The sequence below is a fragment of the Pseudomonas tremae genome, from assembly GCF_001401155.1.
Classification (GTDB): domain Bacteria; phylum Pseudomonadota; class Gammaproteobacteria; order Pseudomonadales; family Pseudomonadaceae; genus Aquipseudomonas; species Aquipseudomonas tremae.
Map to the genome: position 1 here is coordinate 56,385 of NZ_LJRO01000482.1, position 42,185 is coordinate 98,569.

Below are 42,185 nucleotides of genomic sequence, written 5' to 3' on the forward strand. Positions count from 1 at the left end.
CGTCGAGATCAAGGTCAAGCTGATCATCCTCAAGCTGTTCGAGAAATACGTCCTTTCCAACACTGACCACTTGTACAGCGAAGCTAATCAGCTACTGATTGCCACGGGCGTCCTGCCGGACATGAAGTCATTGCCGGCGCGCCGCGCATCTGACCGTGCAACGCCTGGGCACCGTGCAGCCGAGCTGTCCGATCCGGTATTGAACCAGGCGGCCGACAAGCTCGACAAAGGTGTGCAGGAAGTCTTTTCGGCGTTGCAGGAGTTGCTTCTGCACGTTCGTGGCAATCTTGCTCCGCGCCACGAGCCCAACGCCGAAGTGCGTCCGATCTCCAGCAAGGATTTGCTGCGGCTGCTCTCGCACCTGCAGCAATACGTGCCCTCCCAAGAGGCCGACGACGAGTTCGATCTGCGTAATCAACTGGAGCAACTGCTGACCCGGGTCAACGTCAAGACCGGTAAGTCCCGAGTGGTCGGTGTCGGCGATGAGGACGTGATCAACCTGATCGCCATGCTCTTTGAGTTCATTCTCGACGATCGAAACCTGACTCCGTCCTTGCGCGCCCTGATCGGGCGTCTGCAGATTCCGATGCTCAAGGTGGCGGTGCTCGACAAGAGCTTCTTCAGTCGCGGCAGCCATCCTGCCCGCCGCCTGCTCAATGAAATTGCCACTGCGGCGTTGGGTTGGGGCGGTCGCGACGACTATCAGCGGGACTCGCTTTACCAGCGGGTAGAGCAGATCGTGCAGCGCCTGCTGAATGATTTCGTCGATGACCCGGCTATTTTCTCCGAACTGCTGGCCGACTTCCTGGCCTTCACCAGTGACGAACGCCGTCGCAGCGAACTGCTTGAGCAGCGTACCCGCGACGCCGAGGAAGGCCGCGCACGCGCCGAGCTTGCCCGGCATCAGGTGCAGCACGAGTTGAATGAACGGCTGTTGGGCAAGACGTTGCCTGAAGCCGTCGTGCGCCTGCTGCAGGAGGCCTGGAGCAAGGTGTTGCTGTTGACCTGTCTGAAGCACGGCAATGAGTCTGCCGAGTGGCAAGCCGGGCTGAAGACGATGGATGAGTTGATCTGGAGCGTCGAGCAACATGACGACCCGCAGGCCTTGCAGCAGTTGCTTGAGCTGGTGCCGGGGCTGCTCAAGTCGCTGCGTGACGGATTGACCAGTGCTGCATTCGATCCGTTCGCTACCAGCGAGTTCTTCAGCCAGCTCGAGTCGTTGCACGTTCAGGCTTTTCAGCATTTCTCGCGCTTGCAGGACGGCACAGCTGATTCTGCACAGGGCGACACGCTGGCGTCGGATGCTGACGTCGCTGGCGGGCCATCGATGATGGCCGTTGTTGAAGAAATCGTCCTGATTTCTCCCGAAGAACAGATGCTCAACGAGCCGGTCGTGCAGTTGCCTGACGACGACGCCGGCCTGCAAATGGTCGATAAGCTGCGGGTTGGGGGCTGGGTTGAAATTCAGGAAGACGAAGAACACAAGCTGCGCTGCAAGCTGACCGCCATTGTCGAGCCGAGCGGTCGCTATGTGTTCGTCAATCGCACGGGCATGAAGGTTCTGGAGAAGACGCGTTTGGGCCTTGCCGTTGAGTTTCGCCGCGGTGCCATTCGCATTCTGGACGACGCCTTGCTGTTTGACCGCGCGTTGGAATCAGTGATCAGCAACCTGCGAAAACTCAAGGGCGCGTGATCCCGGCCCCGGTTTACCGGGGGCATGCGAGGCGTGGCGCGCAGTTTCTTGTGCTCCGCGTCGTAACGTCGAGGTGTCAAACAGGCATTTCCTACGTCGCGAGTCCGTGCCTGAACCGCCACATCGGCCCCTGTCACAGGCATAATCAGCGCTACTTACTACCCCTGCTCAAGGAGCGCTCATGCAACTGGACTCCGCAAGCGGTTGGTGTGACGGCGTGCAGCATTGCCCGTCGCCCAACTTTAATGCGCGACCCGAAGGCGACATCTCGTTGCTGGTTATCCATAACATCAGCCTGCCGCCCGCACAGTTCAAGACCGGCAAGGTGCAGGCCTTCTTTCAGAACCAGCTGGATGCCACCGAGCATCCCTACTTTTCGGGGATTGCCGATCTGCGCGTTTCGGCGCATTTTCTGATTGAACGTGATGGCGAGGTCATTCAGTTCGTCTCTTGTCTTGATCGCGCATGGCATGCCGGTGTTTCCTGTTTCGAGGGCCGTGAGGGGTGTAACGACTTCTCCATCGGCATCGAGCTTGAGGGCACTGACGAGCAGCCGTTCACTGATGCGCAATACGAAGCCCTGATAGCCCTGACGCGTCAGCTGCGCCAGGCTTTCGTGGCAATTACGCCCGAGCGTATCTGTGGTCATAGCGACATAGCGCCCGGACGCAAGACAGATCCCGGGCCCTGTTTCGATTGGGGCCGGTTTCAAGCGGCTTTGCTGGATTGAGGTAAGGGAGGAACAATGAGTTTTCTGGTGCTATTGCTGGCAGTTCTTGTCGAAAAGTTTTCCGCCCTGCGCCAGCGTGTGCAGCGCGACGGACCGTGGCTCAGCGAGCTGGCGAAGCTCGAGGCGGGCCAGCGAACAGCGTCCCGTCCCTGGCTGATGCTGGCGTTGCTGGTACTGGTGCCGGTGTTGCTGCTGCATCTTGTTCTGACCATCGTGGGCTCGGTTGCCTATGGCTGGCTGGTGTTACCTATCCATTTGCTGGTGCTGATCTACAGCCTGGGCCGGGTCGATCTGATTGCCGTGCTTGGTCCGTTTCGTGACGCCTGCCGACGTGGCGATGCACAGGCAGCGGTGCATGTGGCCGAGCGCGACATGGGCGTGCAGGCCGACGACAGCGAACAATTGCTGCATGGCGTGCAGGGTTACATGCTCTGGCAGGCGTTTCAGAGCTTCTTCGCAGTAATCTTCTGGTATTTCGTGCTTGGGCCGGTCGCCGCGCTGGCTTACCGTTTGCTGGCGCTTGCAGCCGAAAATGGCCGGACTCCCGAGCTGGTCGAGCGGGCAGGGCAACTGCGCCATGCATTCGAATGGGTGCCGGTCAGGCTGCTGGCTGCCAGCTTTGCGCTGGTGGGCAATTTCGTTGCGGTAAGCCGGGTGATGCTGCACGAGCTGCTCAACTGGAACATCAGCGCTGCCCAGCTCATTACGCGTGTCGGGTGCGCCGCCAGTGAGGTTCCGCCTCCGGTCATCGGGCCTGAAGGCGTTACCAGCCTCGACATGCTCTGGGAGCTGCTGGTTCGCTCGGCAATCGTCTGGTACGCAGGGTTTGCACTGTGGACCTTGCTGCTCTGATTCGGCTCAGTCACCGGCCTGTCGAGGCCAGTCAAAAAGCGCGCAGGCGTTCTCTGTAGTCGCCTCGGCGAGGCGCTGCGGGCTGATGTTCATCAACGCCGCGAGTGCCTGGCAAATGTCGGGCAAGTGTTGCGGGCTGTTGCGCTGGTTGGGATACATGGCGGGCGCCATGTCCGGTGAGTCGGTTTCCAGTACCACGCTGTCCAGCGGCAGGTCGGCGATGACGCGGTGCATACGCAGCGCCTGCGGCCATGTTGCCGCCCCGCCAAGACCCAGCTTAAACCCCAGTTTTATGTATTCACGAGCCTCTTCCCTGCTGCCCGCAAAGGCATGGACGATACCGCCGCGCTTGAGCTTGTAACGTTTCAGGGTGGCGATCACGTCGGCATGGCTGCGGCGCACGTGCAGCAACGCGGGCAAGTTGAAGTCCGATGCCAGCCCGAGCTGTGCTTCGAAAATTGCCTGCTGACGCACTTTGTCCGGGTTTTTGACATAGTAATCCAGCCCGATCTCGCCCACCGCGCACAGCTGCGGATGGCCCTTCAGGCGGGTCAGCCATTCGCCCAGCTCGATCAGGTGTCCGCTGCGGTGCTCATCGATATACACCGGGTGCAGCCCGAAGGCCGCGTACAGCGCCGGACGCGATTCGGTCAATGCCCACAGGCGCTGCCAGTTACGCTGATAGACCCCAAGCACCACCATGCGCTGCACGCCGAGTGAGCTGCAGTGCTCCAGTACCTGATTTCGGTCGTCATCGAAGTCCGAAAAATCCAGGTGGGTATGGGTGTCGATCAGCGTCATGTTCATGGCGCGTGGATACGCTGCTTGAAGGCACGCGCGATCGCATGGACGCCTGGCTGGTAGTCATCCTTCTCGATGGCTGCCAAGGCCAGCTGCAGGGCCTTGTCGGCGATCAGCTGGTGTTGCTGAGCCATCGCATTGACCGGTAGCGGCAGAAAATCGAGCAGTTGCGTGTCACCGAAGGTACCAAGGTGCAATGAAGTCGATTGCAGCGCCTGGCTTTGCAGCACATCGAACACGCCTTGCAGCAATACATAAGAGGTGGTGATCAGCGCATCGGGGAAATGCCCTTGCCGTTGCAGCATTTCGGTCATCAGGCGCTGGCCACACTGGCGGCTGAAGGCCTCTGCATGTTCGATGATCCTGGCGCCGGAAAACCCTTCGAGGGCGTCTTCGAAGCCGGCAGCACGTGCCCGGCTGATACTTAGTTCAGGACGTGCGCTGATCAAGGCAATGTGCTTTGGGTGGGTCTGTAGCAGGCTGCGGGTCAGTTGCAGGCTGGCATCGTGGTCGTCGCTGACTACCGAGCAGAAAAACTCCGGGTTCATTTCCCGGTCGATGGCGATGATAGGCGTGCCCTTGATCTGCAGGGCACGATAGCTTTCGTCGCTGGCGGGCAGGCAACTGGCGACCAGCAGTGCGTCGCAGCGTCGCGCTCTGAATAACTGCAACAGCTGCAGTTCGCTGGCGGGATCATCATCGGAACTGGCTATCAGCAATTGATAGCCCAAGCTGCGTGCGCCTTGCTCGAGCAGCTTGGCAATGCGTGCATAGCTGGGGTTTTCCAGATCCGGCAGGATGAAGCCCAGGGTTTTGCTGTGTCGACTGCGCAGCCCCGCGGCTTGCGGATTAGGCCGGAAATCATGTTGCTCGACGACGGCTTTCACACGCTCGACCGTTGCGGGGCTGATACGTTGTTGTTCGGCTTTGCCATTGATCACGTAACTGGCGGTCGTGACAGAAACACCTGCCAGACGTGCAATATCGCTTAGTTTCACCCCGGAATTCCTTCAGTCAGGCAAGCGGTTCAGAACATTGGAATTATTTTTGCTGTGATACTGATCTTTACACCAGACCGTGGGAAATTCCCAACTGCTTCAAGTATTTTGGGACTTGTCCTACAGGATCGAGCCGGCCGGGCTTCAATGAACCCGCAGAATCGAGTAACGTGCCGGGCAATTATAGATTAAACGATTCAGCATGCCCGTTGTCTGCTGCAATCGAGGTGAAAAGGATGTCCGATAGGATAGTTGATCGGTGTCACTATCATCCCCCTAAGCTGTCGGTCCTATGATCGTCATTAAAACAAGAATCAGGTGGCGCCTTGGCGCTGCACAGGAGTCAAGGCAATGCTCGAACTCACTCTGGAGCAAATATCCATGGCCCAGTCGGCTGTGGATAAAACTGCCGCACTTAAGCTGATTGCCGACCACCTGGTCGCTGATGGCCTGGTCGCCGAGGGCTACCTTACCGGTCTGATGAACCGTGAGCAGCAAGGCTCGACCTTTCTCGGCCAGGGCATCGCCATCCCGCATGGCACTCCCGAAACCCGCGACCTGGTGGCCACCACCGGCGTGCGCCTGATGCAGTTCCCCGAAGGGGTGGATTGGGGCGACGGGCAGATGGTCTATCTGGCAATAGGTATTGCCGCCAAGTCCGACGAGCACTTGCGTTTGCTGCAGTTGCTGACCCGCGCGCTGGGTGAAGAAGACCTGGGCCAGGCACTGCGTGAAGCGCAGACCCCGGAAGACTTGCTCAAGCTGTTGCAGGGCGCGCCTCAGGAACTGGCGCTCGACGCGCAGATGATCAGTCTGGGCGTATCGGCCGACGATTTTGAAGAACTGGTCTGGCGCGGCGCACGGCTGTTGCGCAAGGCCGACTGCGTGAGCAACGGTTTTGCTGCCGTGCTGCAACAGGTCGAGGCGCTGTCGCTGGGTGATGGCCTGTGGTGGTTGCACAGCGAACAGACCGTCAAGCGTCCCGGTCTCGCCTTTGTGACCCCGGACAAGCCTATCCGTTATCTCGGCCAGCCGCTGACCGGTCTGTTCTGTCTTGCCAGCCTCGGCGAGGCACACCAGGCTTTGCTTGAGCGGCTTTGTCTGCTGCTGATCGAAGGTCGTGGCCACGAGCTGGGCCATGCCACCAATAGCCGCGTGGTGCTGGAAGCGCTGGGCGGCGAGTTGCCTGCCGAGTGGCCGACCCGACAGGTTCAACTGGCGAACGCTCACGGCCTGCATGCCCGCCCTGCGAAGATTCTGGCGCAACTGGCCAAGGAGTTCGACGGCGAAATCCGTATGCGCGTGCTGGAAACCGGCGAAGCCGCCGTGTCTGCCAAGAGCCTGAGCAAGCTGCTCAGCCTCGGAGCGCGCCGCGGTCAGACGCTGGAGTTCATTGCCGAGCCAAGTATTGCTGACGATGCCTTACCCGCATTGATTGAGGCGGTGGAGCAGGGGCTTGGCGAAGAAGTCGAGCCTTTGCCTGCCGTTTCCGCACCGCAGGCTGCGCCAGCACCCGCTGCTGCCGCCAAACCCTTGAACGCACCCGCTGCCGGCAGTGTGTTGCAAGCTGTACCGGCATCGCCGGGTATTGCCATTGGCCCGGCGCATGTTCAAGTACTGCAGACGTTCGATTATCCCCCGCAGGGCGAATCGGTTGCTGCCGAACGTGAGCGCCTGCACAAAGCGATTGGCGAAGTTCGCAGCGACATCGAAAACCTGATTCAGCGCAGCAAGTCCAAGGCCATTCGTGAAATCTTCATCACCCACCAGGAGATGCTTGAGGACCCGGAACTGACCAGCGAAGTCGAGCAGCGTCTGAACAACGACGAAAGTGCAGCCGCTGCGTGGGCCACTGTGATCGAAACTGCCGCCGTCCAGCAGGAACAATTGCAGGACGCCCTGCTGGCCGAGCGCGCGGCCGACCTGCGAGACGTAGGCCGGCGCGTGCTGGCGCAGATCTGTGGCGTTGAAACCGTTGCCGCTCCTGACGAACCCTACATTCTGGTGATGGACGAAGTCGGCCCGTCCGACGTTGCCCGTCTGGACCCGGCGCAGGTAGCCGGCATTCTTACCGCTCGCGGCGGTGCCACTGCGCACAGCGCCATTGTCGCGCGTGCGCTTGGTATCCCTGCGCTGGTCGGTGCCGGTGATGAAGTGCTGCTGCTCAAGCCAGGCACTGTGCTGCTACTCGACAGTCAGCGTGGACGCCTGACGGTGGCGCCTGACGAAGCCACCTTGCAGCGCGCCGTTGCGGATCGCGATGCCCGCGAAGTGCGCCTCAAGGCCGCTGCGCAGGCGCGCATGGAGCCCGCAGTGACACGTGATGGCCACGCCGTCGAAGTGTTCGCCAACATTGGCGACAGCACTGGCACGCCAGCCGCAGTAGAGCAGGGCGCCGAAGGTGTCGGCCTGCTGCGTACCGAATTGCTGTTCATGGCCCACTCTCAGGCGCCTGACGAGGCAACCCAAGAAGCCGAATATCGCCGCGTTCTGACCGATCTTGGCGGTCGCCCGCTGGTGGTGCGCACGCTGGACGTCGGCGGTGACAAGCCGTTGCCTTACTGGCCTATCGCCAAGGAAGAGAATCCGTTCCTCGGCGTGCGCGGCATTCGCCTGACTCTGCAACGCCCGGACGTGATGGAAAGCCAGCTGCGCGCGCTGTTGCGTTCGGCAGAAAGCGGCCCTTTGCGCATCATGTTCCCGATGATCGGCACCCTTGAAGAATGGCGTCAGGCGCGGGACATGACCGAGCGACTGCGCAAGGAAATCCCCGTCAGCGACCTGCAACTGGGGATCATGATCGAAGTGCCTTCAGCCGCGCTGATTGCACCGGTCCTGGCCAAGGAAGTGGATTTCTTCAGCATCGGCACCAATGACCTGACGCAATACACGCTGGCGATCGACCGCGGCCACCCGACCCTGTCGGCCCAGGCAGACGGGTTGCACCCTTCGGTGCTGCAACTGATCGACATGACCGTCCGCGCCGCACATGCCAATGGCAAGTGGGTGGGCGTGTGTGGCGAACTGGCTGCCGACCCTGTGGCCGTTCCGGTGCTGGTAGGGCTGGGCGTGGATGAATTAAGTGTGTCGGCGCGCAGCATCGGCGAGGTCAAGGCCTGTGTACGTGAACTGACCCTGAGCACTGCTCGGCAACTGGCGCAAAATGCGCTGACGGCGGGCAGCGCCGCCGAAGTCCGCGCGCTTGTGGAGGCTTTGTAATGGCGAAGATTCTTACCCTGACCATGAACCCGGCGCTGGACCTGACTGTGCAGTTGGGACAACTGGAGCTGGGCCAGGTCAACCGCAGCAACGCAATGCTCACCCACGCAGCGGGCAAGGGACTCAATGTGGCGCAGGTGCTGGCCGACCTTGGCCATGACCTGACCGTTGCGGGTTTTCTGGGCATCGACAATCAGCAGTCGTTCGAAGCGTTGTTCGAGCGCCGCAACTTTGTCGACGAGTTCGTCCGTGTGCCTGGGGAAACCCGCAGCAACATCAAGCTGGCCGAGGGCAGTGGCCGCATCACCGATCTTAATGGCCCGGGTCCGCAGGTCAGCGAAGAGGCGCAGCAGGCTCTGTTTGCGCGAGTCCAGCAGATCGCAGCAGGTTTCGACGTGGTGGTGGTTGCCGGCAGTCTGCCGCGCGGTGTCACGCCGGAGTGGCTGCAGAAGTTGCTGCTGATGCTCAAGGGCCTTGGTCTCAAGGTGGCGCTGGACACCAGCGGGCTGGCCTTGCGAGCCGGCCTGGAGGCAGGCCCCTGGCTGATCAAACCCAATACCGAAGAGCTGGCCGATGCGCTCGACGCGCCGATCATCTCCATCGCCGCTCAGGCCGAGGCTGCTGCGCGTCTGCACGCTCAGGGCATCGAGCATGTGGTGATCTCCCAAGGTTCCGAAGGGGTGCACTGGTTCAGTCCGAACCTGGCACTGCATTCATTGCCGCCCAAGGTCACAGTGGCCAGTACCGTAGGTGCTGGCGACTCGCTGCTGGCGGGCATGGTGCATGGCCTTATCGGCGGCCATGATCCGCAAAAGACGCTGCGCACCGCCACGGCGATTGCCGCGATGGCCGTGACTCAGATCGGTTTCGGCATCACTGATGCCGCACAACTCAAACGGCTTGAAGGCGGCGTCACTGTACGCAGCCTTTCAGAACAATAAGAGAGGATCGTCATGAAGTTAGCCATAGTTACGGCCTGCCCGAACGGCAAGGTCAGCAGCGTACTCAGCGCACGGTTACTCGAAGCGGCGGCATTGCGTCAGGGCTGGGAAACCAGTGTCGAAATCATCGACCCCAACAAGGCAGAGCGTCAGCTTTCCGCACAGGATATCGAAGCCGCCGATCTGGTGCTGGTGGTCAACACCGGGCCGGTAGATTTGAGCCGGTTCGTCGGTAAGCGGCTGTTTCAGGATTCACCGTCTCATGCCTTGCAGGACGTCGATGGCTTTCTGCAGCGTGCCGCGCAGGACGCGCAGGTTCATGTCGCCTCGCAAACTGCAGCCCCCGAAGCCGCAGGCGCCACGGGTGCAAAACCGCGCATTGTCGCGATCACTGCCTGCCCGACCGGCGTTGCGCACACGTTCATGGCCGCCGAGGCCATTCAGCAGGCGGCCAAGCGTCTGGACTACGACCTGCAGGTCGAAACCCAAGGCTCGGTCGGCGCACGCAATCCGCTCAGCCCTCAGGCCATTGCCGACGCTGATGTGGTGCTGCTGGCTGCCGATATCGAGGTCAACACCGACCGCTTTGCAGGCAAAAAAATCTACCGCTGCGGCACTGGCATTGCGCTGAAACAGTCCGACGCGACGCTGAAAAAAGCCTTGGCGGAAGGTCAGGTGGAATCCGCTTCGTCCAATGCCGCCTCGCCTGCCAGGCAAGAGAAGGCGGGCGTCTACAAGCACTTGCTGACCGGTGTGTCGTTCATGTTGCCGATGGTGGTGGCAGGTGGTCTGCTGATCGCCCTGTCGTTCGTCTTCGGCATCAATGCGTTCAAGGAACAGGGCACGCTGGCTGCCGCCTTGATGCAGATCGGCGGGGAAGCGGCGTTCAAACTGATGGTGCCATTGCTGGCCGGTTACATCGCCTATTCGATTGCTGATCGTCCGGGTCTGGCGCCGGGGATGATCGGCGGTTTGCTGGCGAGTACGCTGGGTGCGGGCTTCATCGGCGGTATCATCGCCGGTTTTCTCGCTGGCTACAGTGCTGCCGCGATCAATCGCTATGCACGTCTGCCTGCCAGCGTCGAAGCGCTCAAGCCGATCCTCATCATCCCGTTGCTGTCGAGCCTGTTCACCGGTCTGGTGATGATTTACGTGGTCGGCAAGCCGGTCGCGGGCATGCTCGAGGCGCTGACCCACTTCCTCGACAGCATGGGCACTACCAATGCGATCCTGCTGGGCGTGGTGCTGGGCGCGATGATGTGCGTCGACCTCGGCGGTCCGATCAACAAGGCGTCCTACGCGTTCTCCGTCGGCCTGCTGGCCTCACAGAGCTACGCACCGATGGCCACAGCGATGGCCGCCGGTATGGTGCCGCCAATCGGTATGGGCATCGCGACCCTTCTGGCTCGTCGCAAGTTCGCTCAAAGCGAGCGAGAGGCCGGCAAGGCCGCGTTCGTGCTGGGGCTGTGCTTCATTTCCGAAGGTGCCATTCCGTTCGCTGCCAAAGACCCGCTTCGAGTTATTCCCGCCAGTGTCGTGGGCGGTGCGCTGACTGGCGCGTTGTCGATGTACTTCGGCTGCAAACTGATGGCGCCGCACGGTGGTCTGTTCGTGATGCTGATCCCCAACGCGATCAATCATGCGCTGTTGTACCTGCTGGCGATTGTGGTCGGCAGTGTGGTGACGGGCGTGATTTATGCGCTGATCAAACGGCCGGAAGCTGCAGAGCTGGACGTGGCGCCTGCCAGCGCCTGACCCTGCAGAGTACGAATGCCCTCAGCGCGCCAGTGCGAGGGCTACACCCTGGCCGCCACCGATGCACAGCGTGGCCAGGCCCTTCTTTGCATCACGCCTGATCATCTCGTGCAGCAGCGTCACCAACACGCGGCAGCCCGATGCTCCGATCGGGTGGCCGATGGCGATGGCGCCGCCATTGACGTTCAGCTTCTGCGGGTCAAGCCCCAGTTCCTTGCCTACCGACAGCGCCTGTGCAGCGAAGGCTTCGTTGGCTTCTATCAGGTCCAGCTCGTCCAGTGACCAGCCAGCCTTGTCCAGGCAGCGACGGGTGGCGCTCACGGGGCCTATGCCCATGATGGCCGGGTCAACGCCTGCATTGGCGTAGGCTGCGACATGCGCCAGCACCGGCAGGCCCAGTTGTTCGGCTTTGCTGGCGCTCATCAGCATCACGGCGGCCGCACCGTCGTTGAGCGACGAGGCGTTACCGGCGGTGACAGTGCCATCCTTCTTGAAAGCAGGTTTGAGTTTGCCCAGCGTTTCGGCTGTCGTTCCGGCACGGGGCTGCTCGTCTGTGGCGAAGGAAACGGGGTCGCCCTTGCGCTGCGGAATCAGGATCGGGGTGATTTCGCTGGCAAAGCGTCCGGCTTCGATGGCAGCGATCGCTTTCTGTTGGGAGAGCGCGGCAAAAGCGTCTTGCTCCTCGCGGCTGATGTCGTATTTTTGCGCCAGGTTTTCAGCGGTGACGCCCATGTGGTAATCGTTGAATGCGTCCCACAGGCCATCGCTGATCATGGTGTCGACCAGTTGGGCATGGCCCATGCGCAGACCGGTTCGCGCGCCGGGCATGACGTAGTTGGACAGGCTCATGTTCTCCTGGCCACCGGCGATGATGATGTCAGCGTCGCCGCAACGAATGGCCTGAGCGGCCAGATGCAGGGCCTTGAGGCCTGAGCCGCACACCTTGTTGAGGGTCATGGCCGGGACCGAGAAGGGCAGGCCCGCTTTGATGGCCGCCTGTCGTGCCGGGTTTTGACCCGCTCCGGCGGTGAGCACCTGGCCCATGATGACCTCATCAATGTGCGTGCCGTCCACGCCGGTCTGGGCCAAGAGCTGGCGTATGACAGCAGCGCCCAGATCGACCGCTGGAATGGTCGCCAGTGAGCCCTGGAAGCTGCCCACGGCGGTGCGGTTGGCAGCGACGATAACGACGTCATGCATGGTGCTGATCCTCATTGTTATTGAGGGCTCATGGTGGCACAGATGGGGAGACAGGTTCCAATCGCGAACCCCTCGGTCATATTTTGCAGCGTCTTTGCAACTGCTGCTCAGAGGCCCATGCGACGCTTGGCGCGTTGCGCCGATCCATTGCGCACTGCCCAGCGCATTAAAGGCGCGGTGCTGTTGACGCCCAGCCGGATGATCTTGCGCTGCAGAGGGCTTTGCGTGACATCGAGCATCTCGCTGGCCCAGACCGGCAGCAAGTCGACGCCAGCGCGCATCATCAATACACCAAAAGGCTTGGCCAGCCAGTTGGATGCCGGCGCATCCAGCAGCAGGCGCATCACTTCACGACTGCGATCATCACATACCAGATCGCCTTGAATACCTTCCAGATAGTCCGCGATGGCCTGACGGGAGCGTGGCACATCGCACGCGCCCAGCCGCTCGGCGACCAGCGCTGTCTCGGCGTAATACAGATCCTGATCCGCCAGCGACAGGTCTGGATCGTGATAGCGCAAATGTGCGGCCAGAAAGCTGCTGACTTCCGCCACATGCACCCAAGTCAGCAACTCTGGATCGCTTGCCGCGTAGGGCCGTCCATCCGGCGCTGTGCCGCTGATGTTCAGGTGGATGGCGCGTACTTTGTCGATCAACCAGTTGGCGTCCAGTTTGGAGCCATAGGTGGTGCCGGACAGAAATTGCCCGGTGCGTCTCAAGCGCCCGAGCATATCCTGACGAAAACTGGAGTGGTCCCAGATACCAGCGAGCGCCAGCGGGTGCAGCGCCTGCAGCATCAAGGCGCTGATGCCACCGACCAGCATGCTGGTAAAGTCGCCATGCACCTCCCAGCACACCGCTTGCGGGCCGAACAGACCGGGATCGCCCTTGGGGTTCTCCAGATCCAGTTGCCCGAGAGTGAGGCCGGTAAGGCTGATTACCTGGTTTTCGATGCGGGTACGGATGAATTCCATGTCGTGCTCGGGCATCGGGGAGGGAATATCAGGTACAACTGACGTGTGCCTGGATGGCTATCGTGCCAACGCTCCAGCGTTGCCACGCAGTTCGTGACGCGGGAGCGTCACGAGCTGCATTCCCACGCGGAGCGCGGGAACGATAATCATGGACGGGGCAAATCAGCCGCGGTGACGGCCGCGGAAGTAGTTGATCAAGCCTTGCGTCGATGCGTCGTCAGCAGGCTCTTCAGTGCCACCGGTCAGACGCTGATACACAGCCTTGCCCATTTCCTTGCCCAGTTCCACGCCCCACTGGTCAAACGCGTTGGTGCCCCAGATAACGCTTTGTACAAACACCTTGTGCTCATACATGGCCACCAGCGCGCCGAGACGACGTGGGCTGATGCGTTCTACCACCAGCGTATTGCTTGGGCGGTTACCAGGGATGACCTTGTGCGGCGCGAGTTTCTGCACCTCATCTTCAGCCATGCCTTTTTCACGCAACTCGGCCTCGGCTTCGGCGCGGGTCTTGCCCATCATCAGGGCCTGGCTCTGCGACAGGCAGTTGGCGTACAGCCACTGATGGTGGTCGGCAACCGGGTTGAAGCTGACGATCGGCACAATGAAGTCAGCCGGGATCATCTGTGTGCCTTGGTGCAGCAACTGGTGGTAAGCGTGCTGGCCGTTGGCGCCCACGCCACCCCATATGACCGGGCCTGTATCCGTGAGTGCCGGCGTGCCGTCCTGGCGAACGCTTTTGCCGTTGGATTCCATGTCCAGTTGTTGCAAGTGTTTGGTGATGTTGCGCAGGTAGTGGTCGTACGGCAGGATCGCGTGGCTCTGCGCGTTCCAGAAGTTGCCATACCAGACACCCAGCAGCGCCAGTAATACCGGCATGTTCTGCTCAAAAGGTGCGCTCTGAAAATGCTGGTCCATGGTGTAGGCGCCGGACAGCAGTTCCTTGAAGTTGGACATGCCGATGGCCAGCGCAATCGGCAGGCCGATTGCTGACCACAGCGAGTAGCGACCGCCGACCCAGTCCCACATCGGGAAGATGTTTTCTTCGCGGATACCGAACGCCACCGCAGCCGCATTGTTACTGGAGACTGCGATGAAGTGGCGATGCAGTTCGACCTCCGAGCCACCCTGCGCAAGGTACCAGGCACGTGCAGCTTGGGCGTTTTTCAGGGTTTCCAGCGTATTGAAGGACTTCGACGAAACGATGAACAGCGTGGTCTCGGCGCGAATCCTCATCGACAGCTCGTGAAACTCGCTGCCGTCGATGTTTGCCAGATAGTGGCAGCGAACGCCTTTGTGCGCGTAGGCCACCAGTGCTTCAGAGACCAGCTCCGGGCCGAGGAACGAGCCGCCGATGCCGATGTTGACCACGTCTGTGATCGGCTTTTCGGTGTAACCGCGCCACAGGCCGTCATGAATGCGGCCGACCAGCTCGGTCATCTGATTGAGCACGCGGTGTACGTCGGGCATCACATCGACGCCGTTGACCTTCAGCTTGTCACCCACCGGGCGGCGCAGTGCAGTATGGAGTGCCGGGCGACCTTCGGAGGAGTTGACCAGTTCGCCGTCGTACTGAGCCTTGATCGCGTCCTTGAGACCCACTTCACCGGCCAGGCTGACCAGAAGGTCGCGAGTCTCGGTGGTGATCAGGTTTTTCGAATAGTCGAGAAACAGGCCGGCGCTGCTGAGCGTGAACTGGTTGAAGCGCTGCGGATCGGTATTGAACGCTTCGCGCATGCTGAAATTCTGCATGGCCTGACGGTGTTTGTTCAATGCTTGCCAGGCGGGCAAAGCGGTCACATCGGAAGGATTGCGGTAGTACGCCATCGCTGCGGGTTTCCTTTAACGGGTTCGGGCTTGGATATTTTTAGAGCGAGGTCGCAAGCTCTCATTGGCTATACATAGCAGACTACCCTTCGCACACCTGTTTGTCTGCGCCTCGCCCTACCTGCCCCCGGTACTTTTTCGCACACAAGTTATCGGGGTTTCACTCAAATACTTTGGGTTGTGGTTCACGCAACCTGTATCGATAGGGCATTACTGACGTGGCTTAGTTCATCGGCCAGTGGATCCTTTCAGCCTTTGGTCAGGTGCAGATTGTCGATCAGACGGGTCTTGCCCAGAAAGGCAGCGGCCAGAATGACCACGTCGCGATCTTGCGCAGTCGCCGGACGCAGGTTGCTTGCATTGCGTATTTCCAGATAGTCGATGCGAAAACCGACGGCCTCAAGCTGCTGCTTCTTGCCTGCCAGCAGTGTCTCGAAATTCTGCTCGCCTGCGTTGATCGCGTCGGCCGCCTGGCAGATCGCCTGATACAGGGCAGGCGCTATGGCGCGTTGCTCATCGGACAGGTAGCCGTTGCGCGAAGACAATGCCAGGCCGTCATCGGCACGCACGGTAGGTTGGCCCAGGATCTCGATCGGCATGTTCAGGTCGCGGACCATTGCCCGGATCACCGCCAGTTGCTGGAAATCCTTCTCGCCGAAGATCGCCAGATCAGGCTGCACCATATTGAACAGCTTGCTGACCACCGTCGCGACACCCTCGAAGTGGCCGGGGCGACTGGCGCCGCACAGCCCCTGCGACAGGTGCGGAACGCTGACCAGCGTCTGCTCGGCCATGCCATCGGGGTACATTTCTTCGACAGTGGGCGTGAACAGCAGATCGCAGCCGGCCTGGACGAGTTTTTCCTGATCGGCGGCGAGGGTCCGCGGGTAGGTGGCCAGGTCTTCCTTGGGGCCGAATTGCAGTGGATTGACGAAAATGCTCGCGACCACGAAGTCTGCGCACTGCGCTGCCCTGGCGACCAGTGTGGCGTGGCCGCTGTGCAGGTTGCCCATTGTCGGCGTCAGGGCGATGCGCTTGCCTTCACGACGTGCCTGCGCAACCGCCGCGCGCAGTTCTGTAACGGTCTTAACTGTGTTCATGCCGAGAACCCGTGTTCGGTGGCCGGAAAGCTGACGTCCTTGACGGCGTTCACGTAGGCCTGAATGGCCGACTGGATGTCAGGTTGACCAACCATGAAGTTTTTCACGAACTTGGGGACGCGCCCGCTGATCGACAGGCCCAGCATGTCGTGCAGCACCAGAACCTGACCGTCGGTTGCGCTGCCGGCACCAATGCCTATCACCGGAATTTTCACTGCCAGAGTGATCTCTTCGGCCAGTTCGCTCGGCACGCATTCCAGCAGGATCATTGCGGCGCCGGCCTGCTCCAGCGCAATGGCATCGGCGCGCATTTGTCGGGCCTGTGCTTCCAGGCGGCCCTGAACCTTGTAACCGCCCAGCACATTGACCGACTGTGGCGTGAGGCCCATGTGCGCGCAGACCGGAATCCCGCGCTCTGCCAGCAAGCGAATCGACTCGCCCAACCAGGCGGCGCCTTCGACCTTGATCATGTGCGCACCGGCCTGCATCAACGTCGTACTGTTGATGAAGGTCTGCTCCAGCGTGGCGTTGGCCATGAACGGCAGGTCGGCGAGAATCAGCGCGCCTTGGTTGCCCCGTTTCACACACGCCACGTGGTACGCCGTTTCGGCCGTGGTCACTGGCAGTGTGCTGTCATGACCTTGCAGGACCATACCCAGCGAGTCGCCTATCAGCAGCACTTCGACCCCGGCCTGGCAGGCAGTGTGGGCAAAGGTTGCGTCGTAACAGGTCAGCATGGTGATTTTCTCACCCTTCTGCTTCATGGCCAGCAGCGACGTAACGGTTATGTTCGGCATGTAAAGTTCTCCATCAGGCACTGTGCAATGGGGGCTCAGCGCGTGAGAGTCATCCTGGAAAAGCAGGCACACCGTCGTGTCGCGGTGTTTTGCAAAAGGCCTGTTTCGCGCCCGTTCGCCAGTGTGGCAGCGGCGGGAGGCCTATCTTCGTGAGGAGGGGGCGTTAAGTCAATTGAAGGTGTTACCTGTGTGCCGAACCGGTTACACCCGCGGACACAAGGCTGGGCTTCAAGCCTCGGCAGGCAGGCGCTCGAGGCCTGTGAAAGGGCATTCACTCAGCAACCGAGGCAGCTCGCGCCCGTCGGCGAGGACCAGCGCAGGGGCCAGCTCGGCCAGTGGATAAAGCACGAAGGCGCGGGAGTGCAGGTCGTAGTGCGGCACTTTGAGGCGCGGCTCGTTGATCAGTCGGTCGCCGAACAGCAGAATATCGAGGTCAAGAGTACGTGGGCCCCAACGCTCGTGGCGCTCACGTCCCTGATCCAGCTCGATGGCTTGCAGAGCGTCAAGCAGCGTCAGCGGCGGCAGGGCAGTGTCCAGCGCTGCGACAGCGTTGGTATAGCGCGGTTGACCGGGCAGCAGCGAGTCACTGACATAGAATGAAGAGACACCACTTAGCGTGCAATCGGGCAACCGGGCCAGCGCCTTGAGGGCACTGTGCAATTGCTCGGCCGGGTCAGCAAGATTGCTGCCCAGGCCTATGTACACGCGTTCAGTGGTCAACAGCGGTTCATTCACCGCTTTGCGCCTCGCCACTGCTGCGCTTGCGCTTGGCGCCACTGTTGCGACGACGCTTGCGCGGTGCAGCGCCGGCGGCTTCCGGCTTGTTGCTCAGGTCACGAATCATGTCGCGACGTTCGCTGTCGTTGCAGTCCTGATAATCGGTCCACCATTGGCCCAGACCGTCAGTCTGCTCGCCTGCGCTTTCGCGTAGCAGGAGGAAGTCGTAGCCGGCCCGGAAGCGCGAGTTGTCCAGCAGCAGGTCGGCACGCTTGCCTGAACGACGCGGCAGGCGTTCCTGCATGTCCCAGATTTCGCGGATCGGTAGCGTGAAGCGCTTGGGAATCGCGATGCGTTGGCATTGCTCGATGATCAGCTCGTGAGCAGCATCCTGCATGGCGGCAATCGGCGGCATGCCGCGCTCTTGGGCGCGCAGTACTTTGGCTGGCAGTGCAGGCCAGAGCAGGGCGGCAAACAGGAACGCCGGAGTAACCGGTTTGTTCTGCTTGATGCGCAAGTCGGTGTTGATCAAGGCATTGCTGATCAGTGTGTGGGTATACGTCGGGTTGTATTCCAGCGCTTTGGAGCTGGCCGGGAACAGAGGGTCGAACAGCTCGAGGTCCACCAGCATTTCAAAGGTGGGAGCCGCGTAGCCCGAGAGGAACAGTTTGAGGACTTCTTCGAACAGGCGTGCCGAGGGTATATCACGCAGCATGGGAGCCAGTGCACTGATCGGCTGGGCGCTGTGTTTTTCAATGCCGAAATCAAGTTTGGCAGCGAAGCGCACTGCACGCAGCATGCGCACCGGGTCTTCCTTGTAACGCTGTTCAGGATCGCCGATCAGGCGTATCAGCTTGTTGCGGATGTCATGTACGCCGTTGGCGTAATCCAGCACACGCTCGCTGACCGGGTCGTAATACAGCGCGTTGATCGTGAAGTCGCGACGCTGGGCGTCCTCTTCAAGTGTGCCGTAAACGTTGTCCCGCAGAATGCGTCCGCTTTCGTTGCGCGAAGACTGGTTGCTGTCCTCTTCCTCGTCATCCTGTGGATGATTGGCGCGGAACGTCGCCACTTCGATGATTTCCCGACCGAAGTGGATATGCACCAGCTTGAACCGGCGGCCAATGATCCGCGCATTGCGGAACTCGGCCCTTACCTGTTCAGGCGTTGCACTGGTGGCGACGTCGAAATCCTTGGGCGTGATATTGAGCATCATGTCACGTACGCAGCCACCGACCAGATAGGCCTGGTAGCCGGCATTCTGCAGGCGCTCGACAATGTTGACGGCATAACGGCTGAACTGGCTGCGCTGCAGCGAGTGCTGACTGCTATTGAGCACTTCAGGCGTGGTACGCGTATGTTGCTGCGGTTTGCGCAGTGGGGAGCGAAATGACTGGAACAACTTCTTCAGCATGGGATGCACTGTTTGAAGGAATATTCGGCCAAAAACGTGGAATGACCGCATGATGGGCGGGGATTCTAGCATTTAGTCGAGGGATGGTGTAGGAAGCTGTCGCGGAAGGGGCAAAGTACGGCGCGTATAGAACCGGTAAGCTACTGGGGGAGCCGAAGCTCCCCCAAAGTGTGTGCTCTTTATTATTGTTTTCTGTATGGGCTTCTTGTTTTTGTTGAGTGCCCTTTCACGAGACTGTCGCCTGTGAAACCTCCCAGTCGGGAGTCAAGAGCAAACGGATTGCTTTGGTCGCTGTGTTGCAATGATCATTCGATCCAACCAGTTCAGGCTCTACCTAAGGGTAGTTTTTGTTGTTCTCGGCCTGGTTGCGGGGCAAGCCCCAAATACAACTCCTCTCCAAAAGAATCAGTTAGCTGCGCCTCCGCCGTGTTGTTCTTGTTATGCGTGAGTCGATTCGTGTTGTTTTTATTGTGGGTGTCGTACGGCTTGTTGTTGTTCTTGTACTAAGCATATAGCAGAAGCTGTGCCAACTTTAGACAACCCCCGTAAACCGGGACGTTGCGGGCTACCGGCGTTTTTTGCAGGCACAAAAAAACCGAGATTCGTTACCGATAAACCCGGCTTTTGTTACGTGAAGTACATGAGGTAACAGTTTTCACAGAGCCCTGTACACCGCGTGCCAGAGCCCTGCGTCAGGTATCACGTTTCGCTGGCCACACCTTTGCGGCGGGGTATGCCCAGACGCTGCCGACGTTCCCACAGGCACTTGCGGCTGACGCCCAGTTTGCGTGCCAGTTCGGTTTCAGTCATGTGGTCCTGATGCTCCAGCACGAAGTGCTGGAAGTAGTCCTCGAGCGACAGGTCTTCACTGGGCTCGTTGCCGGTCGAACCCGCAGAGCCAGGCAGCGGGGCCATGCCCATGTATTCATCGTCGTCCAGACCGTCCAGTTCGATGTCGATACCCAGCAGGTCAGCGGTGATTTCCGGGTTCTCGCAAAGGATCACCGAACGCTCGACGGCGTTTTCCAGCTCGCGTACGTTGCCGGGCCAGCTGTAATGACGGATGGCCTGCTCGGCGTCAGGCGCAAATTTCAGGTCGGTGCGGCCAACCTTGGCGCTCTGGCGTATCAGGAACGCGTGGGCTATTTCGAGTATGTCGCTGCCGCGTTCGCGCAACGCCGGGAGCTTCAAGGCGATGACGTGCAGGCGATAGAACAGGTCTTCACGAAATTCGCCGTTTTTGGCCAGCGTCTTGAGGTCACGGTGCGTGGCCGCGATCAAGCGAACGTCGACCTTTTGTGACTGAACCGAACCCACTCGACGAATTTCCCCTTCCTGCAGCACGCGCAGCAGCCGTGCCTGGGCTTCCAGTGGCAGCTCGCCGATCTCGTCGAGAAACAACGTGCCGCCATCTGCCGCCTCGACCAGCCCGGCACGGCCGGCGCTGGCCCCTGTGAAAGCGCCTTTCTCGTGACCGAACAGTTCGGACTCGATCAGGGATTCCGGGATGGCCGCACAGTTGACCGAGATCATCGGCGCCTTGGCACGGCGTGACAGGTTGTGCAAGGCGCGGGCGACCAGTTCCTTGCCGGTGCCCGATTCGCCCTGGACCAGCACGTTGGAGTCGGTCGGCGCCACTTTGCGGATCTTGCTATAGAGGTCCAGCATCGGCGGGCAGGAGCCGATAATGCCGATCTCGCCGTTGTGATTCTGTGTCGGACTTTTTTCGGCAGCGCCCGCTTTGGCGAGTGCGCTGCGCTCGTCCTGCAGGCTCTTGACGGTCTGCCGATCGCTCAGGATGCGCGAAACTGCTTGCAACATTTCGTCGTGATCGAAGGGTTTGGCGATGTAATCCACCGCGCCCATCTTCATCGAATCGACGGCCGAGCGCAGGCTGGCGTAACTGGTCATGATCAGCACCGGTTTGCCTTCGCCCAGCTTGATCAGTTCGGTGCCCGGAGCGCCCGGCAAGCGAAGGTCGCTGACGATCAGGTCAAACGAGGGGATGCTGAAACGTTCCTGAGCTTCCTGAACCGAGCCGGCTTCACTGACTTCATACTGGTTGCGCTCAAGCAGGCGACGCAAGGCTGAGCGGATAATCGTTTCGTCTTCGACGATCAAAATATGCGGCATTGATTCAATTCTCTCGACGGTCTCAGTTCGCGGTGGACGTCGCGTCGACATGGCGTGGCAAGGTCACACGAATGCGCGTGCCACGCTGCTGCTCGGGATCGGCCGGGCTGTCGATGATGATTTGTCCATAATGCTCTTCGACGATGGAATAGACCAGCGCGAGGCCTAGTCCGGTTCCTTCGCCAGGGTCCTTGGTGGTGAAGAACGGCTCGAACAATCTGTCCATGATTGCCTTTGAAATTCCACTGCCTTCGTCTTCGACGATGAGGTCCACGGTGTGCTCGGACACTTCGCTTCTGACCCTGACCGTGCTGCCTGCCGGCGAGGCGTCGCGGGCGTTGGAGAGCAGGTTGATCAGAACCTGTGCCAAGCGTTGCGGATCGCCTACAGCCCAGTGTTCTGGGTTGCACAGGTTGTAGAAGTGTACTTCGAAATTGCGCCTGTTCAGCGCCAGCAGACCAATAGCATCCTGAGCCACTTCAGCCAGACAAACGGCTTCATCGCTGTGCTGATGAGCGCCCGCATGGGCGAAGCTCATCAGCGACTGGACGATACGCGATACGCGTTTGGTCTGTTCTAGAATCTGGCTGCTGATTTCTTTCAGTTCGCCGTCTTCTTCGCGTTCTTCACGCAGGTTTTGCGCGAGGCAGGCGATGCCGGTGATCGGGTTGCCGATTTCGTGCGCTACACCTGCAGCCAGCCGGCCGATACTTGCCAGCCGTTCGGAATGGACCAGCTTGTCTTCGAGCATTTGTGTGTCGGTCAGGTCCTCGACCAGCAACACCAGCCCGCTGTTGCCGGGGGCGAGCGGCTCGTTGATGGCGGCCTTGTGCAGGTTAAGCCAGCGCGTCTGTCCGTCCAGTCCGAGTTTCTGCTTGTGCAAGTGTTCGTCCGGCACGCTGGTGAAGCCGGTGAGCAGGCTTTTCCAGGGCTCGGAGATGGTGTCCAGTCGCGAACCGACAACCCGCTTGGCGATGATTCCGGTCAATTCCTCCATGGCCCGGTTCCACATCAGGATTTCCTGATCCTCGGCCAGCGAGCAGACCCCCATCGGCAGTTCCTGCAATGTCTGGCGATGGTAGCGGCGCAGGGCGTCGAGTTCGGCGGCCAGCCCGGTCAGGCGCGAATGGTAGTCCTCAAGGCGGCTCTCGATGAAGTGGATGTCTTCGGTGACGTATTTTTCGCTGCCGGACTTATAGGGAAGGAATGTTTCCACCATATCCTGAGCGACGCTCGGGCCCATCAGCCCGGACAGGTTGGCTTCTATCCGGTCACGCAGGCGGCGCAGGGCGTAAGGGCGGCGTTCGTCGAACGGCAGGTACAGGTCGCGCAGCGCTTGTTCGACTTCCTTTTGTGCAGCTTTTGCTCCAAGCGGCTTGGCCAGTTGCGTGGCAAATTCCTGAGGTGATACAGCGTGCAGTTCGCGGCGTTGCGGACGGCTCACGTTATCGACGGCGCAGGCCTCGGCGGCGCTGACCTCTTCAGGGCTGGCGTTGGTGAACAGCGATACCAGAGTGAACAACAACACGTTGGCGGCGAGCGAGGCGATTGCCGCCATATGCCAACTGGTGTCGTCCAGCACGTAGATCATGTTTAGCCAGGGAATGTAGACGCCTTGCAGGTTGCCGATGAGCGGCAGCAGCATGCTGACCACCCAGACGGCGATGCCGGCCAGCAGCCCGGCGATGAAACCACGTCGGTTGGCGGTCGGCCAATACAGCACCGACAGCACGCCAGGCAGAAATTGCAGGGTGGCCACGAAGGCGACGATCCCTAGATTGGCCAGATCCTGCTGAGCGCCCAGCATCAGGTAGAAGCCGTAACCCAGAGCGATGATTGCCACAATCAGCCCGCGTCGGGTCCATTTCAGCCAACGGTAGATATTGCCCTCGGCTGGCGGCTGGTAAAGCGGCAGTACCAGATGGTTGAGCGCCATGCCGGACAGCGCCAGGGTGGTGACGATGATCAGCCCGCTGGCCGCCGACAGCCCGCCGATGTAAGCGAGCAGGGCGAGTGACTTGCTGTTGGCGGCGATGCCAATGCCCAGCGTGAAGTATTCCGGGCTGGTGGTGGCGCCCAGCTTGAGCCCGGCCCACAGGATCAGCGGTACCGCCAGACTGATCAGCAGTAAAAACAGCGGCAGCCCCCAACTGGCGCTGACCAGCGAGCGTGGGTTGAGGTTTTCCGTGAAGGTCATGTGATACATGTGCGGCATGACGATGGCTGAGGCGAAGAACACCAGCAGCAAGGTGCGCCACGGGCCTTCCTGCAAGGGCGTGTGCAGCGAGGCGAGGGCAGCCTGATTCTGCAGTAGCCACAGTTCGAGTTGTTGCGGACCGTCGAACACGCCGTACAGGGCATAGAGCCCGACGCCGCCCAGAGCGATCAGTTTGATCAGCGATTCGAAGGCGATGGCAAATACCAGACCTTCGTGCTTCTCCCGGGTGGCGATATGCCGAGAACCGAAGAAAATCGTGAACAGGGTGATCAAACCGCAAAACGCCAAGGCGACCCGGTCCTGCACCGGTTCGCGGGTCAGAATGCCGATGGAGTCGGCCACGGCCTGAATCTGCAGCGCAAGTAACGGCAGGACGCCGATCAGCATGAATACTGTGGTCAGTGCCCCAGCCCAGGTGCTGCGAAACCGGAAAGCGAACAGGTCGGCCAGCGATGAAAGCTGGTAGGTGCGAGTAATTTTGAGGATCGGGTAAAGCAGCACAGGCGCGAGCAGAAATGCCCCGGAAACACCGAGGTAGCTGGACAAAAAACCATAGCCGTACTTATACGCCAGGCCGACCGTGCCATAAAACGCCCACGCACTGGCATAAACGCCCAGGGAGAGGGTATAGGTCAATGGATGACGAATGATCCAGCGCGGCACCAGCCCGCGCTCGCTGACCCAGGCCACGCCGAACAGAAGCAGCAGATAGGCGGCGCTGACCAACAGCATATGCGTCAGGCTAAAGCTCATCGGCATCTCGCTGGCTCTGGAGAATGAACGTCACCACGATCAGGATCAGCCACAGCATGTAGGGCCGATACCACGCGCCGGTGGCATCGATCCACCAGTCCATGATGGCCGGGGAGAACAGGTAAATGCCTACCACCAGAAGCAAAACCAACCGGTATATGTACATCTGGTCTCCCTGAGCCGGTAGATGAGGAGCGGCATGTTAACGGATGCCGGATAACCTGCAAGTATCCTTGCGTCGCAGTTTTCGGCGACCGCTCTGGATCAGTCTATACGGGCTTCTTCGACAGTGCGCAGTCTGGGTATGAGGTCGGCGTTCCAGTGGCGGAGACCCCAGGCGAGTACTTCCTGAGCGGTTCCATCGGTCATGTGCGCGTCAACCGGTTGCCCCAGCGCCCTCAGCGCTCGCAATAACAGTGGCGTTGCCTGATCTGCAGGCAGTGGCGGCGAGCGATAGGATTTGCCGAGCTTGTGGCCGTCTGGCTGGGTGATGAGCGGTACGTGCAGGTAGCGCGGCTGAGGCAGGCCAAGTAGCTCTTGCAGGTACAAATGACGAGGCGTCGAGTCCAGCAGATCGGCGCCGCGCACGATGTCGGTAACGCCCTGCCAGGCGTCATCAATGACCACGGCCAGCTGATAGGCGTAAAGCCCGTCACGCCTGCGGATCACAAAGTCGCCGCTTTCGCGTCCCAGGCGCATCTTGAAGGTGCCCTGCACCCGGTCTTCAAATTGATATTCCAGCTCCGGCACCCGAATGCGAATGGCTGCGTTTTCCGGCGCATGCCCTGCGTCGCGGCAGAACCCTGGGTAAATTCCATTAAATGCTTCAAGCTGTTTGCGTGAGCAGGTACAGGCGTATGCCAGGCCATGATTGAACCAGCGCTGGAGGACTTCGGCGTAGGCTGCATGACGCTCGCTTTGCCGGACCATCTGACCGTCCCATTCAAAACCGTAACGCTCCAGCGTTTCGAGAATCGCAGCTTGCGCCCCGGCCACCTCGCGAGGCGGGTCGAGGTCTTCCATGCGCAGCAGCCATTGGCCGCCAGCCGCACGCGCATCCAGATAGGACGCCAGTGCGGCGACCAGCGAGCCGAAATGCAGATAACCACTGGGAGTCGGCGCAAAGCGCCCGATGTAGGCCGGTTTTTTCATGGCCCGGATGTTACGGGGGGCGGCCTTGAGCGGGCAAGCGAAACACCTGAGATCAACGAACTGCGGTCTGACGCACAGCGTCGCGAAAGGCATTCCCACGTGGAGTGGGAACGCTAATCATGAGAGCCGTGATTTTGGCAGGCACAAAAAAAGACGCCGAAGCGTCTCTTTTCAGTTCAAGGCGGCCACAGGTTATTTACCGACCTGTTTTTCCTTGATTTCAGCCAGCGTCTTGCAGTCGACACACTGGTCGGCGGTCGGGCGTGCTTCAAGACGGCGGATGCCGATCTCTACACCGCAGGATTCGCACCAGCCATATTCTTCGTCTTCGATAAGCTGCAATGTCTTGTCGATTTTCTTGATCAGCTTGCGCTCGCGGTCGCGTGCGCGAAGCTCAAGGCTGAACTCTTCTTCCTGACTGGCGCGGTCGGCCGGATCAGGAAAATTGGCAGCTTCATCCTTCATGTGGGTCATCGTGCGATCGACCTCTTGCATCAAGTCCTGCTTCCACTTGTTCAGGATCTTGGTGAAGTGCGCGCGCATCGGCGCACCCATGTACTCTTCGCCCTTCGTGGACTCGTACGGTTGAAAGCCGCTGACTAGATGGTTCTGTTGCTTGTCTTGGGTGGGCATGTATGGACCGCCTCTCACTCTTCTAATCTATTGCGCAGGATTGTTCCATCACCGACACCCGTCGGCCCTGCAGCTGCAAGCGGGCGAACTTAACAGAACAAATCGGAGTGCGCTACTCCCGGTTGTCGAGCATGATGGCGTAATGCACTCGCAAAGATGACCGTTGGCAAACCGCCCTGCGCTTAAATGAACTCTAGCTGCTGTACGCCGTCGTATTTATCTTTTGTCCGGTATCCGCTGACCGGCACGGGTGCCTTTCAAAGCATGTCGGCCGGGCGCTCGGGTAGAATCATGCCCCGCTGTCATGACAATCATGTTTTGCTCCCGCTCCACTATAAGGAAGACCCATGGCTCAGCCTTACAGCGCGCGCAGTCGCGCCATCGAACCCTTCCATGTGATGGCGCTGCTGGCACGTGCCAATGAACTGCAGGCGGCGGGGCATGATGTCATTCACCTTGAGATCGGCGAGCCGGACTTCATCACCGCAGACCCGATCATAAAAGCGGGGCAGGCAGCCCTGGCGGACGGCAAGACCCGTTACACCGCCGCGCGGGGCCTGCCGCAACTGCGCGAAGCCATCGCCGGGTTCTATGCCCAGCGCTATCGGCTCGATATTGACCCGCAGCGGATTCTGGTCACGCCGGGCGGTTCAGGCGCCTTGCTGCTGGCCAGCAGCCTGCTGGTCGATCCTGGCAAGCACTGGTTGCTGGCTGATCCGGGGTATCCGTGCAATCGGCACTTCTTGCGTTTGATCGAAGGCGAGGCGCAATTGGTGCCGGTCGGCCCGCAGCAGCGTTATCAACTGACGCCCGAGCTGGTGGCCAGCCACTGGAACGAGAACAGCGTCGGTGCATTGCTGGCATCGCCCGCCAACCCTACCGGTACGCTTCTGGATCGTGATGAACTGGCTGCTCTGTCTCATGCATTGAAAGCACGCAACGGCCACCTTGTGGTGGACGAGATTTACCACGGCCTGACATATGGCGTTGACGCAAGCAGCGTGCTGGAAGTGGATAACGATGCCTTTGTGTTGAATAGCTTTTCAAAATATTTCGGAATGACCGGCTGGCGTCTGGGTTGGCTGGTTGCCCCGCCAGAGGCTGTGGGTGATCTGGAAAAACTGGCGCAGAACCTCTACATCAGTGCTCCAAGCATGGCGCAATACGCTGCGCTGGCCTGTTTCGAACCACAGACGCTGGCCATTCTGGAGCAGCGCCGCGCCGAATTCGGCCGTCGCCGGGATTTTTTATTACCCGCCCTGCGGGAAATGGGTTTCGGTATCGCCGTAGAGCCGCAAGGTGCGTTTTATCTGTACGCCGATATATCTGCGTTTGGGGGCGACGCCTTTTCGTTCTGCCGGCATTTTCTGGAAACCGAGCATGTGGCTTTCACTCCAGGCCTGGATTTCGGCCGCTTTCAGGCAGGCCATCACGTGCGCTTTGCCTATACGCAAAGCTTGCCGCGCCTTGAACAGGCAGTGGAGCGAATTGCTCGCGGCCTGCGCAGCTGGAGCGCCTGATGCGCTTTTCGCCAGAGCTGGAGCAGGGTCGCCTGCTGGTCCGCTACAAACGTTTTCTCGCAGATATTGAAACCGAGAGTGGAGAACTGCTGACTATCCATTGCCCGAACACCGGCTCGATGCTGAACTGCATGATGCCCGGCGGGCGCGTGTGGTTCAGTCGCTCCAATGACCCAAAGCGCAAGCTGCCGGGCACGTGGGAGATCACGGAAACGCCGCAGGGGCGTTTCGCCTGTATCAACACCGCAAGAGCCAATACGCTGGTTGAAGAGGCGTTGCGCGCCGGGGTGATCAGCGAGCTGGACGGTTTTACGGCGCTCAAGCGCGAAGTGGCCTACGGTCAGGAGAAAAGCCGCGTGGACTTCCGCCTGGAATACCCCGATGGTTATTTGTATCTGGAAGTGAAAAGCGTGACGTTGGGTTTCGATGGCTCTGCCGTGGCAGCGTTTCCCGATGCGGTCACACAGCGTGGCGCGCGGCACCTTCGCGAGCTGGCATCGCTGGCGCGTGAAGGCGTTCGGGCAGTATTGCTTTATTGCGTCAACCTCACCGGCATAGAAGCGGTAAGGCCGGCCAAGGAGATCGATCCTGCTTACGCAGCGGCATTGCGCGACGCTGTCGATGCCGGCGTTCAGGTGCTGGCCTATGGTGTGCAATTGACGCCGGAAGAAGTGTTCATCGACCGCCGCCTGGAGCTGCACTGGCCGGACTGAAGCATTTACGCTACCTGTCGCTTAGTGAGCGTCTTTTTCTTTCAGGGGCAGCGCTACCCAGATCCCTTCCTTGTCCTCCCGGCATTCCAGCGCGGTCAGTGATTGTCCTTCGCAAGGCCCCGCTACGCACTCGCCATTCTCTATCAAAAACAGCGCGCCGTGGCTGGCGCAGCGGATCAGGCTAGCGCTGCTGTCCAGAAAATGATCAGGTTGCCAATCCAGAGCGATACCTCGATGCGGGCAGCGGTTTTCATAAATGAACACCTTGCCCTCACGACGCACTGCCAGCAGCTTGTGCGCACCCGGTTCAAACCCTTTGCTTTGAGCTTCGGGCAGATGCAGCGATGGGCAAAGGAATATCAAGGTGCCTCCCGAGAACAAGTTCAGGCCGTCAATCAGCCTGGTCAGTTTGACAGACTCTTGGTGCTCTCGCCCTTGCGGGGTTCATGTGACTAGTGATGTCGGATTCTTCCTGTCTTTATGTAGCTGATTTCTGGCTGTAGGGCTTAGGCGCCCATCAGCCGGCCTAGCGGTATACCGTTCCGTAAATACCTACAGATAGGCAAAGCCATGAAAGCACTGACAGCAGTTGAGGAGCAGCTTGCGCGCCAGGCGATAGGATTGCTGGACTTGTTTGCCCTTAATACCGACAACACCGAGCAGCGTATTGTCGGTATCTGCCAACGAGCATGGACGCCGGTCGGGCCAGTCGCTGCCGTCTGCGTGCAGCCTCGCTTTGTGTGCCTGGCGCGTACCACGCTGGACCGGATGCTGGCGAGGGACGTCAAGGTGGTTGCCAGCGTCAATTTTCCTAATGGCAGCGGCAGCATGGCCTCAGTGGTGTCCGAAGTGCGTGCGTCTCTGATGTCCGGGGCCGATGAGATTGACGTCGTCTATCCTTTTCGCGCATTGCAGGGCGGTAATCGGCAGGCTGGTATCGAGCTGTTGGCGGCTTGCGCATCGCTCTGCGGCAAACGGTATACGTTGACCGCGACGCTGGAGACTGGCGACCTGCGAGACTCGCAAATGATCCTCGATGCCTGCCGCGATGCGATCGATGCGGGTGCTGATTTCATCAAGACCGGTACCGGCAAGGCGACTGCCCATGTGACGCCTCAGGCTGCGCGGATCATGCTGGGGGCAATTGCTGATGTCGGTGGGCAGGCAGGCCTCAAGGTTGCAGGCGGTATTCGTACGTTTGACGAAGCGCGTTCCTACATGACCTTAGCCATTGACCGGTTTGGTCCGCAGTGGGTCAATGCTGGCCGATTGCGCCTGGGCGGCTCAAGCTTGCTGGATGATCTGTTGGCGAGACTGGGCCTGATTCAATTGAACAGCGGCGGCTTTTGAGGTCTTGGCCGCTGGTTGCTAAATAGCGGGCAAAAAAAGACCCGGCAAAGAGCCGGGTCAAAAACCGTGATTAGCCTGATGAGGAGATAATCTGAAAGTCCGAACCAAGGTCTTTCAGGCTACCGGCCAGTCTCGCGACTGGATGTGATAATCATAACGATTCTCATTTGTATGTCAACGTTTCTTTTCCCGTGCTTTTACGGGCTTTATCAACTCTGCTCAGCGGATGCGATAGCGCAAGCGCGTGCCGAAGTTGACCGACATCAGAATCTCGTCAGCTGACAATTCCGCAGGGAAAAAGACCCCCGATATCTGCGCGTGGGCGATGCTCGCGCCTTCCAGCGGTGTGTTACGCAGGTCCAGACCGCGCAGGTCGGCGGACCTGAAGTAGGCGTCGGTAAAATCGATACCTGTGGTGTCCAGCGAGCGCAGGTCCAGGCCCCGGAAATCGCCACCCACCATATCGATGGTGCCGGTTCGTGGTTTCTCCTGATTGAAACCTTCAACATCATCCTTGCGCAGCAGCATATAAAGCGGTGAGTCAATGTGTTTAGGCTGGCTCATGACGGCCTCTTGATCGCGTTGGATTTATGGCGCCAGTATATCGCCATCATCGAATGGCCGTGAAGCATTACCCGCTCAACGGCCATGCATCGTTTTACAGTGTAGGCAGACGCTTGCGCAGGTTATCGACGAGGCTGTCCATATCACCGCTGATGTGGGTCGCTACCTTCTTGCTGTGCAGAATTTCGTCTGCGCTCAGAGGTTCGCGACTGGCTTGCTGTGCCTTGATAACCTCCAGTGTCGCGTCGGAAGGGTCATTGTTCTGTGCCTGACGCTGTGCAAGCCAGCTGGCGATCACGGCCTGTGGCGCTTCGCAGTCGAGGATCAAAAACGGTACGGCGGTGGCTTCGGCTATTTTCGCCGCTGCTTCACGCTGCTCGTGCTTCAGATAAGTGGCGTCGATCACTACCGAGAACCCGGCCCGCAACGTCTTGCCAGCCAGTTCGTGCAAGCGTGCATAGGTTTCGATGCTGGCTTCGGTGTCGTAGATATCCTGATCGCGTCCGGCAAACAGGCGTTTGCGTTCGATGTCGGAGCGCAGACGAACGGCGCCCAGTGATTCGACCAGGCGCATGGCTACGTGGCTTTTGCCAACTGCCGAAACACCGTGGGTAATCACCAGAAACGGCGAAGGGATGGCGCTGTAGCTTTCGGCCAGGTTGGCGTAGTTGCGATACTGGCGCAGTGTCGCCGCACGCTGTAAACCATCGGCGTCCGGGGCTTGACTGAACAGCGCTACCTTGGCACGGACCAGGGCGCGGTAGGCTTTATAGAAGTTGAGCAGTTCCAGACCTTCATAGTCACCGGTGACTTCCAGGTACTGACTGATCAGGCGTCGGGACAACGATTTCAAACCCCGGTCTTCAAGGTCCATTGCCAGAAAGCCAATGTCGGCATACACATCGGTCTTGCGGAATGGCTCGTTGAATTCGATGCAGTCGAACAGCACGACCTTGCCATCGATCACGGTGGCATTGCCCAGGTGGATATCACCGTGGCACTCACGGATGAACCCCCCGGCCTTGCGCTGGGTCAGCAGGGGCTTGAGCCGGGCAAAGCTCGATTCGGCCCAGGCTTGCAGGGCGTCGAGCTGAGCCAGGTCGACTTCTTCACTGATCAATGGGCGAATCTGCTCAAAGTTCTGTATGACTGGAGCCATGACGCTGTCAGGTGAGCCCAGCTCGCTTTCACTGGTCACGCGCGGCGACTCAAGGTGGAATGTCGCGATCTGGTGTGCCAGCTCATCGATGTGGGCGGTCGTCAGCTCGCCATTGGCCTGCAACGTGCTGAGCAAACCATCCTGCGAAAACTGGCGCATCTTGAGTGCGTAATCGACCACTTCGCCATCGCCGCCCAGCTGCGGTGCTTCGGCCGAGCCGGTGATCGCCAGCACTTCGAGGTACAGGCCGTCAGTGGTGCGCTGGTTCAGGCGCAGCTCTTCGCGGCAGAAATGCTCGCGCAGGGCCAGCGTGGTGAAATCCAGAAAGCCGAAATTCATCGGTTTTTTGATTTTGTAAGCGTAAGGGCCTGTCAGCAGAACCCACGAAATGTGCGTTTCGATGACCTGAAAGTTCTCCACCGGATGAGGGAACAGGGCAGGGTTTTGCAGGGCTGCAATCAAAGACTGGCTCACGGACGATCCTTCAGGAATGTGTTCAAAATGTAAGTGCTGGATGCAGCCATTATGGCCGCTTGGCGCGAGGCTGCAAACCGCTGACTCAGGCGTCTGTCGATCCTTGGCAAAGTGCGTATAATCCGCGCCCATGACTCGATCCCGCACCTCTCGTTCCCCTAAAAAGCAACCTCCCCGCAGCCTGCACAAGTGGCTGGGCTGGGCGTTGAAGCTTGGTATTGTCGGCCTGGTCCTGCTGGGCGGGCTGGCCATTTATCTTGATGCTATCGTTCAGGAGAAGTTTTCCGGCAAGCGCTGGACCATTCCTGCCAAGGTCTATGCACGCCCGCTGGAGCTGTTCGTCGGGCAGAAGCTCAGTCGCGACGACTTTCTCATTGAGCTTGATGCGCTGGGCTATCGCCGCGAAAGCGTGGCCAATGGCCCTGGCGCAGCAGCGGTCAACGGCAATACTGTCGACCTCAATACCCGAGGCTTCCAGTTCTACGAAGGCACCGACGTCGCTCAGCAGGTACGCGTGCGTTTTTCCGGCGACTCCGTGGCCGACCTCTCTTCAGGCAACGGTGCCAAGCTGGCCGTGGCGCGGCTTGAGCCGCTGCTGATCGGCGGCCTGTACCCGAAGAATCTCGAAGACCGGATACTGATCAAGCTTGATCAAGCACCGCCTTATCTGCTCGACGGGCTGGTGGCGGTCGAGGACCGGGACTTCTATCACCACTTTGGGGTGTCACCCAAGTCCATCGCTCGGGCTATCTGGGTCAACAGTTCTCAGGGGCAGATGCGTCAGGGCGGCAGTACGCTGACCCAGCAGTTGGTCAAGAACTTCTACCTGACCAACGAGCGCAGCCTGACCCGCAAGCTGACCGAGGCCATGATGGCGATCCTGCTGGAGATTCATTACAGCAAGCAGGAAATCCTCGAGGCCTATCTTAATGAAGTATTTGTCGGTCAGGACGGTCAGCGAGCCGTTCACGGCTTTGGTCTGGCCAGTCAGTATTTCTTCAGCCAGCCGCTGTCCGAGCTGAAAATCCATCAGGTCGCGATGCTGGTCGGGCTGGTCAAGGGGCCGTCGTTCTACAACCCGCGCCGCAACCCGGAGCGAGCGCTTGAACGACGCAATCTGGTGCTCGATCTGTTCGAACAGCAAGGTGTTGCGACGCCGGAAGTGGTCGCCGCAGCCAAGAAAATGCCACTGGGTGTGACCAAGACCGGCACGCTTGCCGACAGCTCGTTCCCGGCTTTTCTGGATCTGGTCAAGCGCCAGTTGCGGGAAGACTATCGCGACGAAGACTTGACTGAAGAGGGGCTGCGAATCTTCACCAGCTTCGACCCGATCCTGCAGATGAAGTCTCAGGCCGCCATGGACGACACGTTCAAGAAGCTCGCCGGGCGCAAGGGTGTGGATGAGGTTCAGGCAGGTATGGTCGTCACCAACCCGGAGACCGGTGAGGTGCAAGCGCTGATCGGCGGTCGCGAGGCCGGGTTCTCGGGTTTCAACCGTGCTATCGACGCCGTACGGCCGATCGGTTCGCTGGTCAAACCGGCTATTTACCTGACGGCATTGGAGCGTCCGAGCCAGTACACGCTGACCAGCTGGATTGCTGACGAGCTGTTTCAGGTCAAGGGCGCCGACGGTCAGATCTGGAAGCCGCAGAATTACGACCACAAATCTCACGGCAACATCTTTCTGTATCAGGGGCTGGCGCATTCCTACAACTTGTCGACTGCCAAGCTGGGCCTTGATCTGGGTATCCCGAACGTTTTCAAAACGCTGGCCAAACTGGGCGTGACCCGCGAGTGGCCTGTGTATCCGTCGATGTTGCTGGGGGCGGGTGGCTTGAGTCCTATGGAAGTCGCCACCATGTATCAAACCATTGCCAGTGGCGGGTTCAATACGCCGATGCGCGGCATTCGCAGCGTGCTGACCGCTGAGGGCGAGCCGCTCAAGCGTTATCCGTTCAAGATCGAGCAGCGTTTCGATCCGGGGGCGATTTACCTGGTGCAGAATGCGATGCAGCGTGTAATGCGCGAAGGTACGGGTAAATCTGTTTACAACGTGTTGCCGAGTTCGTTGAATCTGGCGGGCAAGACCGGCACCAGTAACGACTCTCGCGACAGCTGGTTTGCCGGTTTCAGCCAGGATCTGCTGGCTGTGGTGTGGATGGGCCGTGACGACAACGGCAAGACCCCGTTTACCGGGGCTACCGGCGCCTTGCAGGTCTGGACCAGCTTCATGCGCAAGGCCAATCCGCTTCCGCTCGACATGGCAATGCCGGACAACGTGGTTCAGGCATGGGTCGATGCACAGACTGGTCAGGGTTCGGACGCCAGCTGCCCGAATGCAGTGCAGATGCCGTATATTCGCGGCAGTGAACCCCAGCCGGGCGCAACATGCGGCGGCGCTCCAGCACCTGCCACTGAGGTGATGGACTGGGTCAAAGGTTGGTTGAACTAGGCAATCGAGGTTTTGAAGTGAATAAATGGTGGATTCCGGCTTTAACGACACTGGCCTTGCTGAACGGCTGCGCCAGTGTAGAACGTGGCTCGATTCCGGTCGTGGACTCGAGCTCCAAGGTGTCCAACAGCGAGCGCGTCGCCGCTTCGCGCAATGGCGCTTACCGGGCTAATACCGCTCCGGTTCAGCAGCAGCCGCAAGCCGTGCCACAGGATTCGGGTGTCGTGGTGATGGTGCCGGGTGCTGGTGGTGCAGGCGGCGCGGGTGCTGGTGAAAGTTTTTCGGCCCCGGCCAGTCAGGCACCTTTCAGTGTCAACACGCCGCCTGCCGATGCCGCTCCGGTCAATCAGGCGCCGATCAACTCTGCTCCGGCGAACAACAGTTACAGCATGCCGGCTGCGTCCGCACCGACTGGCATCCCGTCCAGTGGCGGCGGTCTGTCCGAGGACGAGCAACTTGACGGGCCGGTGCTGGCCTTGCTTACCACCGCTCAGCAACAGCAGGGCAGTGGCGATCTCAACGGCGCATCTTCCAGTCTCGAGCGCGCCCAGCGGGTCGCACCGCGCGAGCCTCAGGTGCTTTATCGTCTGGCGCAGGTACGTCTGGCTCAGGGCGATGCTGCCCAGGCCGAGCAACTGGCTCGTCGTGGCCTGACTTACGCCAATGGCCGTGCCAGCCTTCAGGCCAGCCTGTGGGGGCTGATTGCTCAGTCTCGCGAGAAGCAGGGTGATGCAGCCGGTGCTGCGCTGGCGCGTCAGAAGGCTCGCTGATGGACCAGCGTTTACCTGAAGTTGCCGAGCAGTTGCTGTTGATCGAGCGCGAACTGCGAGCGCTGGGGTGGTGGGATGTCACGCCGCCCAGCGAAGAAGCGCTGTCCAGTCAGGAGCCTTTCTGTGTGGACACGCTCGAGTTTGCGCAGTGGTTGCAGTGGATCTTTTTGCCGCGGATGAAAGTCATCCTCGAACGCGACCTGCCGCTGCCCAATGCTTCCGGCATTCTGGAGATGGCTGAAATGACCTACGCAGGTTGTTTGAGCCAGACCCGCTCGTTGCAGCAGCATCTGGCGCGCTTCGATCAGTTGATCACCGCCGCTCGTTGAGCAACGCTGTCTAGCGGCACATTTCGCTGATGGCCTTTTCTGTTTCCGCTATGCGCGTCTTGCGATTATCTTCGGTAAGACGCCTGGACTCACCGCCCACCTGCTCGCGAACTCGCGGATTGTTCTGCAACTGCGCGAGATTGGTGCGCAGGGTTTCGCAGCTCTGTGCACGCTGGGCTTCCTGAGCCTTCACCTGATTTTTGACTTTCTGGTCAATCGCACGTTGCTGCGCTGCACCGTCGTCCGAAGGCGTGCCTGGCGCTACTGCGGGCGGTGGCGTCTGCACGTATATTTCCTGCACCTGCTGGTCGGTTGGCGGTTGGGCATCGAAGTGCGTTACGCCTTGAGCATCGACCCATTTATAGATTGAAGCGGCCTGGCTGGTCGTGCCGATTGCCAGTGCGGCAGCGAGAATCATCCAATGCATGTCGAGTCCTTGAGTGGTCTGTGCAGGCAGAAAACTACCATAACAGTGCATTTCAGTCCGAAACGGTGCGAATTCACAGGCTTGCTGTCAAGAAAGCGCACGGATGACTTGACTTGAGGGGGGGGAATCACAACAATCCAAAGTTCGCTGTAGAAGGACTGCCAGAAGCAGACCCTCTCGGTAGATCATGAGGCGCACATCCGCGCCGACCTGTAACACCCGCAACGCGTTACCTCGCGCTGGGTGGGAATGTTCCGCAACACTCAGGGACATCCCAATACTTGCTCAGTCAGTGCTGACGTAGTCGGCGACCACCGTCGCTCATGCTCTGCTGGCAGTAAACCTATTAAGACCCGTCCCGGAGTGGGCGGTATTCTGGCGTTTTAGAGGTGAACAACGTGGAGCTTTTATCTGGCGCTGAAATGATCGTCCGTTTTTTGCGTGACGAAGGCGTTGAGCATATCTATGGGTACCCGGGTGGTGCTCTCCTGCATGTCTACGATGCCCTGTTCAAAGAACCGGCGGTGAGCCATATTCTTGTTCGCCACGAGCAGGCTGCCACGCACATGGCCGACGGCTATGCGCGCGCTACCGGCAAGGCGGGTGTGGTACTGGTGACTTCGGGTCCTGGCGCCACCAATGCTATTACCGGCATCGCGACTGCTTACATGGACTCCATTCCGATGGTGGTTCTGTCCGGTCAGGTTGCCAGCACGCTGGTGGGCACCGATGCGTTCCAGGAGACCGACATGATCGGTATCTCCCGGCCGATCGTGAAGCACAGCTTTATGATCAAGCACCCGTCGGAAATTCCGGAAATCCTGAAAAAGGCCTTCTATCTGGCGCAGTCCGGTCGTCCTGGTCCTGTTGTTGTCGATATCCCCAAAGACATGACCAACCCGGCCGAGAAGTTCGAATACGTCTTTCCCAAGAAAGCCAAGCTGCGCTCCTACAGCCCTGCGGTTCGTGGTCACTCTGGCCAGATCCGCAAGGCTGTCGAGATGCTTCTGGCAGCCAAGCGTCCTATCATCTATGCCGGTGGCGGCGTGATCATGGGCAATGCTTCGGCGCAATTGACCGAGCTGGCTCAACTGCTGAATGCGCCGGTCACCAATACCCTGATGGGGCTGGGTTGCTATCCAGGCACTGATCGTCAGTTCGTCGGCATGCTCGGCATGCACGGCAGCTATACGGCCAACCTCGCGATGCACCACACCGACGTTATTCTGGCTGTCGGTGCGCGCTTCGATGACCGGGTGATCAACGGCGCGAGCAAGTTCTGCCCCAATGCCAAGATCATCCACATCGACATCGATCCTGCTTCGATTTCCAAGACCATCAAGGCCGACGTGCCTATCGTCGGTCCGGTCGAAAGCGTGCTGACCGAAATGGTCGCCACCCTCAAGGAGATCGGCGAGACACCTGACAAGGCATCGGTCGAGGCGTGGTGGAAGCAGATTGACGAGTGGCGCGGGACGGGCGATCTGTTCCCGTACAACCGTGGCGATGGCACGGTCATCAAGCCGCAGGCAGTTATCGAAACACTGTGCGAAGTCACTAAGGGCGATGCCTACGTGACGTCTGACGTAGGTCAGCACCAGATGTTTGCTGCGCAGTACTACCGATTCAACAAGCCGAACCGCTGGATCAACTCCGGTGGTCTGGGCACCATGGGCTTCGGCTTCCCGGCTGCGATGGGCGTGAAACTGAGCTTTCCGGACGAGCATGTTGCCTGTGTGACCGGCGAAGGCAGTATTCAGATGAACATTCAGGAGCTGTCGACCTGTCTGCAATATGGTTTGCCGGTGAAGATCATCCTGCTCAACAACGGTGTACTGGGCATGGTTCGCCAGTGGCAGGACATGAGCTACGGCGCGCGTCACTCGCATTCCTACATGGAATCGCTGCCTGATTTCGTCAAACTGGTCGAAGCGTATGGCCATGTAGGCATGCGCATCACCGATTTGAAAGATTTGAAGCCGAAGATGGAAGAAGCGTTTGCCATGACTGACCGGTTGGTGTTCCTCGACATTCAGGTCGATGTGACCGAGCACGTCTACCCGATGCAGATCAAGGACGGCTCCATGCGCGATATGTGGTTGAGCAAGACGGAGCGGACATAATCATGCGCCATATCATTTCCCTGCTGCTGGAAAACGAACCGGGTGCGCTGTCTCGTGTAGTGGGCCTTTTCTCCCAGCGCAACTACAACATCGAAAGCCTGACGGTCGCGCCAACCGAAGACCCGACCCTGTCGCGTCTGACGCTGACCACCGTGGGCCACGATGAGGTGATCGAGCAGATTACCAAAAACCTCAACAAGCTCATTGAAGTGGTCAAGCTGGTCGACCTGTCGGAAAGCGCTCATATCGAGCGCGAGCTGATGCTGGTCAAGGTGAAGGCCACTGGCGCGCAGCGTGCCGAGATCAAGCGGACTACGGACATTTTCCGTGGCCAGATCGTCGACGTGACTGCCAGCGTCTATACCGTGCAGATGAGCGGCACAAGCGACAAACTGGACAGCTTCATTCAGGCCATCGGCACTGCCGCCATCCTGGAAACAGTACGCAGTGGCGTGACGGGCATCGCCCGTGGCGACAAAGTGCTGAGCATCTAACTCAATTAAGCAAATGGCCTGAACGGCCAAGATAACAGGGGATTTCCATGAAAGTTTTCTACGACAAAGACTGTGACCTTTCGATCATCCAAGGCAAGAAAGTCGCCATCATCGGCTACGGTTCGCAAGGCCACGCTCAAGCGTGCAACCTGAAAGACTCCGGTGTTGACGTCACTGTCGGCCTGCGTAAAGGTTCGGCCACTGTCGCCAAGGCTGAAGCTCATGGCTTGAAAGTGACTGACGTTGCTTCTGCCGTTGCTGCTGCCGACGTGGTCATGATCCTGACCCCTGACGAGTTCCAGTCCCAGCTGTACAAGAATGAAGTCGAGCCGAACCTGAAAAAGGGCGCAACACTGGCGTTCTCCCACGGCTTCGCCATTCACTACAACCAGGTCGTGCCTCGCGCTGACCTCGACGTGATCATGATCGCGCCGAAGGCTCCGGGCCACACTGTGCGTACCGAATTCGTCAAAGGCGGCGGTATTCCTGACCTGATCGCGGTTTATCAGGATGCGTCCGGCAACGCCAAGAACGTTGCTTTGTCCTACGCTTCGGGCGTTGGCGGTGGCCGTACCGGTATCATCGAAACCACTTTCAAGGACGAGACTGAAACCGACCTGTTCGGCGAGCAGGCTGTTCTGTGCGGCGGTACTGTCGAGCTGGTCAAAGCCGGTTTCGAAACGCTGGTTGAAGCGGGTTACGCGCCAGAAATGGCTTACTTCGAATGCCTGCACGAACTGAAGCTGATCGTTGACCTTATGTACGAAGGCGGTATCGCCAACATGAACTACTCGATCTCCAACAACGCCGAGTTCGGCGAGTACGTGACCGGTCCTGAAGTCATCAACGCCGAATCCCGTCAGGCCATGCGCAACGCTCTGAAGCGCATCCAGGACGGCGAATACGCGAAGATGTTCATTACCGAAGGTGCAACAGGCTACCCTTCGATGACCGCCAAGCGTCGTAACAACGCTGAGCACGGTATCGAAGTCATCGGTGAAAAACTGCGCTCGATGATGCCTTGGATTGCGGCGAACAAGATCGTCGACAAAGACAAGAACTAAGCATTCAGCTTCACAAAAAAACGCGGCCAATCGGTCGCGTTTTTTCGTTATGGGTCAGGCTCTGGTATAAAGCTGCAATTGTTTGCTGGCGAACCCTCGCCGCAGACCTGTGTCGAACCTTTTCATACCGCTGCAAGGTAATCTCCATGAGCGAACGTCCTGAAGAGCCCATCAAGGCCTCTGACGCTGAAAGTCTGCTACCGATCGATGAGCATGTAGAAGAAGGGCATGACGCCGAAGGCCGGCAAGTCCGGCATCGCGGTATCTACCTGCTGCCTAACCTGTTTACCACTGCGAATCTGTTCGCTGGCTTCTATTCCATCATCAGCTCCATGAGCGCACAAAGCGCGATGAGTGCAGGTGATACCGCCGGTGCGAGCAAGTATTTCGCATTCGCGGCGATTGCGATCTTCGTTGCTATGGTGCTCGATGGCCTGGATGGTCGTGTTGCACGCATGACCAATACCCAGAGCGCATTCGGCGCCGAATACGATTCCCTGTCCGACATGGTCGCCTTCGGTGTCGCCCCGGCGCTGCTGGCGTTTGGCTGGGCATTGGGTGACATGGGCAAGGTCGGCTGGATGGTGGCCTTCATCTATGTGGCGGGTGCTGCATTGCGACTGGCGCGCTTCAATACCCAGGTCGGCAAGGCTGACAAACGTTACTTCATCGGTCTGGCCAGCCCTGCTGCGGCAGGTGTTGTGGCAGGCACCGTCTGGGCATTCAGCGATTTCGGCATTCAAGGCTCCAAGCTGTCGTTTCTGGTGGCCTTGCTGGTCGCTGCAGCCGGTATGCTGATGGTCAGCAACATCAAGTACAACAGCTTCAAGGAGCTGGACCTGAAAGGGCGCGTGCCTTTTGTAGCAATTCTGGCCGTTGTGCTGGTGTTTGCGGTGGTGTTCAGTGATCCACCGCGCATTCTGCTGCTGATATTCCTCGCTTATGCGTTGTCCGGACCGATTCAGTATCTATTGCATCGCCGTAAGGCCTAGCCAATGATCTGATTTCCACCATACTCCGTAGTCTATTGATGCATCAGTTCCTTTGGCCTGCGGAGTCATCATGCTAATCAAGCTTCCTTCTGCGTCCGACTCGAAAGAGTCGGACGTCACGCCTGAATCCATCTACCTTTCCCGGCGCACGCTGCTTGCCAGTTCGCTGGCCGGTCTGGCTGTCACGGCATTGCCGCGATGGGCCGGTGCAGCTGACGCCTCCCGTTACGCCGATGTGGAGGCGGGCAAGGCTCCGGGGTGGTTTGCCGACAAGCTGCCTGCTACCAAATGGCAGGCAGTCAACGTCAAGGACGAAGCGATCACGCCTTTCAAGGACGCGACTCACTACAACAACTTCTACGAGTTCGGCACTGATAAAGGTGATCCTGCCAAGAACGCCGGTTCGTTGCAGACCGAGCCGTGGAGCGTTGTGATCGATGGCGAAGTCGGCAAGCCGGGGCGCTATGCGCTTGAAGACTTCATGAAGCCCTATCAACTGGAAGAGCGGATCTATCGGCTGCGCTGTGTAGAGGCCTGGTCGATGGTTATTCCGTGGATGGGGTTCCCGATCTCTGAGCTGCTCAAGCAGGTGGAGCCAACGTCCAAAGCCAAATACATTCGCTTCGAAACGCTGGAGGACCCCAAGTCAATGCCGGGTCAGCGCTCAGACTTTGCTTTGATCGACTGGCCTTATGTAGAAGGGCTGCGTCTGGACGAGGCAATGAACCCGTTGGCGATTCTGGCAGTGGGTATGTACGGACGTGAGCTGCCTAACCAGAATGGCGCGCCGCTGCGTTTGGTGGTGCCGTGGAAATATGGTTTTAAAAGTGTGAAGTCCATCGTACGAATCAGTCTGGTCAGCGAGCAGCCCAAGACCACCTGGCAAAGTATTGCGGCCAATGAATATGGCTTCTACGCCAACGTCAACCCGACTGTCGATCATCCGCGCTGGACACAAGCTCGCGAGCGACGCCTGCCGAGCGGGCTGTTCAGCCCTAACGTGCGCGATACGCAAATGTTCAACGGTTATGCGGAGGAGGTTGCTTCCTTGTATGCAGGCATGGATTTGCGGAAGGACTATTGATGCGATATCCGTTTTTTCGTCTGGCGGTCTTTATTGCTGCCTGTATTGCGCCCGTGTGGTGGGTTTATCAGGCCTGGATTTTCGCCTTGGGGCCTGATCCGGGCAAAGCCCTCGTCGAGAACTTAGGCCTGGCAACATTGATCATGTTGCTGATCACAATGTCGATGACGCCGTTGCAGCGTCTTACCGGCTGGCCGGGCTGGGTTGTGGTGCGTCGCCAGCTGGGGTTGTGGTGCTTTGCCTATGTGGTGCTGCACATGGCGATGTACGCACTGTTTGTGCTGGGGCTGGACTGGGGGCAGTTGGGCGTCGAGCTGGTCAAGCGACCTTATATTATTGTCGGCGCACTGGCGTTTCTGTGTTTACTGGTGTTGGCAGTGACCTCCAATCGTTACAGTCAACGCCGCCTGGGCAGTCGCTGGAAAAAGCTGCACCGGCTCATCTATGTGATTCTGGGGCTGGGTTTGCTGCATATGTTCTGGATTGTCAGGGCTGATCTTAAAGAGTGGGCCTTGTATGCAGGTATAGGGGCGGTGTTGCTGCTGTTGAGGATTCCTGTGATTGCTCGGCATATCCCCCGTATTGGCGGGCCAGCAAAGGGCCGTTCGCACAAAGTTCAAAATAACGGTTGACGCCCTCTGTGATCTGTCTATAATTCGCCCCACTTCCGGCGCAGACGGAAACGAAAAAGCCTTGTAGATCAATAGGTTACAAGGCTTTGGAGTGAAGAGTCAGCGAGGGAGGAGGTCGAGTCTGCAGTGAT

At 59.4% G+C, this 42,185-nt stretch carries 36 protein-coding genes (1 of these 36 only partly in view); 18 read left to right on the plus strand and 18 right to left on the minus strand.

All coding sequences use genetic code 11. The annotated features are described in order from the left end of the window. From ALO43_RS26610 to ampE, 3 genes are all read left to right on the plus strand, one after another. On the plus strand, positions 1-1,693 hold the 3' portion of the coding sequence (locus ALO43_RS26610) for a DUF1631 domain-containing protein (protein WP_024690392.1). Its footprint begins 563 nt before the window's first position; only the last 1,693 of its 2,256 coding nucleotides appear in the window; its start codon lies off the left edge, out of view; its stop codon occupies positions 1,691-1,693. A gap of 181 nt (positions 1,694-1,874) precedes the next feature. Next, on the plus strand, positions 1,875-2,423 hold the full coding sequence (ampD, locus tag ALO43_RS26615; RefSeq protein ID WP_005895698.1) for a 1,6-anhydro-N-acetylmuramyl-L-alanine amidase AmpD: 549 nt from the start codon (positions 1,875-1,877) through the stop codon (positions 2,421-2,423). A 15-nt stretch (positions 2,424-2,438) separates the two neighbouring features. After that, positions 2,439-3,275 (plus strand): regulatory signaling modulator protein AmpE, encoded by an 837-nt coding sequence (gene ampE, locus ALO43_RS26620; RefSeq protein ID WP_005895701.1) that lies wholly within the window; start codon positions 2,439-2,441, stop codon positions 3,273-3,275. Positions 3,276-3,281: 6 nt separating this feature from the next. Here ampE and ALO43_RS26625 read toward each other — a convergent pair whose 3' ends face one another. Both ALO43_RS26625 and cra read right to left on the minus strand, forming a co-directional pair. Next, positions 3,282-4,082, minus strand: coding sequence for a TatD family hydrolase (locus ALO43_RS26625; protein WP_053481429.1), 801 nt, complete (start codon positions 4,080-4,082; stop codon positions 3,282-3,284). Next, the gene (cra, locus tag ALO43_RS26630) at positions 4,079-5,074 is read right to left on the minus strand and encodes a catabolite repressor/activator (RefSeq protein ID WP_005895707.1); all 996 of its coding nucleotides are present in this window, start codon (positions 5,072-5,074) and stop codon (positions 4,079-4,081) included. Before cra ends, ALO43_RS26625 begins: the two co-directional genes overlap by 4 nt. A 351-nt stretch (positions 5,075-5,425) precedes the next feature. Between cra and ptsP the strand changes: the two genes are divergently transcribed. The 3 genes from ptsP to ALO43_RS26645 are packed head-to-tail and all read left to right on the plus strand — an operon-like array spanning position 5,426 to position 10,989. Then, the gene (gene ptsP, locus ALO43_RS26635) at positions 5,426-8,293 is read left to right on the plus strand and encodes a phosphoenolpyruvate--protein phosphotransferase (protein ID WP_005895709.1); all 2,868 of its coding nucleotides are present in this window, start codon (positions 5,426-5,428) and stop codon (positions 8,291-8,293) included. Next, a complete protein-coding gene (gene pfkB / locus ALO43_RS26640; protein WP_005895712.1) occupies positions 8,293-9,234 on the plus strand; it encodes a 1-phosphofructokinase in 942 nt (313 codons plus the stop codon). The genes ptsP and pfkB overlap by 1 nt, the downstream gene beginning before the upstream one ends. Before the next feature lie 12 nt (positions 9,235-9,246). Next, a complete protein-coding gene (locus ALO43_RS26645) occupies positions 9,247-10,989 on the plus strand; it encodes a PTS fructose-like transporter subunit IIB (RefSeq protein WP_024669656.1) in 1,743 nt (580 codons plus the stop codon). Positions 10,990-11,010: 21 nt separating this feature from the next. Here ALO43_RS26645 and ALO43_RS26650 read toward each other — a convergent pair whose 3' ends face one another. The 12 genes from ALO43_RS26650 to dksA all read right to left on the minus strand — a co-directional run bounded on the left by ALO43_RS26650 (position 11,011) and on the right by dksA (position 25,907). Next, positions 11,011-12,189 carry an acetyl-CoA C-acetyltransferase gene (locus tag ALO43_RS26650; protein WP_005895718.1) on the minus strand — a complete coding sequence of 393 codons (1,179 nt, stop codon included), beginning with the start codon at positions 12,187-12,189 and terminating at the stop codon, positions 11,011-11,013. Positions 12,190-12,296: 107 nt separating this feature from the next. Beyond that, positions 12,297-13,163 (minus strand): oxygenase MpaB family protein, encoded by an 867-nt coding sequence (locus tag ALO43_RS26655; RefSeq protein WP_005895721.1) that lies wholly within the window; start codon positions 13,161-13,163, stop codon positions 12,297-12,299. A gap of 162 nt (positions 13,164-13,325) precedes the next feature. Continuing rightward, positions 13,326-14,990: a glucose-6-phosphate isomerase gene (gene pgi / locus ALO43_RS26660; protein ID WP_053932138.1), complete on the minus strand. Its 1,665-nt coding sequence runs from the start codon at positions 14,988-14,990 to the stop codon at positions 13,326-13,328. A 248-nt stretch (positions 14,991-15,238) separates the two neighbouring features. Next, a complete protein-coding gene (gene panC, locus ALO43_RS26665; RefSeq protein ID WP_024669652.1) occupies positions 15,239-16,090 on the minus strand; it encodes a pantoate--beta-alanine ligase in 852 nt (283 codons plus the stop codon). Next, complete coding sequence (gene panB / locus ALO43_RS26670; protein WP_005895735.1) at positions 16,087-16,887, minus strand: 3-methyl-2-oxobutanoate hydroxymethyltransferase; 801 nt, start codon at positions 16,885-16,887, stop codon at positions 16,087-16,089. The genes panC and panB overlap by 4 nt, the downstream gene beginning before the upstream one ends. 228 nt (positions 16,888-17,115) lie before the next feature. Then, positions 17,116-17,622, minus strand: a complete 507-nt coding sequence (folK, locus tag ALO43_RS26675) for a 2-amino-4-hydroxy-6-hydroxymethyldihydropteridine diphosphokinase (protein WP_053481424.1) — start codon at positions 17,620-17,622, stop codon at positions 17,116-17,118. Further along, positions 17,615-19,018 (minus strand): polynucleotide adenylyltransferase PcnB, encoded by a 1,404-nt coding sequence (locus ALO43_RS26680; protein ID WP_005895742.1) that lies wholly within the window; start codon positions 19,016-19,018, stop codon positions 17,615-17,617. The genes folK and ALO43_RS26680 overlap by 8 nt, the downstream gene beginning before the upstream one ends. A 699-nt stretch (positions 19,019-19,717) precedes the next feature. Further along, positions 19,718-21,151, minus strand: coding sequence for a sigma-54-dependent transcriptional regulator (locus ALO43_RS26685; protein ID WP_005895744.1), 1,434 nt, complete (start codon positions 21,149-21,151; stop codon positions 19,718-19,720). Positions 21,152-21,173: 22 nt separating this feature from the next. Continuing rightward, positions 21,174-24,128: a sensor histidine kinase gene (locus ALO43_RS26690; protein WP_122329518.1), complete on the minus strand. Its 2,955-nt coding sequence runs from the start codon at positions 24,126-24,128 to the stop codon at positions 21,174-21,176. Beyond that, a complete protein-coding gene (locus tag ALO43_RS26695) occupies positions 24,112-24,288 on the minus strand; it encodes a hypothetical protein (protein ID WP_002552060.1) in 177 nt (58 codons plus the stop codon). The genes ALO43_RS26690 and ALO43_RS26695 overlap by 17 nt, the downstream gene beginning before the upstream one ends. Positions 24,289-24,386: 98 nt before the next feature. Further along, positions 24,387-25,274 (minus strand): tRNA glutamyl-Q(34) synthetase GluQRS, encoded by an 888-nt coding sequence (gluQRS, locus tag ALO43_RS26700; RefSeq protein WP_054998411.1) that lies wholly within the window; start codon positions 25,272-25,274, stop codon positions 24,387-24,389. Positions 25,275-25,466: 192 nt separating this feature from the next. Then, positions 25,467-25,907 (minus strand): RNA polymerase-binding protein DksA, encoded by a 441-nt coding sequence (gene dksA, locus ALO43_RS26705; protein ID WP_024669647.1) that lies wholly within the window; start codon positions 25,905-25,907, stop codon positions 25,467-25,469. Positions 25,908-26,254: 347 nt separating this feature from the next. Here dksA and ALO43_RS26710 point away from each other — a divergent pair, with 347 nt between their 5' ends. Together ALO43_RS26710 and sfsA are read left to right on the plus strand one after the other, a co-directional pair. Further along, positions 26,255-27,427, plus strand: coding sequence for a pyridoxal phosphate-dependent aminotransferase (locus ALO43_RS26710; protein ID WP_024669646.1), 1,173 nt, complete (start codon positions 26,255-26,257; stop codon positions 27,425-27,427). Beyond that, the gene (sfsA, locus tag ALO43_RS26715) at positions 27,427-28,140 is read left to right on the plus strand and encodes a DNA/RNA nuclease SfsA (protein WP_024669645.1); all 714 of its coding nucleotides are present in this window, start codon (positions 27,427-27,429) and stop codon (positions 28,138-28,140) included. Before ALO43_RS26710 ends, sfsA begins: the two co-directional genes overlap by 1 nt. Before the next feature lie 21 nt (positions 28,141-28,161). Here sfsA and ALO43_RS26720 read toward each other — a convergent pair whose 3' ends face one another. Beyond that, positions 28,162-28,503, minus strand: coding sequence for a Rieske (2Fe-2S) protein (locus ALO43_RS26720; protein WP_054998412.1), 342 nt, complete (start codon positions 28,501-28,503; stop codon positions 28,162-28,164). 207 nt (positions 28,504-28,710) lie between these two features. Between ALO43_RS26720 and deoC the strand changes: the two genes are divergently transcribed. Then, positions 28,711-29,490, plus strand: a complete 780-nt coding sequence (deoC, locus tag ALO43_RS26725) for a deoxyribose-phosphate aldolase (protein WP_005895770.1) — start codon at positions 28,711-28,713, stop codon at positions 29,488-29,490. Positions 29,491-29,709: 219 nt separating this feature from the next. On the opposite strand, the gene ALO43_RS26730 is transcribed toward deoC, so the two are convergent. Further along, a complete protein-coding gene (locus ALO43_RS26730) occupies positions 29,710-30,054 on the minus strand; it encodes a pentapeptide repeat-containing protein (RefSeq protein WP_005895773.1) in 345 nt (114 codons plus the stop codon). A 94-nt stretch (positions 30,055-30,148) separates the two neighbouring features. Beyond that, a complete protein-coding gene (locus ALO43_RS26735; protein WP_053481422.1) occupies positions 30,149-31,687 on the minus strand; it encodes a bifunctional aminoglycoside phosphotransferase/ATP-binding protein in 1,539 nt (512 codons plus the stop codon). Between the two features lie 130 nt (positions 31,688-31,817). Between ALO43_RS26735 and mrcB the strand changes: the two genes are divergently transcribed. From mrcB to ALO43_RS26750, 3 genes are read left to right on the plus strand one after another with little or no spacing between them, the layout of a single operon-like run. Beyond that, entirely contained in the window at positions 31,818-34,139 is a 2,322-nt protein-coding gene (gene mrcB, locus ALO43_RS26740) for a penicillin-binding protein 1B (protein ID WP_005895779.1), read from the plus strand. A gap of 56 nt (positions 34,140-34,195) precedes the next feature. After that, positions 34,196-34,909, plus strand: a complete 714-nt coding sequence (locus ALO43_RS26745) for a tetratricopeptide repeat protein (protein WP_005895781.1) — start codon at positions 34,196-34,198, stop codon at positions 34,907-34,909. Then, positions 34,909-35,238: a YqcC family protein gene (locus tag ALO43_RS26750; protein WP_005895782.1), complete on the plus strand. Its 330-nt coding sequence runs from the start codon at positions 34,909-34,911 to the stop codon at positions 35,236-35,238. Before ALO43_RS26745 ends, ALO43_RS26750 begins: the two co-directional genes overlap by 1 nt. Before the next feature lie 10 nt (positions 35,239-35,248). Here ALO43_RS26750 and ALO43_RS26755 read toward each other — a convergent pair whose 3' ends face one another. Further along, complete coding sequence (locus tag ALO43_RS26755) at positions 35,249-35,665, minus strand: DUF4124 domain-containing protein (RefSeq protein WP_054998413.1); 417 nt, start codon at positions 35,663-35,665, stop codon at positions 35,249-35,251. Positions 35,666-36,063: 398 nt separating this feature from the next. Here ALO43_RS26755 and ALO43_RS26760 point away from each other — a divergent pair, with 398 nt between their 5' ends. The 6 genes from ALO43_RS26760 to msrQ all read left to right on the plus strand — a co-directional run bounded on the left by ALO43_RS26760 (position 36,064) and on the right by msrQ (position 42,054). After that, entirely contained in the window at positions 36,064-37,788 is a 1,725-nt protein-coding gene (locus ALO43_RS26760; protein ID WP_005895786.1) for an acetolactate synthase 3 large subunit, read from the plus strand. Between the two features lie 2 nt (positions 37,789-37,790). Continuing rightward, a complete protein-coding gene (gene ilvN, locus ALO43_RS26765; RefSeq protein ID WP_005895788.1) occupies positions 37,791-38,282 on the plus strand; it encodes an acetolactate synthase small subunit in 492 nt (163 codons plus the stop codon). Positions 38,283-38,329: 47 nt separating this feature from the next. Beyond that, entirely contained in the window at positions 38,330-39,346 is a 1,017-nt protein-coding gene (ilvC, locus tag ALO43_RS26770; RefSeq protein ID WP_005895790.1) for a ketol-acid reductoisomerase, read from the plus strand. 146 nt (positions 39,347-39,492) lie between these two features. After that, positions 39,493-40,338, plus strand: coding sequence for a CDP-diacylglycerol--serine O-phosphatidyltransferase (pssA, locus tag ALO43_RS26775; RefSeq protein WP_005895796.1), 846 nt, complete (start codon positions 39,493-39,495; stop codon positions 40,336-40,338). 70 nt (positions 40,339-40,408) lie between these two features. After that, positions 40,409-41,422 carry a protein-methionine-sulfoxide reductase catalytic subunit MsrP gene (msrP, locus tag ALO43_RS26780; RefSeq protein WP_005895798.1) on the plus strand — a complete coding sequence of 338 codons (1,014 nt, stop codon included), beginning with the start codon at positions 40,409-40,411 and terminating at the stop codon, positions 41,420-41,422. Continuing rightward, positions 41,422-42,054, plus strand: a complete 633-nt coding sequence (gene msrQ, locus ALO43_RS26785; protein ID WP_024690402.1) for a protein-methionine-sulfoxide reductase heme-binding subunit MsrQ — start codon at positions 41,422-41,424, stop codon at positions 42,052-42,054. The genes msrP and msrQ overlap by 1 nt, the downstream gene beginning before the upstream one ends. Positions 42,055-42,185: the final 131 nt, after the last annotated feature.

What these genes read in the sequence shown, in the direction of transcription:
- ALO43_RS26650 (WP_005895718.1), bottom strand. Translation starts at nt 12,189, where the DNA reads ATGCATGACGTCGTTATCGTCGCTGCCAACCGCACCGCCGTGGGCAGC.
- pgi (WP_053932138.1), bottom strand. Translation starts at nt 14,990, where the DNA reads ATGGCGTACTACCGCAATCCTTCCGATGTGACCGCTTTGCCCGCCTGG.
- ALO43_RS26680 (WP_005895742.1), bottom strand. Translation starts at nt 19,018, where the DNA reads ATGCTGAAGAAGTTGTTCCAGTCATTTCGCTCCCCACTGCGCAAACCG.
- msrQ (WP_024690402.1), top strand. Translation starts at nt 41,422, where the DNA reads ATGCGATATCCGTTTTTTCGTCTGGCGGTCTTTATTGCTGCCTGTATT.
- ALO43_RS26690 (WP_122329518.1), bottom strand. Translation starts at nt 24,128, where the DNA reads ATGCCGATGAGCTTTAGCCTGACGCATATGCTGTTGGTCAGCGCCGCC.
- panB (WP_005895735.1), bottom strand. Translation starts at nt 16,887, where the DNA reads ATGCCGAACATAACCGTTACGTCGCTGCTGGCCATGAAGCAGAAGGGT.
- ALO43_RS26625 (WP_053481429.1), bottom strand. Translation starts at nt 4,082, where the DNA reads ATGAACATGACGCTGATCGACACCCATACCCACCTGGATTTTTCGGAC.
- ALO43_RS26710 (WP_024669646.1), top strand. Translation starts at nt 26,255, where the DNA reads ATGGCTCAGCCTTACAGCGCGCGCAGTCGCGCCATCGAACCCTTCCAT.
- sfsA (WP_024669645.1), top strand. Translation starts at nt 27,427, where the DNA reads ATGCGCTTTTCGCCAGAGCTGGAGCAGGGTCGCCTGCTGGTCCGCTAC.
- ilvN (WP_005895788.1), top strand. Translation starts at nt 37,791, where the DNA reads ATGCGCCATATCATTTCCCTGCTGCTGGAAAACGAACCGGGTGCGCTG.
- gluQRS (WP_054998411.1), bottom strand. Translation starts at nt 25,274, where the DNA reads ATGAAAAAACCGGCCTACATCGGGCGCTTTGCGCCGACTCCCAGTGGT.
- ALO43_RS26655 (WP_005895721.1), bottom strand. Translation starts at nt 13,163, where the DNA reads ATGGAATTCATCCGTACCCGCATCGAAAACCAGGTAATCAGCCTTACC.
- ptsP (WP_005895709.1), top strand. Translation starts at nt 5,426, where the DNA reads ATGCTCGAACTCACTCTGGAGCAAATATCCATGGCCCAGTCGGCTGTG.
- deoC (WP_005895770.1), top strand. Translation starts at nt 28,711, where the DNA reads ATGAAAGCACTGACAGCAGTTGAGGAGCAGCTTGCGCGCCAGGCGATA.
- ampE (WP_005895701.1), top strand. Translation starts at nt 2,439, where the DNA reads ATGAGTTTTCTGGTGCTATTGCTGGCAGTTCTTGTCGAAAAGTTTTCC.
- ampD (WP_005895698.1), top strand. Translation starts at nt 1,875, where the DNA reads ATGCAACTGGACTCCGCAAGCGGTTGGTGTGACGGCGTGCAGCATTGC.
- pfkB (WP_005895712.1), top strand. Translation starts at nt 8,293, where the DNA reads ATGGCGAAGATTCTTACCCTGACCATGAACCCGGCGCTGGACCTGACT.
- mrcB (WP_005895779.1), top strand. Translation starts at nt 31,818, where the DNA reads ATGACTCGATCCCGCACCTCTCGTTCCCCTAAAAAGCAACCTCCCCGC.
- ALO43_RS26730 (WP_005895773.1), bottom strand. Translation starts at nt 30,054, where the DNA reads ATGAGCCAGCCTAAACACATTGACTCACCGCTTTATATGCTGCTGCGC.
- ALO43_RS26755 (WP_054998413.1), bottom strand. Translation starts at nt 35,665, where the DNA reads ATGCATTGGATGATTCTCGCTGCCGCACTGGCAATCGGCACGACCAGC.
- ALO43_RS26750 (WP_005895782.1), top strand. Translation starts at nt 34,909, where the DNA reads ATGGACCAGCGTTTACCTGAAGTTGCCGAGCAGTTGCTGTTGATCGAG.
- pssA (WP_005895796.1), top strand. Translation starts at nt 39,493, where the DNA reads ATGAGCGAACGTCCTGAAGAGCCCATCAAGGCCTCTGACGCTGAAAGT.
- msrP (WP_005895798.1), top strand. Translation starts at nt 40,409, where the DNA reads ATGCTAATCAAGCTTCCTTCTGCGTCCGACTCGAAAGAGTCGGACGTC.
- dksA (WP_024669647.1), bottom strand. Translation starts at nt 25,907, where the DNA reads ATGCCCACCCAAGACAAGCAACAGAACCATCTAGTCAGCGGCTTTCAA.
- panC (WP_024669652.1), bottom strand. Translation starts at nt 16,090, where the DNA reads ATGAACACAGTTAAGACCGTTACAGAACTGCGCGCGGCGGTTGCGCAG.
- ilvC (WP_005895790.1), top strand. Translation starts at nt 38,330, where the DNA reads ATGAAAGTTTTCTACGACAAAGACTGTGACCTTTCGATCATCCAAGGC.
- ALO43_RS26685 (WP_005895744.1), bottom strand. Translation starts at nt 21,151, where the DNA reads ATGCCGCATATTTTGATCGTCGAAGACGAAACGATTATCCGCTCAGCC.
- ALO43_RS26645 (WP_024669656.1), top strand. Translation starts at nt 9,247, where the DNA reads ATGAAGTTAGCCATAGTTACGGCCTGCCCGAACGGCAAGGTCAGCAGC.
- ALO43_RS26695 (WP_002552060.1), bottom strand. Translation starts at nt 24,288, where the DNA reads ATGTACATATACCGGTTGGTTTTGCTTCTGGTGGTAGGCATTTACCTG.